Source organism: Desulfovibrio sp. SGI.230, from assembly GCF_050313065.1.
Taxonomy (GTDB): Bacteria; Desulfobacterota; Desulfovibrionia; order Desulfovibrionales; family Desulfovibrionaceae; genus Desulfovibrio.
The window spans coordinates 1-56140 of sequence record NZ_JBNPKS010000013.1 but is presented as its reverse complement, the minus strand read 5'-3'; the positions used below and the strand labels follow the sequence as shown (position 1 = coordinate 56140).

Here is a 56140-nt window from a genome sequence, read left to right as displayed (position 1 = left end):
CCGGCAAAGATGCCGTCCCAGGCCACATCACGGAATTTCATGTCAAAGCCGGCGCGTTTGGCCACTTCCTTGATGTAATCAATGGAATAGCCGGTGGGGACTTTCTTGTCGTTCAGGTATTCCATGGGCGGGTAGCCGCAGTGTCCGGCCACCACCAGGGTCTTGGCGGCCACGGCCGAGGACATGAGGACAAGGAAGCACAGGGCAAGGGTCAGTTTACGGATCATATCGCTGCCTCCGGAAGATTGATGGGATAGGTCCCGGCATGTGACACACGCATGCCGGGACAGCCAACCATATCTTGTCTTATGCGGGAGGGCCAGCGCCGTCAACTGCCTTACCAGCTGTTGCCCGGGGCGGGGCCGTCGTCCTCGTCGTCTTCGTCGCTGGCGCCGGGAGCCATGCGCGAAAGGGTATCGCGCAGGGGACGGGCCTGGGGCAGGGAAGCATTGCCGGGCGCGGCGTCGGCGTCATCTTCGGGGCGTTCGTCCTTGAGGGCCTGCTGCAGGAACCAGTCCTCGCGGATGCGCCAGGAGGCGGCCGCCGTGTAGGCGGGCGAGGAATAGCCCACGGAGAGGATCAGGGTGCGGCGGGCGTGTTCCTGCAGGCGGATGAGCAGGGGGGTGAAGTCCGCGTCGCCGGACAGGATGATGAATTCGTCGAAATGGGTGGGGTGGGACAGGTCATCCATGCAGTCCATGACCAGATGGATGTCCGTGCTGGTCTTGCCGCGGGTGGTCAGGGGCGGACAGTCCACCACCTGGAAGGCGCTGCGGATGAAATGGTAACGGAATTCCTGATAGCGCTGGGGGTTGAGGTAACACATGCGCTTCAGGATGCGGCGGCGCACGCCGTCACCGTAGAGGATGCGCAGGGCGTGGTTCTCGATCCAGCGCACCCAGCGGTAGGGGGCCATGCCGAAGGCCCGGGCCGCTTCGGGGTCTGCTTCAAGAAAACGGGTGTAAATGTTGTCAAAGTCCACATACAGGGCGCTGTACACTTCATCAAAACCGGTAAAACGTGCCATAATCTCCTCAATAGCTTATGAAATAAATGTTGAGTCTACTTAGCGCAGCGGGGGACTGGTGGCAAGAGGCGGCTTGAATTCGGCAAAGCCTGCCGCTATGGTGCCGCTATCCCACTACAGGAGGCCCGAAGATGTCGCAACTGAAGAGCTGTGTCGCGGACGTGATGGACCGTATCCGGCGACGCCATGACGCCGACCCCGGGGAATTCTGGCATGCCTGTCTTTTCTGGACGTTCTGGGTCTCCCTGGCCCTGTTCCCCATCGGCTACGGCTGGCGCGAAGTGACGCCGCCGCTGTGCTTCATCTTTCTGCTGCTCTATTACCGGCACGCCTGGCACCGTTCCGTCCTGCGCCGTCTCACGGTCTGGCCGCTCTTCCTCTGCGCCGGTGCCATGACCCTCATCGGCGTGGTCTTCTCCACGGACGTCTGGCAGTCCTTCCTGCATGGTGGCATGGGCGTCAACAAGGCCTATATCCTGCCTTTCATCGCCATGGAGTGCGTGCGCTCCACACGGGACCTGCGCCGCCTTGTCCATGCCTGTGTGCTGGCCTGTGTCTGGCAGGGACTGGACGGCATGTGGCAGGCCTGGACCGGCTTCGACTTCATCATGGGCTATGCGCCCAACGCCGGACGCCTGACCGGCAGCCTGGGGGATTACAGCGTGGGCAACTACATGGCGCTGGCCATGATCCCTGCCTTTGCCTGCTGGTTCCTGCTGCGTCGCCGTCTGGGCGTCCTGCCCGCGGCGGTCGTCTGGGTGGTGCTCTTCATCCCGGCCTTTTTCCTGCTGGAAGGCGCTTCCAGCCGCAGCGGCATCCTGGCCGTGGCCTCCGCCTTCGTGTTCTGGGCCCTGCTGGCGGGCGGCAGGACGGGACGCATCGCCCTCTGGGGCTGCGTCCTGGTGCTGGGGGGCTTCACCCTGCTGTCCTTCCACCGCATGGATCCGTCCACCATCGCGGGGGACGGGCGCTGGAGCCTCTGGTCCCTGGGCTGGCAGGTCTTCCTCGAGCATCCCTGGCTGGGGGCGGGGCTTGACCGCTACAACGCCTGCTTCCGGGCCCTGGGGCTTGTCCCGGCCCATGACGCCATCACCATCAGCCACCCGCACAACATGTATCTGGATATCCTGTATGCCCACGGCATCATCGGCTTCATCCTGGGCATGATCTTCCTGCTGGGCTTCGCCTGGTGGGCGGGCAGGCATATCCGCCGTGCCCTGCACGACGGCGGTGTGGCGCAGCGTGCGGCGGAGGCCGCGGGCAGTCTTCTGCACTGGCGCCTGACGGCCTGGTTCTATCTGGGGTATCTGGGCTGGCTGGTCAACGGCATCTTTGGCCATGACTTTTATCGCATCTGGTGGCTGGGGCTGGCCATGTGCAGCCTGGGCATCTGCATAGGAGGTGTGGTCAGCGGGCTGGCCGCAGACGGGGAAAGCATCCCCGGCGGAGGAGAGGAGCGATGAGCTTTTGCCTGCAGGTGGCCGGGGTCGGCGACGTCTTCCCCATGCTGGCCATCTATGCGCCCTATGTGCGGGACACGGCCATCACCTTCGAATACGAGGTGCCCACGGCTGCGGAGTTCGGCGCGCGTCTGCATCATGTGCTGCCGGAATATCCCTGGCTGGTCTGCCGGGCGCCGGGGCAGGTGCTGGGCTATGCCTATGCCCACCGGCACATGGAACGGGCGGCCTACGGCTGGAACGTGGAGTGTTCCGTCTATGTGCTGGGTTCCGCCCGTGGGCGCGGCGTGGGGCGTGCCCTGTACGGGGCCCTGCTGGAACTGTTGCGCCTGCAGGGCGTGGTCAACGCCTATGGCTGCATCGCGGTGCCCAACGAGCCTAGCGAAGCCCTGCACAGGGCGACGGGCTTTTCCCTGCTGGGGCATTTCCCGGCCTCGGGCTGGAAGCAGGGCCGCTGGCACGACATCGTCTGGTACGGTCGCTGCCTGCAGGAGTCGGGTGCGGGAGAGCCTGCGCCGCTGCGTTCGTTCGGCAGTCTCGGTCAGGAACTGGTGGACGAGGTGCTGCGCCGCCACGCCCGGGGATGACTTTCAGGCTCGTACGGTGATCGGGCAGAGCGGGGCAGACCTTGCCGGCGTAGGCTCCTCCGGCTGGAGGAGAGGCGCGGAGGGCGGACGCTGAGGCGAGCCGCACCGTGCCGCCGGGACGTCCTGCGACATCGATGATACGATACTATGCAAGAGGCCGGATGTGTTGGACATCCGGCCTCTTTTTATTTGTGCCCGCGGGAAGGCGCGGGCGATGCTCCTGCCATCAGAATTCCCAGACCAGGCGGGCCTGGCCGCCGATGCTCTGCCGGACACCCGCGGAACCTTCGAGCCCCAGGTCCACATGGAGGGAGCTGTGAGCGGGATCCCACTGCAAGCCTGCCATGAAGACGGCGCTGTCGCCGCGCATGGAGACCGAGGGCGCATCCACGCCATGATTGCTCAGTTCCGTGCGGGCCGTGCCGTCGAACTCATGTTCCCAGGCCACGCCCGCGTAGGGACTGAAGCCCTGGAAAAGCTCATAGCTCAGGCGGGTGCCCACGCGGAGCAGGCAGGAATCCATGGGATCGAAGCGGAAGTCCTCGCCCATGATGCTGATGTCCTGTCCGTCCTGATGGTTCCAGAAAAAGCTGGCCCGGCTGTCCAGGCGCATGCGTTCCGTGGCCTGCCACTGGTAGCCGAGGCCGGCGAACAGGCCGTAGTAGGCCGTGGACGTATCGAAGTCGGCCGTCTGCTGGAGCACGCTGGCGATGTCCTGGCTCTGCCAGTCGCCATTGATCTGCCCCAGCCGCAGACCGGCCTGCGCGTACAGGCCGGACAAAAGGCCGGACGTCAGGTCGAAGCGGGCCATCAGGCCGCCGCCCGCGTAGCGGGCGCTGCCGGTGCCGCAGACGTCGCCTACGGAAAAGTCCTCGCGGGTGCCGATGCTGGCCTGGCCGTATTCGAAAAACGCGCCCAGCAGCAGGTCGCCCGCCTCGCCCGTGAAGCTCCGGGCCAGACCGGCAGCCAGTTCCAGGCCGGTGCCGTCCGCCCGGCCATCGTTGCCGTAGCGTTCCGTACCGCCATGGATGGCCGCGAAGGGCATCCAGGCATCCTGTCCGGCAGCCGCCTTGCGGGCCTGCTCCAGGGCCGTGCCTTCCACCAGGCGCGCGCCCCGGTCGAGGGCCGCCATCTGGGCCACCCGGTACTGGTTGAAGGCCTTTATTTGCGGGTTGGCCCGCAAGCCGGTGATGGTCAGGTCGATGGAGTCACCGTTGCGCTGCATGCTGCCGTCGAAGAGCAGGGCGAAGCCCTTGGGCGCATCATGGACGGTACCGCCGTTACTCAGGGCCAGTTCATCGGCATGGATGCTGTTTATCAGCGTGTACCGGTCACCGATGCGCATGCCCTGGCCCCCCAGGGCCCCCAGAACGCGTACCGTACTGCCCTGCAGGTCGCCCCCTGTCTGCTCATTGCCCAGTGTCAGCAGGGTCTCTCCGGGCCGCATGCCGTTGGGCAGGGCAAGGTTGAGGTACTGGAAGGCCGCCACACGCCGGAGCGTGCCCTGCCAGCCCAGCAGGTTGAGGCTGTTGCCGCTGCCGGCAGCGGGCAGGGGGGAGACGTTCTGCCCCAGGCTGTCCGTGAGGGCGCTGCCAAAGACATAGCCGCCGATATGGCCGCCCGTGAGGGTGACGGCATTGTAGCGTGCGCCGTACTGTCCGTTGCTGCTGGCATAGACGATGCCGCCGACGATGTGATCCCTGATGCTGCCGCCGCTGACGAGAACGGCGTTGAAACTGGCGTCGGCTGTCCCGTTGGTCGTGGTGGCACTGCCGCCGGCGACGCTGGTAATGGAGCCGCCGGAGATGCTGACCAGGTTGTAACGGGCCGAGCCGTCAAGCAGACCTGACGCATGGCCGCCGACCACGGTACCGGTCGTGCCCCCCTTGATGATGACGAGATTGCTGTCGGCCAGGGCCTTGTCGCGGCCGCTGTCGGCATTTCCGCCCACGATATGGGAGACATCGCCGCCAATCTGGAGGACCGTATTGCTGTTGCTTCGGGCAAACATGGTGGCAAGGGCGGATCCGCCGTAGGCATTGTCACTGATGCGGCCGCCATTGACGACGATGCTGTTGTAGGCGGTGTCGGCGACGCCGCCGTAACACCAGCCGCCGAAGGTCTGCACGGCCTGACCGCCGTCATTGACGACCGTGCCGTAGCGGGCCCGGGCACTGTCACCATAGGCCATGACGCCGTAGACATTGCTGTAGGCATCGCCCGCCCTGATCTGGGCGTGGTGGTTATGGGCCGTTCCGTCGAGGTCGGAGCCCGGTGCCGGACACGCGGGCAACAGGAGCAGGCACACAAGGCAGACCAGGGTGAGCCGGGGGGAGAACTGACGGTCGTGGAGGAAGGGGAGCGCGGACATGGTGCCTCCTGGAGACACAGGGATTGATCCCGGAGCGGGAACGCATCCAGTATAGCACAGGAAAGGGGCGCTGCCTATGGATTGGTGGTGACGGGAGCGGGGCGGGGCACTGCGGGAGAAAGAGAAAAAAGGATGGAGGATGTCCTGAAAAGTGGCGACGCTTGTTTTTGATGTTTATTGACTGATGAAATGATGCGGGGAACGGAAGGGGGCATCCTGAAAAAAACTGCGCTCGAGGCAAAAGGAAATCGTCCGTATCTTTTGCAGGGCCATAAAAGAGGGAGAGCCTCTTGAAAGGCCTCCATGCATCCTTTTTCCTCCTCGCACGGGCCCATCCGGGGCCCGCAGCATCCGGCAGGACTGGAAGACGAAAAAGGCTGCCCGCAGGGGGCAGCCTTCGACATCACCGGGAGTCGTCTAACCGCGCCGTTTGAGGCGGTCGCGGCGTTCCTGCATCAGGAAGCGGCCGGTGACGGAATCGGGGTCGGCCACGATGGCCTCGGGCGTGCCCTGCGAGACCACGAGCCCGCCGTTCTCGCCGCCGCCGGGGCCCATGTCCAGCACGTGGTCGGCGGCCAGGATCATGTCCGTGTTGTGCTCGATGACCACCACGCTGGCGCCCTTGTCCACCAGAGCGTGCAGCACCTTGATGAGCTTGCCCACCTCGTGCATGTGCAGGCCGGTGGTGGGCTCGTCCAGGATGTAGAGCGTGCCCGGCAGGGAGCGCTTGCCCAGCTCGCGCGAGATCTTGATGCGCTGGGCCTCGCCGCCGGAAAGGGTGGTGGCGGGCTGGCCGAGACGCAGGTACTCCAGGCCAACTTCCTCCAGCACGGCCAGACGGCGCTCCAGCACGGGATAGTTCTCGAAGAAGGCACGGGCCTGCTGCACGGGCAGATCCAGCACTTCCGCGATGTTCAGGCCCTTGTAGCGCACTTCCAGGGTCTCGTGGTTGTAGCGGCGGCCCTTGCAGACATCGCAGGTCACGTAGACGTCGGGCAAGAAATGCATCTCCACCCGGATCTGGCCGTCGCCGCCGCAGGCCTCGCAGCGGCCGCCGCGCACGTTGAAGCTGAAGCGTCCGGGCTTGTAGCCGCGCTTGCGGGCGTCGGGGGTCATGGCGAAGATGTTGCGGATCTCGTCGAAGACCTTGGTGTAGGTGGCCGGGTTGGAACGCGGCGTGCGGCCGATGGGCGTCTGGTCGATGGCCACGATGCGCTCGATGGGGCGGGCCCCCTCGCTGTAGCTCAGACCGGCGATGGTGCCGGGCTGGTCCACGCGCTGGCCCAGGCTGATGGCCAGATGCTTGTACAACGTGTCCACCACCAGCGAGCTCTTGCCCGAACCGGACACGCCCGTGACACAGGTCAGCACGCCCAGCGGGAAGCGGCAGTCGATGCCGCGCAGGTTGTTGGTGGTCACGTTGTGCAGGGTCAGCCAGCCCTGGGGCTCGCGCCGTTCGTCGGGCAGGCTGATGCTGGCGTCGCCGCGCAGATAGCGGGCCGTGAGGGTATCGGCGCGCAGCAGTTGGGGCACGCTGCCCTGGAACATGATCTCGCCGCCCTGGGAGCCGGAACCGGGACCCAGTTCGATGACCGTGTCGGCCGCGCAGATGGTGGCCTCGTCGTGCTCCACCACCAGCACGGTATTGCCGCGCTGCTGCAGGGAACGCAGGGTGCCCAGCAGGCGTTCGTTGTCACGCGGGTGCAGGCCGATGGAAGGCTCGTCCAGCACATAGGTCACGCCCACCAGACCGGAGCCCAGCTGGGAGGCCAGACGGATGCGCTGGGCCTCGCCGCCGGAAAGGGTGGCCATGGCCCGGCCCAGGGAAAGATATTCCAGGCCCACGTTGCGCATGAAGGACAGACGGTGGGTCAGCTCCTTGAGCAGGGGCTCGGCCACCAGGGCGTGGCGGCCGTCGAAGTGCCGTCCTTCCAGCCATTGCAGGGCCCGTTCCACGGAAAGGGAACAGAACTGGGCGATGTTCAGGTCGTCCACGCGCACGGCCAGGGCCTCGGGCTTGAGGCGGGCGCCGTGGCAGTCCGGGCAGTCCGTGGACTGGCGGAAGCGAGCCAGGATCTCGCGCCAGGCCTCGCCGTACTGCATGCCTTTTTCCAGCAGCGGGATGACGCCGGGCCAGCGCTCCTCGCTGACCTTCACGTCGGCGGCGCGTCCGGCAAAAAGTTCGCTCTGGTAGTCGCCCGTGGCATCCATGGCCACGTTGCCGCCCATCCAGTTGCGGCGCAGGCCGCTGCTGTGCGCGGCGGGGCGGCCCTTTTCGTCCTCGCCGTAGAACAGGCAGGCCAGGGCCGCGTCGGAAAAGTCCTCCAGCGGCGTGGAGAGCGTGAAACCGTGGCGCTCGCCCAGGGCGCGCAGGGCGGGCTCGTAACGCTGGAAATGCTTGCTCTCGGCCCAGGGCAGCAGGGCCCCGGTATTGAGGGAAAGGCCCCGGTTGGGCGCGATGAGGCGGGGCTCGAAATAGTCCACGGTGCCCAGGCCCACGCAGCGGGGACAGGCACCCTGCGGGCTGTTGAAGGAAAAGAGCTGTGGGCTGGGCGCGGGCAGGGAGATATGGCAGTGCGGACAGACCGAGGTGGTGGAATGGATGATGTCCCGTTCCCCTTCGGGCCTGTCGGGCAGGTGGACGGTCAGGCGGCCTTCGCCGTAGCGCAGGGCCAGCTCCACGGAGTCGGCCAGGCGGCCGCGGATGCCGTCCTTGTTGACCAGGCGGTCCACCACCAGGTCGATGCTGTGCTTCTTGTTTTTGTCTAGGGCGGGCACGTCGTCCAGGGTGTGGAAGGTGCCGTCCACACGCACGCGGGCGAAGCCTTCGGCGCGCAGCTTTTTGAACTTGTCCTGATGGGTGCCTTTTTGCAGTTCCACCAGCGGCGCCATGACCATGAACTTGCTGCCCTGGGGCAGAGCCATGATGTCGGTGATGATCTCGTCGGCGGAGCGGGCCTCGATGGGGCGGCCGCAGGAGGGACAGTACATGCGGCCCAGACGGGCGAAGAAGACGCGCAAAAAGTCGTGGATCTCCGTCACCGTGCCCACGGTGGAACGGGGATTGCGCGAGGTGCTCTGCTGTTCCAGCGAGATGGCCGGGGAAAGGCCCTCGATCTTCTCCACGTCCGGCTTGTCCATCTGGGGCAGGAACTGCCGGGCATAGGCCGAAAGGGATTCCACATAGCGGCGCTGGCCCTCGGCATAGACGATATCGAAGGCCAGGGTGGACTTGCCGGAACCGGAGGGCCCGCAGACCACCACCAGCTCGTCGCGGGGGATGTCCAGGCTGATGTCCTTGAGGTTGTGCTGCCGGGCTTTTTCGATATGGATGCAGGGATTGTTCATGGGCTGTTATGTAAGCGTGGCGACGCTGTTTGGCAAGAGGGATTCCTGATAAGCGCCGGGAAAAACGGCCCGGAGCGATGGACAAAGGACGGGGAAGGCCGTATAAAATTTTTGACGAGCCGGGACAGTGTCGCGGCAAGGGGGAGTTATGCGTGTTTTTTTCTGTCTGCTGATGCTCATGCTGCTGAGCCCGTCCGCGGGCCTGGCGCAGGAGAGCGCGCTCACCGCCCGCGAGGCGTTCGGCGCCCTGCCCACGAGCATTTTTGAAAATACGGCCGAAGGCCTTGAGGACGAGGACAAACAGCAGTTGCTGGAAGAAGGACAGAGCGAGTTCTGGGAACTGGCCGGCGAGAGCCGGGACGTGATCGTGTTCCGGGCGCTGCCCTTCCGCGACAGCGGCGTGGCCCTGCGTCTGTTCCGGGACGCTGACGACGGTTCGGCCGTGGCGGCCATCGGCACGCTGGGCACCGAGCTGTGCACGGTGGAGCTGTGGCGCGTGGACGCCTCGGGGCGCACGGTGCCCGTGGACGTGCCGCAGGAGCCGGACATCCAGGAATTTTTTGCCAAGGGCCAGCCCGTACCCGACGATGTGAACCCCTCGGTGCTCATCTGTCTGGGTATGGGGGGCCTGCGCGCGCACCCCGTGTTCTGGAACAAGACCGGCATGCTCTACCTGCCGCTGGCCAACGAGATCGGCTACCGCTGGGACGGGCACCGCTTCCAGAAGGTGGTCAGGCCGCATGCGGAGGGCAGCGGCGAGCCCGCCGACGGGCTGGATATCGAATGACGGACGAAGGGGGCACCCGGCAGGGCGCCCCCTTTTCGCATCTTGCGGGACAGTCTATTTTTCCAGCCACAGGGCCAGGCGGCGTTCCAGCTCGTCGGGCTCCAGGCGGGGGCTGTCGTAAAAGCCGGCGGCCTCGCGCTGGCGGCAGGCTTCGGACAGGATGATGGCCGAGGCCACCGAGACGTTGAAGCTCTGGATCATGCCGTACATGGGGATGTAGAGCTCACCGTCGGCCATGCTGATGAGTTCCTCGTTGACGCCGCTGTGTTCGTTGCCCATGATGATGGCCGTGGGACGGGTGAAGTCCCAGGTGCGCAGCGGCTTGGCCGTGGGGGTGAAGGTGGTGGCCAGGATCTGCATGTTCTGGGCACGCAGGCTGGTCTCCAGCTCCTGACGGTCGCGGTGGCGCACGCTCTCCACCCATTTGCGGGCCGAGGCCGAGGTCTTGCGCCCCAGCAAGGGGAAGGGCGTGTCGGTATAGTACAGGTGCACCTTGTCCACGCCGAAGGCGTCACAGGAACGGTAGATGGCCGAGACGTTGTGCGGGTCATGGATATTGGCAAGCACAAGGGTCAGGTCGGGCTGACGGTGGGCAAGCACCGAGCCCAGACGCGCCTTGCGCCGGGGAGTGGGGTCCTTGGGCATAGCATCCTCGTTGTTGGTGGAATTCGCCGGAAATCTGGCAGAAAAACGCCGTTCCCGCAAGCCTTGGCCTTGCGGCGCGCGGCAGGGAGTCTCAGCATGGAAACTGGCAGGGAAGCATCGGCCGCCATCCGCATCCGGCCGCTGGAACGGGAAGACCTCAAATTCGTGCACGGCCTGGACAACAACGCCAACGTCATGCGCTACTGGTTCGAAGAGCCCTACGAGGCCTTCGTGGAACTGCAGGACCTGTACAACAAGCACATCCATGACCAGAGCGAGCGTCGCTTCATCGTGGACCATCAGGGCCAGAACGTGGGCCTGGTGGAGCTGGTGGAGATCGACTACATCCACCGCCGGGCCGAGTTCCAGATCATCATCGACCCGGCCTGGCAGAACCACGGCTTTGCCACGGCGGCGGCCAAGCTGGCCATGGCCTACGCCTTCGACGCGCTCAACCTCTACAAGCTCTACCTCGTGGTGGACAACGAGAACGTGCGCGCCATCCACGTCTATTCCAAGCTGGGCTTCCAGGCCGAGGGCGTGCTCATCCACGAGTTCTTCGCCAACGGCGCCTACCACGACGCCACGCGCATGTGCATCTTCCAGCACGAATACCGCAGCCTTTACGGCAGTGACAGCGGCCCGGCCGCGGCCCTGCCCGGGGACGGCCCGGACCCCGTCAGGTAAGCCGGATTTTGTGAAATGTTCATCCTGCGCCAAGAGGGAGCATTTTCATTGCAAAAAACGTGGAAATGGCGTAAGATTGAGAAGTTTTCATAATGTATCACAATGTTTTCTTTTGTGATATTTTATACTGACTTGAGGAGAATCCCATGTTGAAACGCTGGTCCCTGCCTCTTGCCCTGCTGACCGTGCTGGCGCTTCCCGTGCTGGCCATGGCCTCCGAAGGGCATCCGAGCATCCCCGGTGCGGAACTGTCCGCGGTCTGGGTCATTCCTTTCGTATGCATGCTGCTGTCCATCGCCATCATGCCGCTAGCCCTGCCGCATATCTGGCATCATCACTTCGGCAAGATCTCCGTCTTCTGGGGCCTTGCCTTCCTGATTCCCTGTCTGGTGGTCTACGGCTTCAACGTGGCCTTCTATGAATTCCTCCATGCCATCCTGCTGGAGTACATCCCCTTCATCGTGCTGCTGTTCGCCCTGTTCACCGTGGCCGGCGGCGTGCGCCTGAAGGGCTCGCTGGTGGGCACCCCCGTGGTCAACACCGGCATCCTGGCCGTGGGCACCATCCTGGCCAGCTGGATGGGCACCACCGGCGCCGCCATGCTGCTGATCCGCCCCCTGCTGCGCGCCAATGCCCACCGCAAATACCGTGTGCATTCCGTGGTCTTCTTCATCTTCCTGGTGGCCAACATCGGCGGCTCCCTGACTCCCTTGGGCGACCCGCCGCTGTTCCTGGGCTACCTGAAGGGCGTGAGCTTCTTCTGGACCACCACCAACCTGTTCGTGAAGACCTGCTTCATGTCCCTGGCCCTGCTGGGCATCTACTTCGTGCTCGATACCGTCCTGTACGGCCGTGAAGGTCGTCCCCAGCCCCCGCATGATCCCAACAAGGTGGAAGAAAAGCTGGGCCTCGACGGCTCCATCAACCTGCTCTTCCTGCTGGGCATCGTGCTCTGCGTGCTGGTCTCCGGCATGATCGACCTCGGCGAAGCCATCAACATCCACGGCGTGGGCATCGATGGCCAGAACCTGCTGCGCGACATCCTGCTGCTCTGCCTGGCCGGCCTGTCCTGGAAGTTCACCACCCGCCAGTGCCGTGAACTCAACGGCTTCTCCTGGGCCCCCATCGAAGAAGTGGCCAAGCTCTTCCTGGGCATCTTCCTGAGCATGATCCCCGCCCTGGCCATCCTGCGTGCCGGTACCGACGGCGCCCTGGCCGGTGTCATCAACATGGTCTTCCATGACGGCGAGCCCGTGAACTACATGTTCTTCTGGCTGACCGGCGCCCTGTCCAGCTTCCTGGACAACGCGCCCACCTACCTGGTGTTCTTCAACACCGCCGGCGGTGACCCCGTGCACCTGATGACCGACATGGCGCCCACCCTGGCCGCCATCTCCGCCGGTGCCGTGTTCATGGGCGCCAACAGCTACATCGGCAACGCCCCCAACTTCATGGTGCGTTCCATCGCCGAAGAACAGGGCGTGGCCATGCCCAGCTTCTTCGGTTACATGGCCTGGTCCGTGGGTATCCTGATCCCGCTGTTCCTGATCCTGACCTGGCTGTTCTTCATCTAGGCCCTGAGCCTTTGCGATCCCAGGGGCTGCCCGGCAACGGGCGGCCCCTTTTTTTGTGCCTGCCTGCGGGGCCGGGAGCGGGGGAGCGGTACTTTTTTCGGCATGCATCTGCGGGCCGCCCCTGTCCATGGCGTACCTGCCGGGTTGCCGCGGTCCCCGGCCGTCATTGCTTTTTGACCTGAAAAAGGTAACTATGGCCGCTCCGCAGGCGGCCCGGCAAGGCTGCGTGCCTGCCCCGCCGGTTCCGGCAGGAGCCCCTGCGTCCGTATGATCTTTTCGGGAGGCAATCCATGCGAGCTCTTTTCCGTTTGACCGTTTTCCTTTGCGTGCTGGCCCTCTGCTGCCCGCTGGGAGCCACCGCTGCCGCCAAGGCCGACAAAGACAAGGTCGAGGAAGATTTCGAAGCCCTGCGCCGTTTCAGCCAGGTGCTGGATCTGGTGAACCGTTATTATGTGAAGGACGTGAACCAGGGCGAACTGCTGGACGGTGCCCTCAAGGGCATGCTGCAGGGCCTTGATCCGCACTCCACCTTCATGACGCCTGAAGAACACAAGGAGATGCAGGAGACCACCTCCGGCGAATTCACCGGCATCGGCATCGAGATCACGGTGGAGAACGGCCAGGTGACCGTGGTGACCCCCATCGAGGACACGCCCGCCTATCGTGCCGGCCTGCAGTCCGGGGACGTCATCCTGACCATCAACGGCCAGCCCACGCAGGAACTGAGCCTGCAGGACGTGGTCTCGCGCATCCGCGGCCCCAAGGGCACGGAAGTGGAGCTGGGCATCCTGCACAGCACCTCCAAGTCGCCCAAGACCATCCGGGTCAAGCGTGAGGCCATCCCGCTGGTCAGCGTGAAGTCCAAGCCGCTGGAAGACGGCTATTACTGGATTCGCCTCACCCGTTTCTCCGGCCGCACCGACGAGGACCTGCGCGACGCCCTCAAGAAGGCCACCCGCGAATGCGCCAAGACCGGCGGCCTCAAGGGCATCGTGCTCGACCTGCGCAACAATCCCGGCGGTCTGCTGGACCAGGCCGTGAGCGTTTCCGACATGTTCCTGAGCAAGGGCACCATCGTGTCCATCCAGGGCCGCGGCCCCGTGCCGGAGCGCATCTATGAGGCCAAGGACCAGGCCGGGGACATCGACGTGCCCGTGGTGGTGATCATCAACGCCGGTTCGGCCTCGGCCTCCGAGATCGTGGCCGGTGCCCTGCGCGACCAGAAGCGCGCCCTGATCATCGGCGAACGCTCCTTCGGCAAGGGCTCGGTGCAGAACATCATCCCCCTGTCCGACGGCTCGGCCCTCAAGCTGACCGTGGCCCTGTACTATACGCCCAGCGGCAGCTCCATCCAGGCCGAGGGCATCGTGCCCGACCTGGAGATCCCCTTCGAGCGTCCGCGTGAAGAAGATGCCGACGAGCCCCGCATCCTGCTGCGCGAGCAGAACCTGAGCGGCCATCTGGAGAACGCCGATGGCGGCAAGAAGGCCACGAGCAGCAAGAAGCGTGACGATGCCGCGGAACAGCTGGCCCGCGACAACCAGCTGCGCATGGCCCTGCAGCTGGTCAAGGGCCTGCCCCGCATCCAGGAGATCCGGCGCTAGGCCTGCGTCCGGCGCGGAGGGAACCTGTGCGCTTGCCTTTCTTACATCCCGGCCCCCCGAGCGGCGACGATCACGACGGCCTCTCCGGGGGGCCGTGTGCGTCGACCCGCCTGCTGGTGGGCGGTATCTTGTGGTTCTGCCTGTGTCTGGGCCTGTCCCTGTGGCTGGCCTCCCGGGAGGGAGGCGCCGTGCTGGTGGCCGAGGACGGGCAGCCCGTGCTGGCCACCGGTGACTGGTTGCGGCACCGGGACCGTCTGGACGATCTGATGCGCCAGACCCTGTCCCGGGTCATGCCCGGCTGCCGTCTGCTGACCATGCCCGGCTTTTCGGAACAGGAGGCCCGGCATTACCGTGTGGAAGGGGACGGCGCTCCCCTGCGTCTGGCCCTGGCCCTGCAGGAGCGCCTGTGCCAGGAGGCCCTGCGTACCGGCCCTGACGGCGAGCGCCTGCTGGCCGATGACGTCCCCATGCCGCAACTGCGCTGGACGGACGACGGGGTGCTGGAAGCCGATGTGGACGGCCGCACCTGCCTCGTCCTGCATTTCCCCGGCTGGGAGACCATGCTGGCCACGCTTTCCCGGCCCATGCCCGAACCTGCTCTGGTGCTGGTGATCGACGACATGGGCCAGAAGCTGGAGCCCGCGGAGCAGCTGGCCAGCCTGCCGTTCCCCGTGGCCCTGGCCCTGTGGCCCCATGCCGCTGCCCGCCGTCCGGTGCAGCAGGTGGCCCGGGACATGGGGCTGGACGTCCTGCTGCACATGCCCATGGAGGCCATGCCCCGCAAGAACGGCACCGCGCCCAATCCGGGCCCCGGAGCGCTGGAGACGGACATGGACGCCTATGCCATGGAACACGCTCTGGACAAGGCGCTGGCGCAGGTGCCCACGGCCCTGGGTTTCAACAACCATATGGGTTCCGGGTTCACCGGACGACGCGATGCCTGCCGCATGCTGGCCGGTCTGGCCTACGGGCGCGGCCTGTTCGTGCTGGACAGCGTCACCCGCGGCAACAGCCAGCTGGAGACCAGCATGGTCCGCCAGGGCATCGTCACGGCCAGCCGCCATGTCTTTCTGGACGATCCCCAGGGCACGGACAAGGTGCTGGCCGCACTGGACAAGGCCGCCCGCCTGGCCCGCAAGCAGGGCATCGCCATCGCCATCGGGCATCCGCACGCCTCGACCCTGCGGGCCCTGGAGCGCTGGGAGAACCGCGAGGGCGTGGCCGTGGTGCCCCTGCGGCGCTACGTCTGGCATCTGGCCCAGCTGCGGGCCGGACAGTTCGGCAAGCCGGAGTGATCTTTCCGGGAGCGTCTGGAGCGCCTCCCGGCTGACAGCCGCCTGTGGCGGTGATGGAGAACGAACATGAGCATGAGCATCGGTTGTGTGGGTTGCGGCAACATGGGCGGGGCCATCCTGGCCGGTCTTGCCGCCTCTTCCCTGGACTGCACCCTGTATGGCCATACGCGCACGGCAGCACGCATGGCGCCTCTGGAAGCGGCGGGCGTCACCCGTCTGGATTCGGCCCGCGAGCTGGCTCGCAAGACCCGCTATGTGGTCATGGCCGTCAAACCCTACCAGATCGAGGCCCTGCTGGCCGAGATGGCGCCCGAGTTCGGGCCCGACACGGTGGTGATCTCCGTGGCGGCGGGCATCAGCATCGCCCGTTTGCAGGCGGCCGTGGCCGGACGCTGTCCCGTGGTGCGCTGCATGCCCAATACGCCCGCACTGGTGGGCAAGGGCGTGTTCGCCCTGTGCTTCGACGACAAGGTCCCGGCGGAGAGCAAGGAAGACATCCTGCGCTTCTTCAGCCAGCTGGGCGTTTGTCTGGAGCTGCCGGAGTCCCGTTTCACGGCCTTCTCGGCCCTCATCGGCGCCGGGCCCGCCTATGTGTTCGGCATGATGCAGGGGCTGGTGCAGGCCGGTGTCACCCTGGGCCTGGGCCGCAAGGACTGCCGCGACATGGTGGCGGCCCTGTTCGAAGGCTCGGCCGTCATGGCGGCCCGCAGCGACACGCCGCTCATGGAACTGCGCGACCAGGTATGCTCGCCCGGCGGCCTGACCATCGCCGGGGTCAATGTCCTCGACAGGGCGGGACTTTCCGGCCTGCTGGTGGATGCGGTGCTGGTCGCTGACGAACGCGGCAGGGAAATGGAAAAGGAATAAAAGAAGGGGAGGCGAAAGCCTCCCTTTTTCAGTTATGAAAAACGGCAGGATCTCCGGGAGGTCCTGCCGTTTTTTATCGTTATGCTGCGAGAAGTTACTTGGTCTTGTCCAGACGGATGTCCAGGCGCTTCTTGCCCTTGGTCAGGATGTAGCGCGTCTTGGCCTTGGCGTGCAGGTCGATGACGATGCGGGTGTCGCTGCCCTTCTTGCCCAGGCGCACGTCCTTGACCATCTCGCCCTTGGGCACACCGGGTTCGCTGAGCTTCCAGGTGCCGTGCAGATCCACCACCACGCGGGAGGGGCTGGTCAGCTCCAGATGCTTGAAGCGGATGGGGGACGAGGCGTCCAGGCGGATGGTGGCGCCGCCGTCACGCACGAAGACCACGAAGTTGGTGATGGTCTGGTTCTTGGGTGCGGGGGCCGCCTTGCGGGGCGCGGGCTGGGGCTTGGGAGCGGGCTTTTCCGCCTTCTTCACTTCCGCCGGGGCGGCGGGAGCCGCAGGAGCGGCCGCCGGGGCTTTTTCGTCATGGGCGGCAGCGGTGAGCGGGGTCGTGCCCGGACTTGCGGGGGCAGGGCTTTCCGCCGTGGCGGGCGTTTCCTCTCCTGTCTCGAAAGCAAAGCCGCGCTCCACGGCAGCGGGAGAAGGCTTGACCCCGGCAGCGGCCAGCTTTTCACCGTCGGCAGGCGTGCCGGGCGTCACGGGCAGGGGGGGCTGGGCAACGGGCGGCGCGGGCTTCACAGGGGCGGAGACGCTGTTGTCGGCCGGGACCGGGGCGTCGCCGGACTGCCCCATGCGCGTGTTGAGCAGGATGAGCAGCAGGCCAAGGATGATGACCGCGAGGACTATCCAGAGAAAGATCTTGTTCATGCCAGTAGGCTCCTGTGCCTTTGGGCCGGATGTCCGCCGGGAAGTGCCCGGCGGAAGATCGCGCGTGGCGGTTCATGATGCGCGTGTCACGGCAGCGGGGCAAAAGGCCTTCCGGGCCGGGGCATGCCATGAGGCCCCATATGCAGGCACGGCTAAACTCTACATGATTTGTGCCGAATGGCAAGATTTGCCAAATCCCTTTACGCGCCGGGGGCTTTGCGCTAGCATCGGCGCACTATGCACGAAATGTCCATCGCACAAAGCATCCTGGACATAGCTCTGGAAGAGATCGCCAAACAGGGCTGTGACCGGCTCGACCTCATCCGTGTGGAATGCGGCGCCCTGGCCGGCGTGGTGCCGGACTCGCTGCAATTCTGCTTCGAGGCCCTGGTGCAGGGCGGGCCGCATGCGGCCGCCCGGCTCGAACTGGTGACCATCCCCCTGTTGTTGCGCTGCTCCACCTGCGGGCAGACCTTCGGCGGCGAGGGGCAGGAAGCCCTCTGGCAGCCGTGTCCGGCGTGCGGCGCCCTGGCAGGCCACACGGTGGTGCAGGGCAAGGAGCTGCAGATCAGTCATCTGGAAGCCTCCGTCAGCGGGGGCCAGGATTCATAAACCGACGGCCTGCGGCCATACTGCCGCCAGGCGGGCCCTGAGGAAAAGGGCCGGAGTTCCGGGAGGAAACGATGCAAATTCCTGTGGTGCGCAACGTTCTGGAAGCCAATGAGAAGATCGCGGCCAGCGTGCGCGAGAAGCTGCGTGAGCGCAAGATCCTGGCCCTGAACCTGATCTCGTCGCCGGGCGCCGGCAAGACGACCCTGCTGGAACGCACCCTGCATGACCTGGCCGGCGAGTTCCGCATGGCCGTCATCGAAGGCGACCTGCAGACCGACAACGATGCCCGCCGCGTGGCGGCCACGGGCGCCCAGGCCGTGCAGATCAACACCGACGGCGGCTGCCACCTGGACAGCAACATGATCATGACGGCCATGGAGAGCCTGGACCTGGACGGCGTGGACATCCTGTTCATCGAGAACGTGGGCAACCTGGTCTGCCCCGTGGAATTCGACTGCGGCGAAGACGCCAAGGTGGCCCTGCTGAGCGTGACCGAAGGCGACGACAAGCCCGAAAAGTATCCCCTGCTGTTCAACCTGGCCAAGGCCATGGTGCTGAACAAGGTGGACCTGCTGCCCTATGTGGACTTCGACCGCGAACGGGCGCGGGATTTCGCCACCCGCCTCAACAAGGAACTGGCCGTGTTCGAGGTCTCCTGCCGTGACGGTTCCGGCCTGGAAGGCTGGTACCAGTGGCTGCGCGACATGCGCGCCGGCAAGCTGTAAGCCTGGCCCGCATCTTTGGAATGCAAACGCCCCCTGCAAAGGGGGCGTTTTGTTTTTCCGGCGGGCCGCGGGGAAGGAGGGGCGTACGGGCCGTTCGCCCGGTCGCTGTTCGCCGTGGCAGCACGATGAAAGGCTGCCCTCGCGGCATGTCGTCTGGTTGGGGGACCTGTTCGCCCTGCATGATGGCGCAAAAAAAGGGCCTCCTTCCCGGATGGGAGCGGAGGCCCTTTGGGCAGGTTCGTCCGTATCTGCTAGAACGAGGCGCTGTACGCGGTCATGTCCACGATGAGGGTGGCGGTGGGACGGCGCACGGTGATGGTGAACAGCTGCACGTCCTTGCGGGGGGTATCGCTGATGAGGTCGGGCAGCATGTCGCCGGGGGCCATCATGATGCAGGCGTCACCGCGCGGGGCGTTCATGAGCATGCCCAGAGCCATGTGCAGGATCTCCATCTGGCGCTTCTGGTCAGCCACGGGCATCTCGGTGAAATTCATGTCCAGGCCCGGCAGCTCGGCCTGCCAGGGGCGGTAGCCCATGTTGTAAAGGCTGGCCAGCAGGGCGTCCAGGCGCTGGTCGCTGAGCTTCTGGCGCAGTTCCACATGCTCCAGCACCTCGCCGCCGGCCTTGACCGGGAAGGCTTCCACATTGTCATCGCCGGGGGTGTAGGGCGTCAGGCGGGCGGCCCAGACCATGTCGGCAAAGCCCAGGCTGGTCAGCACGGCGCCGCCGTCATCGCGCAGGGGGTCCTTTTCCAGCAGGGCGCAGGCGTCCTTCATCAGCATGCCGGGCCGGAATTTGCTCAGGGCGCAGACGGGCCGGGCATCTTCTGCGGGCAGCAGGGATTTTTCCGTGCCGTTGACGTGGCTGATCTTGCCGTCAAGGCCGCGGACCAGCAGGCAGGGATGGTGTTCGCCGCACAGGGTCAGGCTCTGGACGCCGGCCAGACGGACCTTGTTGAAGTCCCACAGATACAGGCCCATATCCATGCGCAGGTCGGCGGTGCCGCCGGGATTGAGCAGCTGGTCTTCGCCGCCGGGCAGGAGGTCGAGACGGGCATAGTTGGCCTGGTTGCCCACAGTGAAGCGGATGCTCAGCAGCTCTTCGGCGCTTTCGTTGCGGATGGTCAGGCTTTTTTCGTCTTCCGGGGTGTCTCTGGCCGCGAAGGCCGGGGAGGACGCGAGCAGGGAGACGAACACAAGGGTCAGAAAAACAAGCAGACGGCAGGGATGGAACATGTCGGACCTCGTCAGGTTGCAGTCCCGAAGGGCTGGGACGGCACGTCGGCCGTAGTTGGCAGGATCGGACCGCACAGCAGCGTGCGGCATGCTGTAGGTGTAGCAAAGGCCCGCCGGGGCCGCAAGGCATTGCAGGCGGAAGGGCGGAGGAGCGGGAGAGGAGGGGCCTTTACGCTGCCCGTCCCGGCTGGTATAGGAATCAGTCGGGCGGGACTGTCCGCCTTTTTCCCAACACGCCGTTTTCCAAGGAGCCGCCATGTCTTCGTCCCGCCGTGCGCAGGATACTTCCCAGCAGACGCCCGCCGCAGGGCTGAAAGTGACCCTGCCGGTCCTGGTGACGGCCAGCGTGCTTTTTTTGGCGGCCCTCGTGCTGGCGTATCTTGGCGGTGTGATGACAGGCCGTGCCCAGTGGGCCAGCAGCCTTGAGGAATCCCGTGCGGCCCTGGCCGCGGCGGCCGCCACGGATGGGGAAAAGGAAGAGAGCGCCGCCGCGGGCGAAGCCCAGACGGCCGCTGATGCCGAGAACTCAGAGGATGCCCTGGTCGAAGCCTCGGTGCTGGCGGCCTCGGAGCTGCGTTTTTCCCGTGCCCTGCGTGCCGAGCCCGGCGCGCGTCTGGAGCCTGTTTCGCCGCCGTTGCCGGCTGCCCAGGCCCCCAAACCTGCAGCGGCAGGGGCCCCCGCCTATCCGCCCATGCCTCCGGGCATGCAGCCTGCCGTGCCCGCGGGGGAAAAGGCGCCGCCGCCAACGCCCACCGACATATATGATTTCGTCTTCCAGCTGGGGGCGTTTCGCGATCCCGGCATCGTGGACGATTTGCGCCAGCGTCTGGAAGGGCGCGGCCTGCGCACCCGCATGGAGCGCAGCGGCAAGCTCTATCTGGTGATGGTGGTCATGCGCGGTACGGACGAGCGTGCCCGCGAGGTGGAAGCCATCGCCCAGGACATGCACCTGGGCAAACCGCTCATGCGCAGCCGCAAGCCCGTCCCCGGTCGCCGCTAGCGGCGGATGCGGGCATTTTTCCCGGCCCGCAGGGGCGTTGGGCTCCTTCTTGCAATATGTGAAAATATTCGCTATTATTGCAAATCTTGTTTGTTTAATTAAACAGTCATCCCGGCACGGCACCCTGCCGTGCATCCTTCTTCCCGTGCGCAGCGGCCAGCCTCCCGGCCCCGTGCGTCCGGGGAGCCGCTCCTGTCCTGTCGCGCCTGTTCGAGGCGCCTGTCCCTGGTGCCGGATGTCCCGGCCATCGCCATTTGCCTGTCTTCGGACGAACATCCTATCGGACGTTCCACCGCAAGGAGAGACCATGCCCGCTACCAAGACTGACAACATGTTGAGTTCGCTGCGCCTCGGCGTCATCGAACGTCTGGCCCTTTCGTTCTGGGCCGGGACCCTGCCGGAAGACGTGGACCGCATCCCCCTGCTGATGCGCCCGCGCGGCAGCGAGATCATGAGCCGCTGCTGCATCTACAAGGACCGCGCCATCCTGCGCGAACGCCTGCGTGCCGCCATGGGCTTCCGCCTCGAAGACGAGACGGACGACTCCATCCCCCTGCGCACCTATGCCGAAGAGGCCCTGGAGCGCAAGGAGCCCAACTGGCCCATCCTGACGGTCTGTGACATCGCCTGCCAGGGCTGCATGCGTGCCCGTTACTATGTGACCGACGCCTGCCAGGGCTGCGTGGCGCGTTCCTGTATCGGCAGCTGCCGCTTTGGGGCCATCTCTTTCTCTCGCGGCCGCTCCACCATCGACCCCGAAAAGTGCCGCAACTGCGGCATGTGCATGGACGCCTGCCCCTACCATGCCATCGTGCGCCTCAATGTCCCCTGTGAGGCGGCCTGCCCGGTGCGCGCCATCCACAAGGGCAACAAGGGCCGCGCCGAGATCGACTTTGAAAAGTGCACCAGCTGCGGCCGCTGCATGCGCGCCTGCCCCTTCGGTGCGGTTATGGAGCGCAGCGAAGTGCTGCCCGTGCTCCGTGCCCTGGCCAGCGGCCGCCATGTGACGGCCCTCATGGCCCCGGCCATCGTGGGCCAGTTCCCCGGCGGCCCGGCCCGCATCGTCACGGCCCTGCGCCGTCTGGGCTTTAGCGACGTCATGGAAGTGGCCCTGGGCGCCGACGTCACCTCGCAGCGTGAGGCCGCGGAATTCGTGGAACGCATGGAACGCGGCGACACCTTCATGACCACCTCCTGCTGCCCGGCCTATGTGGAAGCCGTGCGCCGCCACGCGCCCGAGCTCCTGCCCCATGTGTCCGAGACCGCCACGCCCATGCATTATACGGCCGAGATCGCCCGCGAGCGCCATCCCGACACCGTGACGGTCTTCATCGGCCCCTGCGTGGCCAAGCGCCAGGAAGGCCTGCACGACGAGATGGTGGACTACGTGCTCACCTTCGAAGAAGTGGGCGCCCTGTTCAATGCCCGCGGCATCGTGGTGGAAGAGTGCGAAGAGCACGAGCTGGAGCGCCCCAGCAACGAGGCGCGCGGCTATGCCATCGCGGGCGGCGTGTCCGCCGCTGTGGAAAAGCTGGTGGGCGACCGCTTCGAGGTGCGTCCCGTGGCCATCAACGGCCTTTCTCCCCAGGGCCTCAAGAAGCTGCAGTCCTTCGTCAAGGGCGGCTGCCCCGGCAACCTGGTGGAGGTCATGACCTGCGTGGGCGGCTGCGTGGGCGGCGCCGGTGTGGTGATGCCCGCCGCCAAGGGTGCCAAGGCCGTGGAGAACTTTGCCACCAAGGGCAAGGTGTAACCGGGGGCCAGGTCCCCGTTGCCTGTGACCTGCCGTCGCTGACGGGACGCCCGTCCGGACCGGCGGCAGGCAGATGACGACGCTCTGTGCCGGGAGGATGATCCATGATCATCTTCCCGGCTTTTTTTCTGCCTCCCTTGACACAGGCCGGAGGGGAGGCTACAAAGCTGGTAACACGTTTTTATAAAAAATAACACGATTGCATACGCCTCCTGTCTTCCTCTTCTTGGCAGTCGGGGAGACCGCTCAGGGGATGCCGACTTGCCACCGGTATCCCCTGATTGCTTTCAGGGCCCCGGCATCCGGCGCAGGCAGGGGCAGCGTGCAGGCATATCACGTGCGGCGGGCCCGCAGGGGCGGGCCGCAAGCCGGCCATGACCGGCGCACCGGGCGCCGGGGCCGTGCCGCCGCGCGTCACCGTCTTGGGGACACGGATACGACATGGTCAGTCAGGAAAAACGGATAGGTGTGGTGGCCCTCGCCATCCACGACAGGCAGGCCCGGGCGGCTTCCGTCAACAACGTCATCAGCCAGTATGCCGATCTGGTGGTGGGGCGCATGGGCGTGCCGTACCGTGAGCGGGGCCTGAGCATCATCGCCCTGCTGGTGGACGGCAGTACGGATGCCCTCGGGGCGATGACCGGAAAACTGGGGAACATTCCCGGTGTGAAAGTACGCAGCGTCCTGCTTACTGCCGCCGGGCAGGAGCTTTCCCCCAAGGAGGATTCATGAAGCGCATCGAGATGGAGCATATCGGCTATGTGCCGCATGTGCCGCAGCCGGGGCCGCATCCCGGTACCCTGCCGTTCGTGCAGATCGATGCCGAACGTTGCGTCGGCTGTGATACCTGCCAGGAGTACTGCCCCACGGGGGCCATCTTTGGCGAGGTGGGGCGGGAGCACGCCATCCCGCATCCCGAAGCCTGCATCAACTGCGGCCAGTGCCTGACCCATTGTCCGGAGCTGGCCATCTATGAGGAACAGAGCTGGGTCCCCGAGCTGGAAGCGAAGCTTGCCAGCAAGGATGTCCGCTGCATCGCCATGCCCGCGCCTGCCGTGCGTTACGCCCTGGGCGACTGCTTCGGCCTGCCGGTGGGCTCGGTCAGCACGGGCAGGATGCTCTCCGCACTCAAGGCCCTGGGCTTCGCCCATTGCTGGGATACGGAATTCGCCGCGGACGTGACCATATGGGAAGAAGCCTCGGAATTCGTGGAGCGTCTGGCCGCGCGCCGCGACCTGCCCCAGTTCACGTCCTGCTGCCCGGGCTGGCAGAAATATGCCGAGACCTTTTATCCCGACCTGCTGCCGCACTTCTCGTCCTGCAAGTCGCCCATCGGCATGAACGGGGCCCTGGCCAAGACCTACGGCGCGGAGCGTATGGGCTATGCCCCCGACACGGTCTACACCGTCTCCATCATGCCCTGCATCGCAAAAAAATACGAAGGCTTGCGGCCTGAGCTGGCGGCCAGCGGCCGGCGCGACATCGACGCCACCATCACGACCCGTGAGCTGGCCTGGCTCATCAAGAAAGCCGGTATCGACTTTGCCTCGCTGCCCGATGGCGGCCGCGACAGCCTGATGGGCGAATCGTCGGGCGGGGCCACCATCTTCGGCGTCAGCGGCGGTGTCATGGAAGCCGCCCTGCGCTACGCCTATGAAGCCATCACGGGCAGCAAGCCCCAAAGCTGGGATTTCAAGACCGTGCGCGGTCTGGACGGCCTCAAGGAAGCCACGCTGACCATCAAAGGCACGGAGCTGCGTGTGGCTGTGGTCCACGGAGCCAAGCGTTTCAAAAAAGTGTGTGACGAGGTGCGCGCGGGCAGGTCTCCGTATCACTTCATCGAATTCATGGCCTGTCCCGGAGGTTGCGTCTGCGGCGGCGGGCAGCCTATCATGCCCACGTTGCTGGAGCAGGCCCGGCGCCGGGCCACCAGCCTGTATGCCTCGCTGCGGCAACGCCTTGACCGCGCGGAAGTTTAGGAGGATACACCATGAAGATGATGCATCTGACCCGTCGCGGTTTCTTGCGTGCGGCCTGCGTGGTCGCGGGCGGTGCCATGATCAGCCTGCGCATGGCCGGTGTGGCTGTGGCCAGGTTCCGGGACATCAGGGACTACATGCTGGACCGCATCCACGGTGTCTACGGCGCGGATGCCGCCTTTCCCGTGCGGGCCTCGCAGGACAACGCCCAGGTCAGGGAACTGTATGCCGCCTATCTCAAGCGGCCGCTGGGCCCGCTTTCCGAAAAACTGCTGCATACCCGCTGGGCAGACCAGTCCGCCGGGTATCGCCGTCTGGTGGAGGCGGGGACGTTCCCCAATCCCCGTGATGTAGAGATGTTCGCCGCTTCTCCCTATCCTTACGAACACAAATTCTAGCCATCCTGCCGTCTGCGGAAAGGGGGCCACCTGACCCTGGGACGGTTTCCGTTCCTCTCTGTCGAGCCCTGTGTCCTGTCCGAAAACGGCGCACGCCAGAGAGGTTTGCCATGTATGATCCCCATTCCCTGCATGCCGAAGAATTCATAGATCACGAAGAGGTGCAGGAGACCCTTGCCTGGGCGGCGGAACACGCCCGCGATGCCGGGCTCATCGACAGCATCCTTGCCAAAGCCGCGCTCTGCAAAGGCCTGAGCCACCGGGAAGCCTCCGTCCTGCTGGCCTGTGAGCTGCCGGACAGGGTAGAGGCCCTGTACCGGCTGGCCAACCGCATCAAGCACGAGTTCTACGGCAACCGCATCGTCATGTTCGCGCCGCTGTACCTGTCCAATTACTGCGTCAACAGCTGCGTCTACTGCCCCTACCACGCCCGCAACAAGCACATCATCCGCAAAAAGCTGACCCAGGAGGAAGTGGCCCGCGAGGTCATCGCCCTGCAGGACATGGGCCATAAGCGTCTGGCCCTGGAAGCGGGCGAGCACCCCACCATGAACCCCATCGGCTACATCCTCGACTGCATCCGCACCATCTACGGCATCCGCCACAAGAACGGGGCCATCCGCCGCGTCAACGTGAACATCGCGGCCACCACCGTGGAAGAATACCGGATGCTCAAGGATGCGGGCATCGGCACCTACATCCTGTTCCAGGAGACCTACCACAAGCAGAGCTACGAAAAGCTCCACCCCGCGGGCCCCAAGCATGATTATGCCTGGCATACCGAAGCCATGGACCGCGCCATGCAGGGCGGCATCGACGACGTGGGTCTGGGCGTGCTCTTCGGTCTGGAAGGCTATCGTTACGAATTTGCGGCCCTGCTCATGCATGCCGAGCATCTGGAGGCCGTGCACGGCGTGGGCCCGCACACCATCAGCGTGCCGCGCATCAAGAAGGCCGACGACATCGATCCCGACGTTTTCGACAACGGCATCGACGACGAGACCTTTGCCCGCATCTGTGCCTGTATCCGCGTGGCCGTGCCCTATACCGGCATGATCATCTCCACCCGCGAGAGCCAGGCCGTGCGCGAAAAGGTGCTGCCCCTGGGCGTCTCGCAGATCAGCGGTGCCTCCCGCACCAGCGTGGGCGGCTATTGCGAGCCCGAGCCCGAAGACGAGAACTCCGCCCAGTTCGATGTCAGCGACCGCCGCACCCTGGACGAGGTTGTCCGCTGGCTCATGGATCAGGGCCACATCCCCAGCTTCTGCACGGCCTGTTACCGCGAGGGCCGCACCGGCGACCGCTTCATGAGCCTGTGCAAGAGCCGCCAGATCCTCAACTGCTGTCATCCCAATGCCCTGCTGACCCTCAAGGAATATCTGCAGGACTACGCCTCGCCCGCCACCCGGGCCGTGGGCCTGGACATGATCCGGAAGGAGCTGGACAAGATCCCCAGCGACAAGGTGCGCGCCCGCACCATCCGGTGCCTGAGCGCCATCGAGGCCGGGCAGCGGGACTTCCGCTTCTAGGCCAACAGCCTTTTCCGGGGCTGCTCCTGTCTGCCGGGAGCGGCCCCGGGCTTTCCCCGTGGCGTTTGCCGCCTTTTCCTTCCTCCATCCCGCCGGGCAGGGCCCTTCCTGTCCCGCCAGTCTTTCCAGGAGATCCCGCCATGCCGGAACCCGCACCGTCTTCCCCCGTGACGGCCTGTCCCGAGTCTGTCTCTCCGTCCGCGGCCCCCGCTTCCATCCCCTCCCTTTCCCGGGCCGAAGTGCGCGAGCTGCTTTTCGACCTGCCCTGGCCGGAGTTGCAGGCCCTGGCGCACCAGTGTCGCCTGCGGCACAAGGGGCGGCATGTGCATGTGCGCGGCCTGCTGGAATTTTCCAATGTCTGCCGCCGCAACTGCCGCTATTGCGGCCTGCGCCACGAGAACAGGCGTCTGTCCCGCTACAGCCTGTCGGCGGCGGAGCTGCTGCGGGCCGCGTCACAGGCCGTGGCCGCCGGGGTGGACACGCTGGTGCTGCAATCGGGCGAGATGGCCCGCAACCCTCTCTGGCTGGCGCAGATAGTGCGCGGCCTCAAGGAGCGCTTCGGCCTGCCCGTGACCCTGAGCGTGGGCGAGCAGCCGCGCGAATGGTACGCCCTGTGGCGGGAGGCCGGGGCCGACCGCTTCCTGCTCAAGCACGAGACCGCCGATGTCCGTCTCTATGCCGCCCTGCATCCCGGCTATCGTCTGGCCGACCGGCTGCGGGCCCTCTCCTGGCTGGCGGAGCTGGGCTATGAGGTGGGCTCCGGCTTCATGGTCGGTGTGCCCGGTCAGCGCCCCGAAAGTCTGGTGGACGACATCCTGCTGGTGCGGGACATGCGCGTGGCCATGTGCGGGGCCGGGCCATTCGTGCCCCAGGCCGATACGCCCCTGGGGCGGCAACCGCGCGGCTCCACGGAGCTGTGCCTGCGGGTCATGGCCGTGCTGCGTCTGGCCCTGCCCTGGGCCAACCTGCCCGCCACCACGGCGCTGGCCAGCCTGCGCCCCGAAGACGGTCAGCGGCAGGGCCTTGCCGCGGGCGGCAACGTGCTCATGCCTTCCTTCACCCCGGCGGCGCGTCGGGCTGCCTACCGCATCTACGACCACAAGGCTGTGGTGGACATGGACGCCGTGCGACGCGCCATTGCGGGCGCCGGGCTGGAGCATGCGCTGCCGGAAGCTTAGGCAGGGGAGAGCGAGATGTTTTGGCGGGGGAGGAAGGGGCGTTTTTTGGTAAAAACTGCCCCTTCCTCCCCCGTACCCCCTCCAACCCCGAAAAAACTTTGTTCCGGCCGGTATGGCGGGTCCCCGTCTTTGTCTGCGGGGGCAGGGACATCGCGGGGTGGCCGTGGGGATGTTTCCGGGGAGTGGCACGGGGCTTGGGTGAGCCGCTTCATCATCCGTCCCCTCATGCCGGGATGTCCGTGACAGGGCAGGTGTGGAACGGCCCCCCTTGTCTTTGGTGAGGAAAGGCTTCTGTGGCGGCGACGGCCAGGGAACGGGGAGAGCTGCTGCAAGCGGGCCTGGAATGTGCGGCGGGGCAGTGTTTTATGCTCTTTCGATGATGACGGCATGGACAGGTGCCCGTGGCGTTCCTATATCTGGAAGGAAAGGCCGGGAGCGCGGCTGAAGGCATGGGCCTGTCCTGTTGCCTCCCGTAGCTTCCGTATCAGGATTTTCAGCATACAAGTTAAGGCGTGTCGTCCGGCATGACCGGCGGCCAGCATGAAGGAGTTCGGCATGAACGAAAGTCCCAAGGCCCTGCGCCTGCATATCGGTCTGTTCGGGCGGCGCAATGCGGGCAAGTCTTCCTTGCTCAACGCGCTCGTGGGTCAGGACGTGGCCATCGTTTCCCCCACGCCGGGCAGTACGGCGGACCCGGTGGAAAAGACGCTGGAGATGGCGCCCCTGGGGCCGGTGGTCTTTCTGGATACGGCCGGGCTGGACGATCGGGACGCCTCGCTGGGCGTCCAGCGGGTGGAGCGCAGCCTGCGGGCCATGCGCCGGGTGGACGTGGCCCTGCTGGTGCTGGATGCCCCCTGCTGGGAGGCCGTGGACGCCGACACCGCCGCCCGTCTGGCCGTTGCGGGCATCCCCTTTGCCGTGGTGGTCAACAGCCGCGGGACGGCGGACACCTGTGATGCCGCATGGCGTCCTGACGGCCTTGCCGCGACGGTCCCCGTGCTCTGGGCCTCGGCCCGGGAAGGCTGGGGACTGGAAGGCATCCGGGCGGCGCTGGCCCGTCTGGCTCCGGCCGGGGCCCTGAAACAGCCGCCGCTGGTGCACGACCTGCTGCCGGAGCACGGCACGCTGCTGCTGGTGGTGCCGCTGGATTCCGGGGCGCCGCAGGGCCGCCTCATCCTGCCGCAGGTGCAGACCATCCGGGACAGCCTGGACGGCCGCTGCCTGTGCCTTGTGGTGACGGAAGAGCAGCTGCCGCAGGCCTTTGCCGCCTTGCGGGAGCCGCCGGATCTGGTGGTCTGCGATTCGCAGGTGGTGCATGTGGCCGCGCGCCTGACGCCGCCGTCCGTGCCCCTGACCACGTTCTCCATCCTCATGGCCCGCGCCAAGGGCGATCTGGTGGATCTGGCCCGGGGGGCGGCGGCCCTGACCCGTCTGCGGCCCGGCCAGACCGTGCTGGTGCAGGAAGCCTGCTCGCACCATGCGCAAAAAGATGACATCGGCCGCGTGAAGATCCCGCGCCTGCTGGCCCGGCTGGCCGGCGGCCCCGTGGAGACCCCCATGCTGGCCGGCAAGGAATTTACCGAATATGCGGGAGACGCGGCCGCCGTGGTGCATTGCGGCGCCTGCGCCATCACGCGCGGCCAGATGCTGGCCCGGCTGGACGAAGCCCGGGCCCACGGGCTGCCCATGACCAATTACGGCATGTGCATCTCGCTGGCGCAGGGCGTGCTGGAACGCGTGCTCTCTCCCTTCCCGGAAGCGCTGGCCGCCTGGCGTGCCGAAGCGCAGCTGCCGGGATAACCCGTAACCACAGGGCATGCATCATGCCCGGGAGGTCATATGCCTGGACCGTTGTTCGCCGTCATCGGCATCATCGTCATGTTCCTCGTCATGCGCTGGGTCTTCAAGAATGGCGGTTGCGGCTGAATGCCCCGTCGTCCTGCCCCGGGTCCCGGGGAAAAGCGTCTGGAAGAATTTTCCGCCCGGCGCAAGGAGGAAGACCGCTGACCCTTCCGGGAAAAGGCCCCGCGGCAGCCATGCCTGCGTGAGCCTGTCCCTTTCCCCGCTGTCCTGACCTGACGGCAGCGGCTCTCCTGTCCATGTTCCCCGGCCCGTCGTGTCCTGCGACGGGCTTTTTTGTCTGCGCTTCCCCAGCGCCGTCGTCATGGAGCCTGTCTTTTTCCTGCCCCTTCTTCCCTGTCCTCATCTTTCGCTTGTCCGGCATGGCCTGCCGTACAGCCGCCGGCCCGTGTTCCCCGGTCTGCGGTGGGCTCCTGTCTTTTGTTCCACCTTCCGTGCCGGATGCTGAGAGCTTATGTTTCCCTTATATCCTGCACAGCTATCAGTCTTTCTTGTTTCATGGACCGGGGCGGGAATCTCCTGCCGTCGCTCAAAGACGGGGACCTGCCATACCGACCGGAGCAAAGTTTTTTCGGGGTTGGAGGGGGTACGGGGGAGGAAGGGGCAGTTTTTACAAAAAACGCCCCTTCCTCCCCCGCCATCGCCGCCATCCCCATCCCCGCCCCGGATGGACAGGGCGGGACAATCTTCGTATGCTGCCTAGCCTGAGGGCCCTGACGGTCGCATCCGGCCGGTATCATGCCGGATTCCCAAGCCGGGGCCAGAATGGAGACGTGTCCGGGGCTGCGGGGCGCAGGGGGACTTCCTTCCTGACCGGGCTCCATGCGGGAGAGAGATATGCGGCAAAAGATTCTGGCAGCGGTGCTGCTTGTGGGCGTGGCCGTGGCGCTGGGCTGGTACTTCCTGTGGGACAGGACGCAGGGGAGCCTGGTGCTGTACGGTAATGTGGAAATCCGTCAGGTGGATGTGAGCTTCCGCGTGGATGGCCGTATCGCCCAGGTGCTGGTGGACGAAGGCGACAGCGTGCGCGCCGGGCAGGAGCTGGCCCGTCTGGACGACGACCTGTTGCGCCAGCAGCGGGACCAGACGGCGGCCCAATTGGCCGGACAGAAGGCCCAGCTGCTTCGCCTGGAGCGCGGTTACCGCACGGAAGAAGTGGAACAGGCCCGCGCCGCCGTGGCCCGTGCCCGTGCCGTGGCCGACAATGCGACCATCAATCTGAACCGCGTCAGCGCCATGCGCGCACGCAACGCCATCTCCCAGAAGGAGCTGGACAACGCGCGCAGTTCGGACAGGTCGGCCCGGGCGGAGCTGCGCTCGGCGCAGGAACAGCTCGACATGCTGCTGTCCGGCTACCGCGAGGAAGAGGTGCTGGCCCAGCGGGCGGCGGTGGATGCCGCGGCGGCGGCACTGGAACTGGCGGAGATCCGGCTGCGTGATGCGCTGCTGACCGCGCCGCAGGACGGCATCGTCCTGACCCGTGCCCGCGAGGCCGGGGCCATCGTGCAGGCCGGGCAGACCGTGTACACCCTGAGCCTGGTGGACCCGGTGTGGCTGCGCGTCTATGTGGACGAGCCGCAACTGGGGCGCATCAAGCCGGGCATGGCCGTGCGGGTGCGCGTGGATGCGGTGCCGGACAAGGAATTTTCGGGCCGGGTGGGCTTCATCTCTCCGGCGGCGGAGTTCACGCCCAAGAGCGTGGAGACCATGGAAGTGCGCACCTCGCTGGTCTATCGTCTGCGGGTGCAGGTGGACGATCCCGATAACGTCATGCGTCAGGGCATGCCCGTGACCGTGACCCTGGTGGAGCCCTAATGTCCTTCTGGTCCGCCTGGTGGCGGCGTCGGGCAGCCGGGGTGCCGGACACGGCCCGGTCTGCGTATGGTCGTGCCGATGGCGATGACCGGAGCGGGAAAGCCGGCCGGCAGGCTGCCGCCACCCCTGAGGCTGTGCAGGACGCCGCGACGCCGCAGGGCGGCATCGCCGTGGAGCTGCGCGGTCTGGCCATGCGCTTCGGGGCCGTGGAGGCCCTGCGCGGCCTGGATGCCCGCATCCCGGCAGGGCGCATCACCGGTCTCGTGGGGCCGGACGGCGCGGGCAAGACCACCCTGCTGCGCCTGCTGGCCGGGCTCATGGAACCGGCGGCGGGGCAGGCCCTGCTGTTCGGTCGTCCCGCCCGTGAGGTGGCGGCGGACGCGCCCAACAGCATAGGCTACATGCCGCAGCGTTTCGGCCTGTATGAAGACCTTTCCGTCATGGCCAACCTGCGCCTGCACGCCCGTCTGCGCGGTCTGGAGGGCGAGGCCCGCGATGCCCTGTTCGACAGGTTGCTGGCCTTCACCTCGCTGGGGCCGTTCACCCGCCGTCTGGCCGGACGCCTTTCCGGCGGCATGAAGCAGAAACTGGGCATCGCCTGCGCCTTGCTGGGGGCGCCGCGCGTGCTGCTGCTGGACGAACCCGGCGTGGGCGTGGACCCTCTGTCGCGGCAGGAGCTGTGGCAGATGGTCAGCGAACTGAGCGACGACGGCATGACCGTCATCTGGTCTACGGCCTATCTGGACGAGGCCGCGCGCTGTCCGGGCATCATCATGCTGGACGGCGGCCGCATCCTTTACGACGGCCCGCCCGAGGGGCTCACCGCCCGGGTGGAAGGGCGCGTGTTCCATGTGTCGCCGGGCAGCGAGGGCAGCAAGGCGGCCCTGGCCCGCTGGACGCGGACGCCGGGCGTGGAAGACGCCCTGATGCAGGGCAGCCGCATCCGCGTGCTGCTGGGGCGGGATGCCCCGGAAAGCACCCGGGCCGCCGTGCGCGAGGCCGGGGGCGAGAACGTCCCCGCCCGTCTGGAAGACGCCTACATGCACATGGTGGGCGGCCTCAATCAGGAGCCTTCGCCCTACGGCAGGACAGGCGGCGAGAGCGGCGGGCATGTGTCGCAACTGACCGTGGAAGCGCCGGAACGCATCGTGGCCAAGGAGCTGACCAAGCGCTTCGGGGATTTCACGGCGGCGGACCACATCAGCTTCACGGTGCGCGCCGGGGAGATCTTTGGTCTTCTTGGGCCCAACGGTGCGGGCAAGTCCACCACCTTCCGCATGCTTTGCGGCCTGTCGCGGCCCACGTCGGGCCAGTGCAGCGTGGACGGCGTGGACCTGCTGCGTGCGGGCAGTGCGGCGCGTTCGCGTCTGGGCTACATGGCGCAGAAATTTTCCCTGTATCTGGACATCCCGGTGCGCGAGAACATCCTGACCTGTGCGGAGCTGTACGGTCTGGCCCCGGAACGCCGCAAGGCCCTGCTGCCCGTGCTGGCGCAGGCCCTGGAACTGACCGATTTTCTGGACAGCCGCACCCACAGCCTGCCGCTGGGGCAGAAGCAGCGCCTGGCCCTGCTGTGCGCCACCCTGCACGAGCCGCCGGTGCTGTTTCTGGACGAACCCACATCGGGCGTGGACGCACGTACCCGCCGGGACTTCTGGAAGCATATCACGGCCATGACCGAGGCCGGTGCCTCGGTGCTGGTGACCACGCATTTCATGGAAGAAGCCGAATACTGTGACCGCATGGCCCTCATCTACCGGGGCGCCATGATCAGCATGGGCACGCCGGACGAGCTCAAGGCCTCCTGCCGGGGCTTGCCGGGCGTGCCTGAGGACCCCACGCTGGAAGATGCCTTCATCGCCAGCATCCGGCGTTATGATGCCGAGCACCCGCAATAGGGGATGGCTCATGCGGCTGCGGGGGAAAGGTAGCTCCAGCTTCCCCGCCTTGCTTTGACGGCCGCGCTGCCTAGCCGTTTGATGGGCGCGGCCCTGCGCTGTCCCTGACCGATAGGGCAGGGGGCCGGAATCTTGCGCCGGGGCGGCAGGGATGCGGGACGGGAAAGCGGATAGGAAAGATGGCGTCTGCAACAGCAGGCCGGGAGAGGGAATACTGATGCAAGAACGTCTGTCACGCCGCCTCTGGGTGCGGCAATTGCTGGCCCTGGTGGGCAAGGAGTTCCAGCAGATCGGGCGGGACCCCTCGTCCTATCTGGTGGCCGGTGTGCTGCCCCTTCTGTTCCTGCTGCTCTTCGGCTACGGCATCACTTTGGACGCGGGCGTATTGCAGCTGGCCGTGTTCAACCAGAGCGGCGGCCAGCATTCGCGGGCCCTGCTGACGGACTTTGCCCATTCGCCGCACTTCGTCATCCGTTCCATCAGCCATATGCGCGAGGGCGAGCGCCTGATGCGCGAATCCTCCGTGCAGGGCATCCTGGTGCTGGGCCAGCAGTTCGACGCCCAGCTGGACCGGGGCACGACGGCGGACGTGCAGCTCATCGTGGACGGTACCGAGCCCAACGTGGCCCGCTTCATCCAGAGCTATGCGCAGGCCGTGCTGCTGCGCTGGCAGGAGGCCCGGCAGGCGGGCGGGGTGCCGCAGGCCGGCCCGGTGAGCATAGAGGAGCGCTACTGGTACAATCCCACGGCCAAGAGCGAGCGCTTTCTGGTACCCGGAGCCATCACGGTCATCATGACGCTCATCGGTACCCTGCTGACCTCGCTGGTCTTTGCCCGCGAGTGGGAGCGCGGCACCATGGAGGCCATGCTGGCCACGCCCGTGAGCCGCTGGCAGATGCTGCTCGGCAAGCTCATCCCCTATTACTGCATGGGCATGTTCAGCATGGGCCTGTGCGCGCTGGCCGCCGTGACCCTGTTCGGCGTGCCTTACCGGGGCTCGGTGGGGGCGCTGCTGTTCATCTCCTCGGTATTCATGCTCTGCGCCCTGGGGCAGGGCCTGCTCATCTCCGTGAGCCTGCACAGCCAGTTGCAGGCCGCCGAGGCCGGGCTTTTTTCCGGCTTTTTGCCCGCCCTGCTGCTGTCGGGCTTCGTGTTCGACATCAACAGCATGCCGCCCGTCCTGCAGGCCATCACCCATCTGGTGCCGGCCCGTTACTTTAATACCTGTTTGCGGACGCTCTTCCTGACCGGGGACGTCTGGGAGCTGTTCTGGCCCTGTCTGGGGGCCATGAGCCTGCTGGCCCTGCTCATGCTGGGGCTGGTCTATAAAAAGCTGGTCAAAAGGCTGGATGTCTGATGCTGCGCGATGCCTTCCTGCTCCATATCCGGCGCATGCTGGCCATCGTGCGCAAGGAACTGCTGGTCCTGTTCTGCAATCCCATCTCCCGCATGCTGCTCATCGTGCCGCCGCTCATGCAGATCATCGTGTTCGGCTGGGCCGCCACCATGGAAGTGCGCAATGTGGACGTGGCCGTGCTCGACCATGACGAAGGCCCCCTGAGCCGGGAGATCGTACGCCGTCTGGAGGGCTCGCCCACCTTCCGGCATGTGTTCTTCCTGCGCGGTCAGCAGGAGGTGCGCCCGGCCATCGAGCAGGAAAAAGCCCTGTTCGTCATGGTCTTCGATGCGGAGCTCTCCCGCAGGGCCGCCCGTGGCGAGCCCGTGACCGTGCAGCTGCTGCTGGACGGCAGGCGTTCCAACGCGGCCCAGATCGCGGCCTACTATGTGCAGGTCATGCTGGCCGAGGTGGCCGCGCAGACACCGCTGGGGAGGCAGGCCGCGCTGGCGGGCGGCGGCAGCCTGGACATCCGGCAGCGCAGCTGGTTCAACCCCAATTTCGAGTTCCAGTGGTTCTTCCTGCCCAACCTCATCGGCATGCTGAGCTTCATGCTGGGGCTGGTGGTGACGGGCCTGTCCATCGCCCGCGAGCGCGAGGCGGGCACCTTCGACCAGCTGCTGGTCTCGCCGGCCACACCCACCGAGATCGCCCTTGCCAAGCTCATCCCCGGCTGCGTGGTGGGGCTGGCCCACGGCACCATCTTTTTGCTGGTCTCGGTCTTCGGTTTCGGCGTGCCCTTCACGGGCTCCGTCGTGCTGCTTTACGTGGCCATCTTCATCTTCTCGCTGGCGGCGGGCGGCATCGGCCTGATGATCTCTTCCCTGTCCTCCACCCAGCAGCAGGCCTTTCTGGGCGCCTTCACCGTGGGCGTGCCCTGCATCCTGCTTTCCGGGGCCGTGACTCCGGTCATCAACATGCCCATGTTTTTGCAGCACGGCAGCCAGCTCAACCCCATCCGCCATTTCACCACCCTGGTGCAGGGCGTGTTCCTGCGTGACATCACCTTCGAGGCCGCTTCGGTGAGCCTGCTCAAGATCTGCGCCATCACCGTGGTCTGCGTCTGCGTGGCGGTGTGGATGTTCCGCCGCCGCGTGTAGGGCCTTGTGACGGGGCACGGCGGCAGGGGAAGGTGTGTGCTGTATCCGTCGTGCGCTGCGGGGTGGGGACGACGCCCTTCCTTTTCATACGGAACATGGATGGCGGAAGTATCCCTGTGGTACCGCTACGGATTTTCTTTGGGGGCGGGCTCCTTGTCCGCCTTCTGGCCGGGGCGGCTGGCAAAGGTGCGGCCCACGATGGAGGCGATGACCACCAGCGAGTAGATGTTGGCGGACAGGGACACCAGCACGGTGGCATTGCGCGCGGCCCAGGAGACGGGCGTGATGTCGCCGTAGCCGATGGTCATGAGGCTGATGTAACTGAAGTAGAAAAGATCCTGCAGGCTCACACCGCCGGGATCGGGGCCCCGGAAGGAACCGGGCTGGAAGTTCTCCAGCAGCAGGAAGAGGAAAAAGCCGCTGTAGCCGATGAGCAGCAGGCCGGAAAGGCCCGCGCAAAGGGTCTGCCGGGCATCCAGGTGCAGGCGGTGCGTCTGGGCGCGGTAAAGCTGGATGAAGACTTCCAGCAGGATGATGAAGAAGAACAGACCGTGCAGCAAAAGCAGGCTGAACTGGAGCGCCCGGGGCATGGAGGACAGCGCCTGGAAGGGATGCAGGGCCAGGATGCCCGCGGCCGTCAGGGCCGCCGCCCAAAAGCCCGGCCGGAGGCGGCCGTACAGATTGATCCCGGCCAGCAGTTGCAGGGGCAGGTAGCAGGCCTGGGCCGTACCGCCATAGATTTTTCCGGGAAAAATGATATTCAGCAGGAACATGCAGACGAGGGAAAGCAGCAAACCCTCAAAACGGCGAAAATGCCACCAGCGGCGTCCGTGCAGCAAGGGGAACATGGGACCTCCCGGTCAGACGACTTCAGTACGGGAACATGTGGATCATGGCCTGCCGGGGCGGCAGACAGCGGAGCGGCGGCGTGGGCCACGTCTCTGTTGGGGCGTGGCATCGCAGGCAGGGACCGGATGTTGCCGGGCATCGCTCCACAGCTGCCCCTAAAGCAGAAGCGCGGGATTGCAAAGTCCGGTCGTCTGACATTTTTAAGCCGCCGCTGCCTTGCCGTGGGGGACGTGCGCCCGGGACGCGGCGGACGTCAGCGCGTTGCCGTAAAGGTCTGCCTGCTGCGGATGGGCGCGGCGGCGTCGGATACGGCCCACCGGCCTGCGATCATGATGGAGGATGACGATGGATGTGACGGCGCTGCGCAATTGCGGCCTTCTTTTTCTGGCGGGCGGGGCGGGGGCCCTGGCACGCTACGGTGTTTCGGAACTGGCCAACACGCTGGTGGGGCGGCAGTATCCGCTGGGGACCTTTGTGGTCAACGTGCTGGGCTGCTTCCTGTTCGGGCTGATCTGGGAGCTGGCCGCGGTGCGCCTGCTCATCTCGGACACGGTGCGCCTGATCATCCTGGTGGGCTTCATGGGTTCGTTCACCACCTTCTCGTCCCTGATCTTCGATTCCTTCGCCCTGGGGCAGACCCGTCTGGCTCTGCTGCTGTTCAATATCGGCGCCCAGACCATCCTGGGCTTCGCGGCCCTTTTCCTGGGCATGACCGTGGGCAAGCACTGGTAGGCCCGGCGCGGTTCAGCGCCCCCCTTCCTCCGTCGGCAGCTCGCGCAGGCGTTCCACCAGCCAGCGACCGGCCGTGCCCAGGGGCTCGACCCAGGCCAGCTCCACCGCGGTGGTGCTGATGCCGTCGTCAAAGTCCAGTTCCAGCAGCTTGAGGCGACCCTGTTCCACAAAAGGGCGGGCCAGCTGGGCCGGGAAGACCGCAAAGCCCATGCCCGCCAGCAGCATCTCCTGCAACTGGTAGAACTGGCTGTAATGCACCAGATGGCTGCTGAGGCGGAAACTGTCGTAAAAGGCATCGGAACTGATGACGCCCGGCAGGGGCAGGAGCTGGCGGTGCCGCAACAGGTCGTCCAGGGAAAGACTGCCCCGGATGCGGCTCAGGGGATGGTCGGCAGCGGCCACCACGCGCCAGATGATGCGCCCGGCCATGACCGACTGGCCGCCGTGATCGTAGCGCAGGCGCGCCGGGGCCAGCAGGATGTCCACCGTATGGCGGGCGCTGCTGTCCAGCTGGCGCAGCTTGTCGCAATGCAGGACGGAATCCTCGCCGTCATACAGGAATATCTCCAGCAGCGGGAAGGCCTGTTGCAGTTCCACCAGCGCGGCCCGCGCCTCCGGGAACATGACGAAGCCGTGCAGGCCGATGCGCAGCTGCCCTTCCTGCCCCTGGCCCCGTGTGGCGGCCAGATTCTCCAGCCCCTCCAGGCGCGGGATGATGTCCAGGGCGTGGAAGTAGAATTGCCGCCCCAGGTCGGTCAGCACCGGACTGCGGCCCGGGCTGCGCCGGAACAGGGGCGCGTCCAGATCTTGCTCGAAATGCCGGATGACCTGCTGCACGGCCGCGCCGCTCACGCCCAGACGGCGTCCGGCGGCCGCGAAGGAGCCGGTCTCGGCCACGGCCCAAAGATAGTGCAGGCGTTCCGTGGTGATGATCATGTGTGCCTCCCGCAGACAGGGCATTCCGGCCTTGGGACAGAGGGCCGGAGCCATGCCGCCGCCCATGCCCTCCGGCGTTCCCGCCGTTGTCCCTGCCGCATCCTTTGCCGGGCGGGGCCTCTTCCCGATGCCGGACAGCCGGTCCCTTCAGGCGTCCGCCCCTTTCCCGTCCATTCCATGTGCCGACACTCAGGCCAGCTTGAGCAGGGCCACGCCAGCGATGATGAGCGCGATGCCCGCAAGCCGCAGCGGCTGCACGGGGTCGCCGAAAAGCAGGGCCCCGGCCAGAAAGGTACCGGCCGCGCCTATGCCTGTCCAGACGGCGTAGGCCGTCCCGATGGGGATATGCTTCTGGGCCATGAAGAGCAGGGCACCGCTGACGAGCATGCAGACGCCCGCCGTGATGAAGCCGGGCAGACGCCACAGGCCCGATTGTGCCCACTTGAGGCCCAGCGGCCAGCCTATCTCGCACAGTCCTGCCAGTATCAGGAGCAGCCATGCGTTCATCCTGCTTCCTCCTTCCACGAAAATGTGGTGCTGATGGTCCGCGTCCCGGAAGGGACGATCCCGCCGTTGTAGCACGGGACGGCAGAAGGAGTCTTGCACGAGCGTAAAGCGCGGCTTTCAGGCTGCCATAAAAAAGAGGCCCGCAAAGGGCCTCTTTTTTGTTGCCTGATGGGCAGGGCGCACAGGGGCATGGCAGTGCCGCCGGATGCCTCGTGCGGGTGTCGCCAGGCCAGTCTAGCGGATGAAGTTGGTGGGCTGCCAGGGCTCCACGGCAGGCGGGGTGATGCCCGCCTTGCGGCCGGCCTCGATGCAGTGCAGCAGCCAGGCCATGTTGTCGCCCAGGGTACGCATGATCTGCAGGCCCTCGGCATCCTGCACGGCTTCTTCCGCATTGTTGCCGTGGATGGAGTTCCAGTACTGGGAGGAGACCACGGGCATGCGGGCGATGGTGAAATACTTGTTGAGGCGGTCGAAGGAAGCGCTGGCCCCGCCGCGACGACAGCTCACCACGGCGGCCGCGGGCTTAAAGGCGTAGGGGGCGGACTTCATGTAGAACATGCGGTCCAGCAGGGCGCACAGGCTGGCATTGGGCCCGGCATAGTAGACGGGCGAGCCCACCACTAGACCGTCGGCCTCACGCATGCGTTCGACGCATTCGTTGACCGGATCGTCCTTGAAGACGCACAGGCCGGTCCGGGCACATTTGCCGCAGGCGATACAGCCGCGGATGGCCTTGTGGCCCACGTGAAGCGTGGTGGTCTCGATACCGGCCTTTTCCAGTTGCTGGGCCACAGTGGCCAGGGCCGTGGCCGTGCTGCCCTTGGGATGGGGACTGCCGTTGATGAGCAGGACCTGCATGGGGATACTCCTTGGTTGAAAACACCCGGTCGCCGACGCGCCGGGACCCTACAGATAAGGACTGCCCGCCGGGAGTAAAGGGGGCGGGCAGGATGCGGCAAAAAAGGGAGAGTATCCGGCAGCAGAGCTTACTTATCCTTTAGAGGGAAGATCCATTTACCGTTTTCTTGAAAAGGACGCTGGCAGATGTATTTTTCCCCCGCGAACACACCATCCCTGAAAAAGAAGATGCGGGCTTCAGAATGTTCGAAGCAATCGTACAGGGTCTTGTTCCCGTAGATGAGCAACTGCGTCTCCGTGCCGGTGTTCTGGCCCTGATAATAGAGGATGCCATCCTCTTCCCGGTTGGTGTAGCGGCTTCTGGACCACGAACACAGCACGACATTGCCGTTTTTTGTCGGCCGGATGCCGCCCCGATGGTCATTTTCGAAGGCAAAGAATTTTTTCATCTCTTCCGGGCTGTAATACTTGCCGCGCTCCAATGAGACCTGCTTTCGGCCGGAGCGGGCAGGGCGCGTTTTCGCGGCGGGCAGGGGCGGTGTGAAGTCCCGGTACAAGCGCTGGGCCTCGGCATGGATGGTTGCATAAGTACCGGGAAAGTCCTCTTTTTCCATGTATATCCCCAGCTCGTCATTATTGACCTGGCTGTAGTCATACAAGTTCATGCTGCCGATAAGGGCCGCCTTTTCCGTCAGGAAGCAGGCCGCATGCAAATTGCTGCGCTGGAAATGACGTGTCGCGATGTCCGTGGCCGTGAAGGGGCCTTTGTGGATAATGGTGATGTCGACACCGGCTTTTTTCTTTTCACCGAGAATATCACGAAGGCGAAGATTCAGTTTGATATAGGGAGAAACAATGATGATGTAGGACGCGGCTTCGGAAAACATGCGTTCCAGACGGGCGGCGATGCCTTGTGCGGTGAGGCATTCCGGTTCCGCATGCTTTTTGCTCAGAAGGGAGTGGAACAGGCCGGACATGGTATCTCCTTAATCTCAGGAATGGGAAGGGGCTTTCCCCGGCAGTTCGTTGGCCAGCGTGGCGCCCAGGATGAGGACGGTGCCACACAGTTCCGCCGGGCCGAAGGGCTGGTGCAGGAAGAGGGTGGCCAGCAGGATGGCGGTGACGGGATCCACATAGCTGAGCACTGCCGTGGTCTGGGCCGGGAGACGGCCCACAGCCGAGAAGAACAGGATATAGACCAGGCCGGTGTGGACGATGCCCACCACCAGCAGCAGGAAGAGCGTGGAGGGCGCGGGAGCAAGACCGTGCAGATGTCCGCCCAGCAGCACATAGGGCAGCATGACCAGGGCGGCGGTGCAGAGCTGGCAGAAGGTGGTCTCCAGCGTATCCAGCCCGCGCAGACGCTTGTTGAGGAGGATGAGGGAACAGTAGAGCAGGGCGGCCGCCAGCCCGAAGGCGATGCCGCGCGGGTCCTGCCGGCTGCCGGTGAACACGCCGGAGATGCACACGGCCCCCAGCACGGCCAGCAGGGTGCAGACGATCTTGCGGCGGGTCAGGCGTTCGCCGAGCACCAGGGGCGAGAGCAGGATGACGAAGACCGGCGCCATGTAATAGCAGAGCGTGGCCACGGCGATGCCCGTATGGCGGAAGGCCTCGAAGAGGAAAATCCAGTTGAAGCCCAGGGCCGCGCCGGAGAGCAGGAGGCAGAGGGCATTCTTGCGGATGGCCTGACCGTGCAGGGGCGTTTTTTTCAGGCGCAGCACCAGCAGCAGGAAGAGGGTGCCGATGACGGCCCGGGCACAGGCGATGACCGCCGGGGGCAGCGGTATGTAGTGGACGAAGAGGCCGATGCTGCCCACGATGAACATGGCGGCGGCCAGTTTGCTTTTTTCCATGACCTGGTTCCCTGTGGTTCGTTTTCTGTTCGACAGGGCTTGAGAGGGGGAGGGGCGTTTTTGGGGCAAAAACTGCCCCTCCCCCTCTCAAACTCTCCCCACCCCGAAAAAACCTTCTTTGGGTCTGGCCTGATGGTCTCCGTCGCTGCCTCGCAGGCGCTGTCATCGTGTTGCAGCCCTTTGTGCCGTCACGCAGGCCGAAAGCGGCCGGCAGGCATTTTCCCCGTATCACCGGGAGACCGGCATAGCGGCAATTGCGGCGGCAGACATGGGAAAACCCTCTTGCGTATCACCGGGAGACCGGCAGCCGTGTGCTCCCCGTCGCTTCTTCCCTGTCCTGCCGGTGACCAGAGTAAACGTTTTTGGCAGGAGGAGGGGAGCGCGAGGGGAGGAGGGAGACCTTTTTTCAAAAAGGGCCCCTCCTCCCCTCGCCCATCCCAAATCACAGACCGGCGTCGATGAGGGCCAGCAGCTCGGCGGTCTTTTCTTCCAGCAGGGCCCTGTCCGCACGGCTCTCCACGTTGAGGCGCAGCAGGGGCTCGGTGTTGGACATGCGCAGGTTGAAGCGCCAGTCGCCGAACTCCAGGTTGACGCCGTCGATGGCGTCTTCATAGGTGGCGGCGGGGGCGTAGTGGTCGCGGATCTTGCGCATCAGGGCCGGGGCGTCGGCCACGCGGCGGTTGATCTCGCCGCTGCAGGGCCAGGCGTCCATGCGTTCGCGCACCAGCTCGGCCAGGGGCTTGCCGTGGCGCTGCATGGCCGCGATGACCAGCAGCCAGGGCAGCATGCCGGAATCACAGTAGGCAAAGTCGCGGAAGTAGTGGTGGGCGCTCATCTCGCCGCCATAGACGGCATCTTCGGCGCGCATGCGTTCCTTCATGAAGGCATGGCCCGTCTTGCCCATGACGGGGATGCCGCCGCCCGCCTGGATGAGTTCGCGGGTGTTCCAGTAGACGCGGGTATCGTAGATGATCCTGGCACCGGGGAAGCGGGGCAGCAGCTCGGAAGCCAGCAGGCCCACCAGATAGTAGCCTTCGATGAAGTTGCCTTCGTTATCGTAGAAGAAGCAGCGGTCAAAGTCGCCGTCCCAGGCGATGCCCAGGTCGGCCTTGTGTTCGCGCACGGCCCGGGCCGTGGCGGCGCGCTTTTCGGGCAGCAGGGGATTGGGCACCCCGTTGGGGAAGGTGCCGTCGGGCTCCATCTGGCAGAAGATGAACTCGTGCGGCAGGTGCGGGGCCAGCTCCCTGAGCAGCAGACCGGCACAGCCGTTGCCCGCGTCGGCCACGATCCTGAGGGGCTTTTGCGCGGCGGCGCCGGTGTAGTCCAGGATGCGGCGGACGTACTCCTGCCGGAAGCTGACCGGCGTCACCGGGGTTTTGTCCGCAGGCAGGTTCACGCCCGCGGCCAGCTGGGCCGCCACGCGGTCGCGCAGGTCGTGCAGGCCGGAATCGCCGCTCACGGGCCGGGCGCCGCGCAGCACCAGCTTGAAGCCGTTCTCGTCGGCCGGGTTGTGACTGCCGGTGATCATGATGCCGGCGTCGAAGTCCTGCCGGGCGGCGGCATCGTAGATCTCTTCGGTGCCGCACATGCCCAGGCTGAAGACCCGGGCCCCGGCCTGATGCAGGCCCGCGGCCAGCGCGGCGTGCAGCACCGGGCCGCTCAGACGGGCATCATAGCCGAGGACGACGCGCCGGGCGGCAAAATGTTCGGCTACGGCGCGGCCCAGGGCAAAGGCCAGCTCGGGGGACAGGGGATCGGGCACCTTGCCGCGGATGTCATAGGCCTTGAAGCAGGAAAGATCGGTCATGGGGGCTCCTTGAGGGGGCCGGTACGGCCCGTGACGGGGGCCTTCCGGTAAGAAGGGTAAAATCGTCCGGCGCAGGCAAACGGCGTTTGGGAGCCGCTGCGGCTGCCGGGGATGTCCTAGCCCTGGACGCACCAGGGATCGCACAGGGGACGGCAGCGGCAGAAGCGGGCGAAGGCGGCGGCGCTGATGCGCAGCGCCTCTTCCACGGGGGCCGCTCCGTCAAAACCGTAGATGATGGTCAGACAGACGCGCGTCCGTTCATCCACCAGAGCGCGGGTGGAATCGCTGACAGGACTGCCGAAGGGGCCCAGCGCATCGGCCAGCAGGGGCAGGTTCTCCAGATTGAGGCCGCCCTTGCCGATACCTTCGTAGGTCTCGCCCGGCAGGCCGCGGCGGAAGGTGATGTCGCCCCGGAGATTGGCAAGGGTGTAGCTGCCCAGGGAAAAGCCCGTCTCCAGCGAGGCGATGTTGTTGGCGTCCACCACGCTGTTGATGGCGTACAGTCCCTTGCCCTGCTTGAGGCGGCGGTACAGGGCCTCGGAAGAGATGCGGTAACGGCCGGGGTCCTTGCCGCAGGCCTTGCAGCCCGCACGCGAGGGCCCCAGGTTGGGCCACTGGGCCAGGGGCTCGCCTTCCATGCGGGCCACGAGACGGGGGGCCAGCTCGTTGTCCAGATAGTCCTGACAGTCGGGGCGGCTGGGTTCGACCTCCACTTCATGGACGAGACAGCCCAGGCAGAGGCCGGGCACACGGGCGAGGATGTCGGCATCGGGACGGATGACGGGACGGGTAAAAGGAGAATCGCTCACGGGATGATCCTTGGCAGAGTCTGTACGGCGTCACCGGCCGGCACGGTGGACGCGGAAGCGCGGGGACGTGCCGGCGCGCCGGTCCCTGCGGCAGGGCAGGGACAAAAACTGATTTTAGCACGGGGCGACAGCGGCCTCAAGCCGGAGGGGCGGGGCCGGAGCGGAAGGATCGGGCTTCCCGGAGGCGGGAGCCGGAAAGGGGCGGTCCGGCAGGCGCGTTTTCGGGAAAATATGGTGCAACCGCAGGAGAGGGCCCGGCCCTGTGCGAAAGGCAAGGGCAGGAAAGCGGGGCGTTGACGGATCTTGTGCGCGTTTTCCGCTTTTGGCGGGCCTGTCCTGTCTGCGTTCCCTTCTCCGTGCGGGCTGGTGTGGAGAGGCGGACAAAAAAAGGAGCATCCGGCGGGGATGCTCCTGTTGAAGGTGACGCACGGTGCCGGAGTTGTGCGGACGGCGCTGTGTGGACATGAAGGAAAAAAGAAGACGGCAGGCCTGAGCCTGCCGTCCTGGTATCAGTCTTCCACGGGGTTGACGGAATCCGCGAAGGGATGGGGACCGGAGAAGTCCACATCGGCGGGGATCTGGCACACGTGGCTGTTGAGGTGGCTGCCGTCCCAGTGGTGCAGCATATAGCCGGGCATCTCCATACGGAAGGTGTCGCCGCCCTCGGGGCTAAGGTCGAGGTCGATCTGCATGGAGATGGAAGGCACGGTCAGGGCCAGGCCCTGCGCCCAGGCAGTGAAGATGGGGCGGTGCATGTGGCCGCAGCACAGGCGGGCCCAGGGCGCGCGGGACAGCACGTCACGCAGCAGGTCGGCGCCTTCGAAGGGTTCGTCCATGGCTCCCATGCCCGTGATGAAGGGCGGATGATGCATGAAGACCAGGGCCGGGCGGCTGCTGTCTTCCTGCAGGCAGGCGTCCAGCCAGCGGGCCATGGCTTCGGGACAGTGGCCGCTGTGGGAACCGGGCTCCATGCTGTCCAGCATGACCAGGCGCACTTCGCCCATATCCACGCAATGGCAGACGCGCGGCGGCACGGGGCTTTCTTCGGGCACCCAGCCCTTGAGGATGGCACGCATGCGGTCACGGCGGTCATGGTTGCCGGGCACGGCGTAGATGGGCACGGGCAGGTCGCCGAGTGCCTCGTAGAGCATGTGGTAGGCATGCTCGTCACCGCTGTCGGCCAGGTCGCCGGTGATGACGATGGCGTCGGGCATGCGGTTCAGGGCGTGCAGATAGGCCGCCGCCGTGCGCAGGCAGGCGGGCGTGTCCACCTTGCGGAAGGAGAGCTTGCCGTCGCCGCGCAGGTGCAGGTCCGATATTTGCAGGATTTCCATGATGACAACCCGTATACGCCTAGATATGCTCGGCGTCGTCACCGTGCTTGCGCTGGGCGGCGCTGCTCTTGCGCTGGATGGCAAAGGCCGAGAGGGCGCTGGTCACGGCCGCGAGCAGGGTGAAGAGGCAGACATACAGGGGATCGCCTTCGTTCCAGTTGATGAGGAAGGTGCACAGGCCGGGCACGATGCCGGCCACCAGGAAGCCGGGGAACTGGTAGACGATGGAGATGCCGGTGTAGCGCACGTCCGGCGGGAACAGGTCGGAGAACAGGGCGGCTTCGGGGCCGAAGACACCGGCGTAGAACACGCTGATGGGGATGATGATGGCCAGGGCGATGAGGAAGAGGCTGCCGCCGCTGCCTTCCATGAGCCAGAACGACGGGAAGATGGACAGACCGCAGAGCAGGCTGGACACACCGTAGACCATGCCGCGGCCGTAGCGGTCGGCCAGGCGGCCGGCGATGAGGATGAAGGGGCACATGAGCAGGGCCGCGATCATGACGATGGTCAGGGCCTGGGTGCGTTCGATGCTGATGTACTGCACCAGGTAGCTGATGACGAACACGGCCAGCACGTTGAAGAACACGCCGTCGATCCAGCGGGCGCCCACGCCCAGGGCGATGTTGCCGGGATGGTTGCGGCAGACCTTGACGATGGGCAGGGTCTTGTCGGCGGTCTTGCCGGAATCCTTGGCCTTCTGGAAGTCGGGGGTCTCAAGGATGTGCAGGCGGATGTACAGGGCCACACCCACCAGCACCACGCTGATGAGGAAGGCGATGCGCCAGCCCCATTCCAGGAACTGCTGGTCGGTCAGGCTGGCGGAGAGCAGGGCCACCACGCCGGAGGACAGGCACAGGCCCGTGGCCAGGCCCATCTGGGGGATACTGGCATAGAAGGCGCGCTCACGCTTGCTGGCGTATTCGTAGGTCATGAGCACGGAGCCGCCCCATTCGCCGCCCAGGCCCAGGCCCTGCATGAGGCGGAAAGTCTGGAGGATGATGGGAGCGGCGATGCCGATCTGGGCATAGGTGGGCACCAGACCGATGCCGATGGTGGCCACGCCCATGATGAGCATGGTCAGCACCAGCATGCTCTTGCGGCCGATCTTGTCACCGAAGTGGCCGAAGACGAAAGCGCCGAACGGGCGGGCCAGGTAGCCGATGGCAAAGGTGCTGTAGGCCAGCAGGGTCCCGATGAAGGGGTCGTCGGTGGGGAAGTAGAGCTTGTTGAAGACGATGCCCGCCACGACGCCGTAAAGGAAGAAATCGTACCATTCGATGGTGGCGCCCAGCAGGCTGGCCAGGGCCACGGTACGGATCTGTTTCTGGGAGGGAGGATTCATGCCTGCTCCTGAAAATTTGGTTGAAGTTTATTTAATTTTTAATCATCGGGGCCGCTCCGGGGCCGCCCGGCAAAAGACGCTGGGAGAAGGCTGCCATAGCAGGAAAAATAAGACAAGAGGGGCAAGGCCCGGACAGAATATTTTCATGGAAATGTAACATTATTTTACATGAAAAAGGCTAAAAATGGCCGTTTGGGCAGGTAGTCTTGATTAATTTTTAATTAAAAATTAAATTTAACAGCAACGGTTTTTATCTATTGCGCAGGGAGGTGCCCATGCAACGCAGCCAGCGCGTCACTCTGGCAGACATCGCCGCTCGCAGCGGCGTCTCCACAGCCACCGCGTCCATGATCCTTTCGGAGCGGCCGGACGTCTCCTTCTCGCGCGAGACGGTCCTCAAGGTGCGCGAGGCGGCCGAGGCCCTCGGCTACCGGGGCATCCGGCGGCACCGGCCCTCGCACCTCATGGCCGAGAAGAGCGTGGCCATCCTCTGCCCCAATGTGGTCAACCCCTACTATGCGACCCTGGTGCAGTCCGTGCAGGATGCCGCCGCCCGGCACGACTACGACACCATGGTCTTCCCCACCTACCGTGATGCCGCTGTGGAGGCCCGCCTGCTGCGCACCCTGTCGGCCGCTTCCATCGGGGGCATCGTCTTCTGTGCCATGCCGCTGTGCCCGGCACAGGCCGAACTGGCCAACCGGGAGACGCCCGTGGTGGTCATCGGCGACAGGGACGCCAGCCTCAATCTGGATACGGTGGAACTCAACAACTATAACGCGGGCGTGCTGGTGGCCCGCTACCTCATCGGGCTGGGGCACCGTTCCGTCGCCTGCATCGCCACGCCCCTGAACAAGGACAATTCGGCACGGCTGCGGCGTCTGGAAGGCCTGCGCGACGTGTTCCGCGAGGCCTGTCCCGAAGGCCGCTTCCTTGTCCGCACCTGTACCATCACGCCCGAACAGGAGCGCGGCGACCTGAACATCGAGCACCGCACCGGCTACACTCTGGCCCGGCGCTGCATGGCCGAGCGGGACATCACGGCCTTCGTGGCCGTCAACGACATGGTGGCCTACGGCGTGCTGGACGCCATCCTGGAGAGCGGCGCGCGGGTGCCGGAAGATTACAGCCTGTGCGGCTTCGACAACATCTATCCTTCGCACTTCTCGCGGGTGGGCCTGACCACGGTGGAGCACCACATCGCGGAAAAGGGCCGCAGCGCGCTGGAGATGCTCCACAACCGCATCACCAGCGGCCCCGGGTGCAGCATCACCCGCGTGGAGGTGATGCCGGAGCTGGTCGTGCGCAGCAGTACCGGGCCCGCGCCCGTACAGCGGCAGGCGGGCGGGCCGCTGGGCAGGCCGCAGGACGAAGACGAGGAGCGGTAAAAAAAATTTGACGCGCCATCTTGCCAGCCGGAACGCCGACGGCTATGCTGCCTCCTGTCTTTCGGGACAGAAATTCGCCTCATGAAGGATACGCCATGAAAAAGATCGCAACGCTCCTCCTGGCCGCCGGCCTGCTCTTTTCCGCCGCGGGCATGGCCCAGGCCATCGACTTCAAGATCCGCGGCCAGTGGATCATGGCCTTTGATTACGGCGAGCATGGCGCCTTCACCGGCGGCAACGGCATGACCGGTTACAAGAAGGGCAACGAGGACAACTTCGAGGCCCGCCAGCGCCTGCGCCTGCAACTGGATGCCGTGGCCTCGGAAAACCTTTCCGGTTCCGTCATCTTTGAAATGGGCGACCAGATCTGGGGCCAGAGCGCCACCGGCGGTGCCCTGGGCGCCGACGGCACGGTGGTGGAAGTCAAGAACGCCTGGCTGGACTGGATGGTGCCGGATACCGACATCAAGGTCCGCATGGGCCTGCAGGGCTTTTTCCTGCCCAGCATGACCACCGGCAGCCAGGTGTGGGGCGATGACGCCGCCGGCATCACGGCCAGCTGGCAGATCAACGAGAACGTGGCCCTCACCGCTTTGTGGGCGCGCCTGTACAACGACAATTTCCAGGGCTACGGCGACGACGGCCTCCGCAAGAACTACATGGACAATGTGGATGTGGCGGCCCTGCTGCTGCCCCTGACCTTCGACGGTTTCCGCCTGACGCCCTGGGCCATGTACGCGGGCATCGGTCCCAACAGCCTTGATGCCGACCACGCCAACGACTGGAAGAACGTGGGCGTTTCGGGCATCCAGTATCTGGCGGGCATGCTGCCTGCCGGTGGCGCGTCCCACAACAGCCGCATGGACCTGTACGGCAATGCCTTCTGGGCGGGCCTGACCGGCGAGCTGACCCTGCTGGATCCTTGGCGCATCGCCTGGGACCTGAACTACGGTTCCGTGAGCTATGACGACACTTCCGCCAACCGCGCCGGCTGGCTGGCCTCGCTGCTGGTGGAATACGATCTGGGCTGGACCAAGCCCGGCATCTACGGCTGGTACGCTTCCGGCGATGACGACGACCGCGGCAACGGCTCCGAGCGCATGCCCTATCTCAGCGTGGCCAACGTGCACAACGCCTGGTCGCACTATGCCTTCAACGGCAACGAGTACATCTCCCGCGAAGGCGCGGTGGGCAACGGCATGACGGGCACCTGGGGCGTGGGCCTGCAGCTGCGCGACGTCAACGTCATCGAAGACCTGTACCAGACCTTCCGCGTCAACCTCATCGGCGGTACCAACGACCCCGGCATGGCCAAGTGGCTGTCCTCGCAGGGGCTGGCGGCCAATTCCGGCGCCCTGTCCGGGACGGTGGGCATGGACGGCCTCTACCTGACCCGCCAGGACTATGCCCTGGAATGGGGCCTGACCAGCACCACGAAGGTGACCGAGAATTTCACCGTGGCCCTGGATGTGGCCTATGTGGCCCTGTGGCTGGATCATGACAGCAGCGTGTGGGGCAACAGCCGCATGAACGGCCGCAATGACGAAGTGCGCGACGCCTGGAACTTCAGCCTTTCCTACATGTACAGCTTCTAGCGGGCTGCCCGCAGCCTGACGGGAGTACAACGCAAAACGCAAAAGCGGCGGACGGGAAAATTCCTGTCCGCCGCTTTTATTTTTGACAACTATCGAACCCTCTGCCGGGAGACCGGCAGGCAGGGACACGCCCGCGTGAGAGGCTGCCCGTCATCCTCCATAATGAAACGCGTTGGGGGAGGGATGGGGGCGAGGGGGAAGGGGACCCCTTTGCGCGTCAGTCAAAGGGGTCCTCTTCCCCCTCATCATCCATCAAAGCTTCCTGTAGGGGGCCTGACCGGTCTCGTAATAATTGTCGCCGGTGCTGTCGATGACCACGATGGCCGGGAAGTCTTCCACTTCCAGCGCAGCCACGGCTTCGGGGCCCAGGTCGGGGTAGGCCAGCACCGTGTATTTCTTGATGCGCTGCGAGATGAGCGCCCCGGCACCGCCCACGGCCGCCAGATAGGGCACGCCGTGCCGCTTCATGGCTTCCACCACTTCGGGCTTGCGGTAGCCCTTGCCTATCATGCCGCGCAGGCCCCGGGCCAGCAGGGTGGGCGTGTAGGCGTCCATGCGCCCGGCCGTGGTGGGCCCGGCCGCGCCGATGGCCCGGCCCGGTCTGGCCGGACTGGGGCCCACATAATAGATGACCGCCCCGTCCAGATCCACGGGCAGCTCTTCGCCCCGGTCAAGGGCCTCCACCAGGCGCTTGTGGGCGGCATCGCGGGCGGCGATGATGGTGCCCGTGATGAGCACCCGGTCACCGGCGCGCAGGGAACGGGCCGTGGCTTCGTCGAAGGGCGCGCGGATACGTTTCACATCGGACATGGCAGCCTCCTACAGACGCACTTCGGCGTGACGCGCCGCATGGCAGTTGATGTTGACCGCCACCGGCAGGGAGGCGATGTGGGTGGGGGCCCATTCCACATGCACCTTGAGGACCGTGGTCTCGCCGCCCAGGCCCTGGGGGCCGATGCCCGTGCGGTTGATGAGCTCCAGCAGCTCGTCCTCGAAGGCGGCGTAGCGGGGATCGGGGTTGCGGCTTTCCAGATCGCGGGCCGCGGCGCGCTTGGCGCACAGGGCGGCCACTTCCATGGTGCCGCCCAGGCCCACGCCCACCACCATGGGGGGGCAGGAGTTGGGCCCGGCCGCCAGCACGGCGTCCAGCACTACCTTGCGCACACCTTCGATGCCGTCGGCGGGCACCAGCATCTTGACCACGCTCTTGTTCTCGGAACCGGCGCCCTTGGGGGCCAGACGCAGGGTCAGGCCGTCGCCGGGCACGATGCGGGTGTGGATGACGGCCGGGGTGTTGTCGCCGGTGTTCTTGCGCTCGAACAGGGGCTCGGCCACACAGGACTTGCGCAGATAGCCGTCCACATAGCCGCGGCGCACGCCTTCGTGGATGGCGGCTTCAAAATCGCCGCCCGTGATGTGCACGTCCTGCCCCACCTCGGCAAAGACCACGGCCAGACCGGTGTCCTGGCAGATGGGGATGTCGTCCCGCGCGGCGATGTCCGCATTCTCCAGCAATTGTTCCAGGATGTTGCGCCCCACGGGCGAAGGCTCTTTGTCCAGCCGCTGCCGGAACGCGTCCCGGACATCGGCGGGCAGATGACAGCAGGCCTGCACGGCCAGCTTTGCCACGGCGGCACTAATGGTCGCGGCGTCGATCTCTCGCATGGTGTGCCTCGTCAGAATGGAATTTGCCTGACCGGTCGCCCGCAGGGGCAGCATGGTCAGGAGATGAACAGGGCCCCGGGCGCCCCCTCTGTACTGGGGGCGCTCCTTCCGGAGCCGTGAGGTGGCGTTATCATCCAAGGGGATGGACTGTCACGTCTCTCGTGTCAAAAAAACAGACCGGCACAGGGTGTGCCGGTCTGCGGGATCGCATTGGCGAAGGGGCCGTGAGGGGAGGGCGTGTCCTGCCCCCGGCCGTGACATCGTTAGTCGCCGGCAGGCACGAAGGCGCCGCTGTTCACCAGATCGGCCACCTGGGCCACGTCCTTGTCGCCGCGGCCGGACAGGTTCACCAGGATGATGGCGTCCTTGTCCATGGTGGGGGCCAGTTTCATGGCATGGGCCAGCGCGTGGGAGGATTCCAGCGCGGGCAGGATGCCCTCGTTGCGCGACAGGGCATAGAAAGCCTGCAGGGCCTCTTCATCGGTGATGCTCACGTATTCGGCACGACCGGCATCCTTGAGTTCGGCCAGTTCGGGGCCCACGGAAGGATAGTCCAGACCGGCGGAGATGGAGTAGACCTCGCCGGCCTCGCCCTTTTCGTCCTTGATCATGTAGGAATTGAAGCCGTGCAGCACGCCGGGCTCGCCGTAGCAGAGCGAGGCCGCATGCTGGCCGTAGCCGTTGCCGCGGCCGCCGGGCTCCACGCCGATGAGGCGCACGCCCTCGTCATGCACGAAGCCGGAGAACAGGCCCACGGCATTGGAGCCGCCGCCCACGCAGGCCATGGCCACATCGGGCAGGCGACCGGCAAATTCCAGCATCTGGGCGCGGGCCTCGCTGCCGATGACGGACTGGAAGTGGCGCACCATGAGCGGGTAGGGGTGCGGGCCCACGGCGGAACCCAGCACATAGAAGGTCTCGGGCTCGTTGACCCACATTTCCAGGGCCTCGTCCACGGCTTCCTTGAGGGTGCGCTGGCCGCTCATGGCCGTATGCACGCGGGCGCCCAGCATCTCCATGCGGGTCACGTTGAGATGCTGGCGGACGACGTCCACCTCGCCCATGCAGATGACGCATTCCAGGCCCATGAGGGCGGCGCTGGCCGCGGTGCCCACGCCATGCTGGCCCGCGCCGGTCTCGGCGATGACGCGGGTCTTGCCCATGCGTTTGGCCAGCAGGCACTGGCCGATGGTATTGTTGACCTTGTGGGCGCCCAGATGGTTGAGGTCTTCGCGCTTGAGCCAGATCTGCGCGCCGCCCAGCTTCTTGCTGAGGTTGCGGCAGTGGAAGACCGGGCTGGGACGACCGGCAAAATGCAGCAGCAGGCGCTGCATCTCGCGCGTGAATTCGGGGTCGGCCAGAGCCTCCTTGAAGGCCTGGTCCAGTTCGTCCAGGCGGGCTTTGATGGCGTCAGGCACATACTGGCCGCCATACGCGCCGAAGAAGCCCTTGCTGTCAGGCTGGCAGAAGGCTTTGATATCCTTGCTCATGGTCGCTCCTTTACGCACGCAGCGGCGTGCGGATTATTCAGTATTGGAAGCTATCCACACTATGCTGTCCGCGGGCGGGCGTCAAGAAAGCACAGTATCGGGCCCGCCCCGGGCGCTTGAGGCACGGGGCATTTTCGTGTAGGTTCAGCCTTCCATTTTACAGGAGGCGCACATGCTGGATGAAAAATATACCGGGAACGGCAAAGTGGTGCTGCTGGCCGGGGGCGGCAAGATCTACACGGACATCGCGGCGCGTTTCGTGCGCAGTGAGCGCAGCCTGGAAGAGATAGTGGCCTCGCCCTATTCCCGGCAGATCGTGCGCAATATCCTGGAAAGCGGGCATCGCGCCGCGCTGGAATTCGACTTTTTCCTTTTCGGCGTGGAAGGCTATTCCCGCGTGACCGAGACCCAGCTGGTGCGCAAGCGCCTGGCTTCCTACCTCATCAAGTCCGGTCGTGCGGAGCTGGGCGGCAAACGGCGTTTTTCCGTGGTCTATCCCGCCAGCGTGCGTGACTTCGGTGCCGAGGTGACCCTGCCTGACGGGCACACGACCCGTCTGACCGGCCGGGACCTGGCCGACCTGACCCGCCAGTGGTACGACGCCGGGCTGGAAGCCGGACTGCCGGAAGAAGACCTGCGCTACCTCAAGCCCCAGGCCACGGAGTTCAAGGCCATCATCGGCATGAACGCCCATGCCCTGCTGGACTGGTTCTCCATCCGCTGCTGCCGCAACGCCCAGCACGAGATCCGCCATCTGGCCTGGCAGATGCTTTCCCTGTGCCGCAAGGCCGCACCGGACCTGTTCCAGGGGGCCGGGCCCAGCTGTGTGCATCTGGGCTACTGCCCTGAGAATCGCCTGCAGAACCCCAAATGCCGCGGCCGTATCCTGACCCAGGAAGAAGCCCTGGCCATCCTGCGCGAGCACCGGGGCAGCCAGATCGCCCGTGCCGAAGAATTCGAAGCGGAATAACCGCCGGACACATCTATAAAAAAAGGCCGCCCTCCCTTGGGAGTGGCGGCCTTTGCTTTTTGTTACGGAAGCAGGTCCTCACGTTTTGTGGCGATGCTGCATCCCTTGCAGCAGGCCTGCTGTTTGCCATCCCCGCAGCCGCAGGAGCACTGTCCTTTGCGGGCGGAGATGAAAATTTTCCTGGCCATGAAGATCACGGCCACAGCCACGATGACGATAACGGCGATGCTTTGGCCATCCATGCTGGTGTCCTCGTTTCGGTCGATTTTCGGCAAGTATGCCCTAAATGAAAATGAAAATCAACTTTAATTAGCGCGGACCCACAAAAAAGGGCGGAAGGATCCGCCCGCTGTCATGCCGGCCGGAAAAGGTTATTGCTGCATTTTTTTCTGGCAGTCCGCGCAGATACCGGAAAGGATGTGCACATGCCGCAGCAGCAGGAAACCGTGCTTCTTGGTCAGCTCCTGTTGCAGCTTTTCGATGCGGGGATCGTAGATCTCCACGATCTTGCCGCAGGACTGGCAGACGATATGGTCGTGATGACTGTCGGGAGCGGCCACTTCGTAGCGGGTGATGCCGTCGCTGAAGTGGATCTCTGTCGCCATACCGGCATCACACAGGAGTTTGAGCGTCCGGTAGACGGTGGTCTGGCCGATGCGCGGGTCCAGTTTCTGGACATGCTGATAGAACTCCTCCAGCGAGTGGTGGCCGGGGAGCTCAAAAAAGGCATCGGCGATGATCCGCCTCTGGGCCGTGGTGTTCAGGCCTTTGCGGCTCATGAACTCCAGGAATGCCAGCAATTCTGATCGGTCTTTGTTTTCTTCTTTCATAATTAGCCTTCCCCCGGGATTGTCATAGCATGGCAGACATTGCCTGCCAAGTCTGAAAGCTCTGTCCCGCATCATGCGGGCAGGGTCGCGGCATCGGGGCGGGCCTGCCTGCCCCATAATATGGGGAATAATGGCGATGATGCAAGTATCCGTCTGTATTTATTTATGAAAGATGGTGATTTTGTTCCATCTCTTGACAGTTTGCAAAACTATGATACTTGGCCCCTATATCGTTGAGGAGGGGGCGCGCCTATGCCTATTTCGCAAAAGTCCCTGCACGTCATGCTGCACCTTTTCCTGGTCTATATCTCGTGGGGATCCACCTATATCGGCTACAAATTCAGCCTTGGGGTGGCCGGGCCCTTTCTGGTAGGGGGCAGCCGCATGGTCATCGGCGGCATCCTCCTGGCATTGTTCCTGATGCTCACGGGGCGCTGGATACGGCCGGAGCGCAAGGACTGGATCCATGCCACCTGGATGGGCGTGTTCATGGTCCTGCTGGCAAGCGGCTTCCTGGCCAAGGGGCAGGAGAGCGTGGCTTCCTCCACGGCGGCGGTCATCACCGGCTCGACGCCCATCACCATGCTGGTGGCCGGCTGGCTGTTCGCCAATGAGCCCCGGCCGCGGCTGCTGCAATGGACGGGCCTGGCCACAGGGACCTGCGGCCTCGTGCTGCTGGCCTACAGTCAGCAAAATGTGGGCGGCGTACAGCAAAGCAGCATCTCCGGCATGATCTGGGTCTTCACGGCCACGCTCGGCTGGGTGGCCGGAACCCTCTTGACCCGCCGTTTTCCTTTCAAGACGCGGCTTTCCAGTTTGCAATCTTGCGCGCTGCTCATCTTTATGGGCGGCCTGGAATGTCTTGTGGTCGCTTTTCTGGATGGCGAGCATCATGCGATCCGCTATGAAAATATCCACTGGCCTGTGGTCGTGGCCTTTGCCTGGATGTGCACCGGTGGCTCGGTCATCGCCTATGCCTGCTATTTCTGGCTGCTGGAGAATGTACCCATCGCCACGGCCATTTCCTATGAATATGTGGTGCCTGTCATCGGCATCTTTTTGGGCTGGCTGCTGGGGGGCGAGATGCTGACCTGGAAGATGCTCCTGGCCTGCGCCATGACGGTAGGCTCGGTCTTCTTTATCATGTGGCATCGCGAAACGCATTGATCGGCTTTGCGGCAATACAGGCCCCTTCTTCGGAAGGGGCTTTTTTTATGGCAAGCGCTGAAAAGGCAACATTTTGAAAAAAACTACGTAGTTGTCATCTGTTTTTCATATTGTATAAAAAATAATATGAAATACTTTACTTTTTTTGCGCAGAGCCGTATGTTTTTCGACAGCGGATTGAAAATCAGCGATCCATGACGCGGAAGCGCCTTTTTGACGGTTCGGAAACATTTTTTCGATTTTTTGCGGAAAAATGCTTGACGGTGGGGTCGAAAAGGCGCATAAAGCCGTTCGCGCCAACGAGCTGGCCACGTCCGAAAGGACGACTGGAAAAGAAATTTTCCCGGATGGCAAAAAAGTTCTTGACGCGGGTTTGAAAATGAGACATAAGTCTCCCTCGCGCCAAC

At 65.2% G+C, this 56140-nt stretch carries 51 protein-coding genes (1 of these 51 cut by a window edge); 28 read left to right on the top strand and 23 right to left on the bottom strand.

The window, feature by feature from the left end; genetic code table 11:
* Window positions 1-227, bottom strand: the 5' end (the start) of a protein-coding gene (locus tag ACQRAG_RS09905; protein WP_006009232.1) for a basic amino acid ABC transporter substrate-binding protein. 514 nt of this gene lie to the left of the window's left edge; only the first 227 of its 741 coding nucleotides appear in the window; its start codon is at window positions 225-227; its stop codon lies beyond the left edge, outside the window.
* A gap of 110 nt (window positions 228-337) precedes the next feature.
* The gene (locus ACQRAG_RS09900) at window positions 338-1027 is read right to left on the bottom strand and encodes an NYN domain-containing protein (RefSeq protein WP_168935365.1); all 690 of its coding nucleotides are present in this window, start codon (window positions 1025-1027) and stop codon (window positions 338-340) included.
* Window positions 1028-1158: 131 nt separating this feature from the next.
* Between ACQRAG_RS09900 and ACQRAG_RS09895 the strand changes: the two genes are divergently transcribed.
* Complete coding sequence (locus ACQRAG_RS09895; protein WP_337463803.1) at window positions 1159-2490, top strand: O-antigen ligase family protein; 1332 nt, start codon at window positions 1159-1161, stop codon at window positions 2488-2490.
* Window positions 2487-3074 (top strand): N-acetyltransferase family protein, encoded by a 588-nt coding sequence (locus ACQRAG_RS09890; protein ID WP_427804057.1) that lies wholly within the window; start codon window positions 2487-2489, stop codon window positions 3072-3074. The genes ACQRAG_RS09895 and ACQRAG_RS09890 overlap by 4 nt, the downstream gene beginning before the upstream one ends.
* A gap of 226 nt (window positions 3075-3300) precedes the next feature.
* Here the strand turns inward: ACQRAG_RS09890 and ACQRAG_RS09885 are convergent, their stop codons facing one another.
* Both ACQRAG_RS09885 and uvrA read right to left on the bottom strand, forming a co-directional pair.
* The gene (locus ACQRAG_RS09885) at window positions 3301-5445 is read right to left on the bottom strand and encodes an autotransporter outer membrane beta-barrel domain-containing protein (protein ID WP_427804056.1); all 2145 of its coding nucleotides are present in this window, start codon (window positions 5443-5445) and stop codon (window positions 3301-3303) included.
* Window positions 5446-5862: 417 nt separating this feature from the next.
* Window positions 5863-8793, bottom strand: coding sequence for an excinuclease ABC subunit UvrA (uvrA, locus tag ACQRAG_RS09880; RefSeq protein ID WP_303867852.1), 2931 nt, complete (start codon window positions 8791-8793; stop codon window positions 5863-5865).
* Window positions 8794-8941: 148 nt separating this feature from the next.
* On the opposite strand from uvrA, the gene ACQRAG_RS09875 reads away from it, so the two are divergent.
* Window positions 8942-9580, top strand: a complete 639-nt coding sequence (locus tag ACQRAG_RS09875; protein WP_303740229.1) for a hypothetical protein — start codon at window positions 8942-8944, stop codon at window positions 9578-9580.
* 54 nt (window positions 9581-9634) lie between these two features.
* On the opposite strand, the gene ACQRAG_RS09870 is transcribed toward ACQRAG_RS09875, so the two are convergent.
* Window positions 9635-10225 carry a TrmH family RNA methyltransferase gene (locus tag ACQRAG_RS09870; protein WP_427804055.1) on the bottom strand — a complete coding sequence of 197 codons (591 nt, stop codon included), beginning with the start codon at window positions 10223-10225 and terminating at the stop codon, window positions 9635-9637.
* A 96-nt stretch (window positions 10226-10321) separates the two neighbouring features.
* On the opposite strand from ACQRAG_RS09870, the gene speG reads away from it, so the two are divergent.
* The 5 genes from speG (at window position 10322) to proC (ending at window position 16252) form a co-directional block, all read left to right on the top strand.
* Window positions 10322-10912 carry a spermidine N1-acetyltransferase gene (gene speG / locus ACQRAG_RS09865; RefSeq protein WP_168935371.1) on the top strand — a complete coding sequence of 197 codons (591 nt, stop codon included), beginning with the start codon at window positions 10322-10324 and terminating at the stop codon, window positions 10910-10912.
* Window positions 10913-11058: 146 nt separating this feature from the next.
* Window positions 11059-12486 (top strand): sodium:proton antiporter, encoded by a 1428-nt coding sequence (locus ACQRAG_RS09860; protein WP_168935372.1) that lies wholly within the window; start codon window positions 11059-11061, stop codon window positions 12484-12486.
* A gap of 290 nt (window positions 12487-12776) precedes the next feature.
* On the top strand, window positions 12777-14090 hold the full coding sequence (locus tag ACQRAG_RS09855) for a S41 family peptidase (RefSeq protein WP_168935373.1): 1314 nt from the start codon (window positions 12777-12779) through the stop codon (window positions 14088-14090).
* Window positions 14091-14116: 26 nt separating this feature from the next.
* Window positions 14117-15385, top strand: coding sequence for a divergent polysaccharide deacetylase family protein (locus tag ACQRAG_RS09850; protein WP_289616398.1), 1269 nt, complete (start codon window positions 14117-14119; stop codon window positions 15383-15385).
* 66 nt (window positions 15386-15451) lie between these two features.
* Window positions 15452-16252: a pyrroline-5-carboxylate reductase gene (gene proC / locus ACQRAG_RS09845; RefSeq protein WP_427804054.1), complete on the top strand. Its 801-nt coding sequence runs from the start codon at window positions 15452-15454 to the stop codon at window positions 16250-16252.
* Between the two features lie 94 nt (window positions 16253-16346).
* Here proC and ACQRAG_RS09840 read toward each other — a convergent pair whose 3' ends face one another.
* The gene (locus tag ACQRAG_RS09840) at window positions 16347-17120 is read right to left on the bottom strand and encodes an AMIN domain-containing protein (protein WP_418741068.1); all 774 of its coding nucleotides are present in this window, start codon (window positions 17118-17120) and stop codon (window positions 16347-16349) included.
* Window positions 17121-17366: 246 nt separating this feature from the next.
* Here ACQRAG_RS09840 and ACQRAG_RS09835 point away from each other — a divergent pair, with 246 nt between their 5' ends.
* Window positions 17367-17732, top strand: coding sequence for a hydrogenase maturation nickel metallochaperone HypA (locus ACQRAG_RS09835; RefSeq protein ID WP_320619779.1), 366 nt, complete (start codon window positions 17367-17369; stop codon window positions 17730-17732).
* A 71-nt stretch (window positions 17733-17803) separates the two neighbouring features.
* Entirely contained in the window at window positions 17804-18457 is a 654-nt protein-coding gene (gene hypB / locus ACQRAG_RS09830) for a hydrogenase nickel incorporation protein HypB (RefSeq protein WP_168935377.1), read from the top strand.
* A gap of 251 nt (window positions 18458-18708) precedes the next feature.
* Here hypB and ACQRAG_RS09825 read toward each other — a convergent pair whose 3' ends face one another.
* Window positions 18709-19692, bottom strand: a complete 984-nt coding sequence (locus tag ACQRAG_RS09825) for a peptidoglycan glycosyltransferase (RefSeq protein WP_303740232.1) — start codon at window positions 19690-19692, stop codon at window positions 18709-18711.
* A 256-nt stretch (window positions 19693-19948) separates the two neighbouring features.
* Here ACQRAG_RS09825 and ACQRAG_RS09820 point away from each other — a divergent pair, with 256 nt between their 5' ends.
* From ACQRAG_RS09820 to ACQRAG_RS09765, 12 genes are all read left to right on the top strand, one after another.
* Complete coding sequence (locus ACQRAG_RS09820) at window positions 19949-20692, top strand: SPOR domain-containing protein (RefSeq protein WP_303876245.1); 744 nt, start codon at window positions 19949-19951, stop codon at window positions 20690-20692.
* A gap of 307 nt (window positions 20693-20999) precedes the next feature.
* Complete coding sequence (locus tag ACQRAG_RS09815) at window positions 21000-22442, top strand: 4Fe-4S dicluster domain-containing protein (protein ID WP_204675219.1); 1443 nt, start codon at window positions 21000-21002, stop codon at window positions 22440-22442.
* A 441-nt stretch (window positions 22443-22883) separates the two neighbouring features.
* Window positions 22884-23174 carry a TM1266 family iron-only hydrogenase system putative regulator gene (locus tag ACQRAG_RS09810; RefSeq protein ID WP_204626558.1) on the top strand — a complete coding sequence of 97 codons (291 nt, stop codon included), beginning with the start codon at window positions 22884-22886 and terminating at the stop codon, window positions 23172-23174.
* Window positions 23171-24421 (top strand): [FeFe] hydrogenase, group A, encoded by a 1251-nt coding sequence (locus ACQRAG_RS09805; RefSeq protein ID WP_427804053.1) that lies wholly within the window; start codon window positions 23171-23173, stop codon window positions 24419-24421. Before ACQRAG_RS09810 ends, ACQRAG_RS09805 begins: the two co-directional genes overlap by 4 nt.
* A gap of 11 nt (window positions 24422-24432) precedes the next feature.
* Window positions 24433-24819: an iron hydrogenase small subunit gene (locus tag ACQRAG_RS09800; RefSeq protein ID WP_427804052.1), complete on the top strand. Its 387-nt coding sequence runs from the start codon at window positions 24433-24435 to the stop codon at window positions 24817-24819.
* Between the two features lie 110 nt (window positions 24820-24929).
* Entirely contained in the window at window positions 24930-26348 is a 1419-nt protein-coding gene (hydG, locus tag ACQRAG_RS09795; protein WP_304038402.1) for a [FeFe] hydrogenase H-cluster radical SAM maturase HydG, read from the top strand.
* 140 nt (window positions 26349-26488) lie between these two features.
* Window positions 26489-27526 (top strand): [FeFe] hydrogenase H-cluster radical SAM maturase HydE, encoded by a 1038-nt coding sequence (gene hydE, locus ACQRAG_RS09790; protein ID WP_427804051.1) that lies wholly within the window; start codon window positions 26489-26491, stop codon window positions 27524-27526.
* A 555-nt stretch (window positions 27527-28081) separates the two neighbouring features.
* Entirely contained in the window at window positions 28082-29326 is a 1245-nt protein-coding gene (hydF, locus tag ACQRAG_RS09785; RefSeq protein ID WP_427804050.1) for a [FeFe] hydrogenase H-cluster maturation GTPase HydF, read from the top strand.
* Between the two features lie 897 nt (window positions 29327-30223).
* Entirely contained in the window at window positions 30224-31201 is a 978-nt protein-coding gene (locus ACQRAG_RS09780) for an efflux RND transporter periplasmic adaptor subunit (protein WP_300706077.1), read from the top strand.
* A complete protein-coding gene (locus tag ACQRAG_RS09775) occupies window positions 31201-33099 on the top strand; it encodes an ATP-binding cassette domain-containing protein (RefSeq protein ID WP_329968980.1) in 1899 nt (632 codons plus the stop codon). Before ACQRAG_RS09780 ends, ACQRAG_RS09775 begins: the two co-directional genes overlap by 1 nt.
* A gap of 217 nt (window positions 33100-33316) precedes the next feature.
* On the top strand, window positions 33317-34456 hold the full coding sequence (locus tag ACQRAG_RS09770; protein ID WP_303996798.1) for an ABC transporter permease: 1140 nt from the start codon (window positions 33317-33319) through the stop codon (window positions 34454-34456).
* Window positions 34456-35595, top strand: a complete 1140-nt coding sequence (locus ACQRAG_RS09765) for an ABC transporter permease (protein WP_303996796.1) — start codon at window positions 34456-34458, stop codon at window positions 35593-35595. Before ACQRAG_RS09770 ends, ACQRAG_RS09765 begins: the two co-directional genes overlap by 1 nt.
* 125 nt (window positions 35596-35720) lie before the next feature.
* Here ACQRAG_RS09765 and ACQRAG_RS09760 read toward each other — a convergent pair whose 3' ends face one another.
* On the bottom strand, window positions 35721-36443 hold the full coding sequence (locus ACQRAG_RS09760) for a potassium channel family protein (RefSeq protein WP_168935389.1): 723 nt from the start codon (window positions 36441-36443) through the stop codon (window positions 35721-35723).
* A gap of 340 nt (window positions 36444-36783) precedes the next feature.
* On the opposite strand from ACQRAG_RS09760, the gene ACQRAG_RS09755 reads away from it, so the two are divergent.
* Window positions 36784-37176: a fluoride efflux transporter FluC gene (locus ACQRAG_RS09755; RefSeq protein WP_006009305.1), complete on the top strand. Its 393-nt coding sequence runs from the start codon at window positions 36784-36786 to the stop codon at window positions 37174-37176.
* A gap of 12 nt (window positions 37177-37188) precedes the next feature.
* On the opposite strand, the gene ACQRAG_RS09750 is transcribed toward ACQRAG_RS09755, so the two are convergent.
* The 9 genes from ACQRAG_RS09750 to ACQRAG_RS09710 all read right to left on the bottom strand — a co-directional run bounded on the left by ACQRAG_RS09750 (window position 37189) and on the right by ACQRAG_RS09710 (window position 46628).
* Entirely contained in the window at window positions 37189-38112 is a 924-nt protein-coding gene (locus ACQRAG_RS09750; protein WP_427804049.1) for a LysR family transcriptional regulator, read from the bottom strand.
* A 189-nt stretch (window positions 38113-38301) separates the two neighbouring features.
* On the bottom strand, window positions 38302-38619 hold the full coding sequence (locus ACQRAG_RS09745; RefSeq protein ID WP_300706080.1) for a DMT family transporter: 318 nt from the start codon (window positions 38617-38619) through the stop codon (window positions 38302-38304).
* A 234-nt stretch (window positions 38620-38853) separates the two neighbouring features.
* Window positions 38854-39477 (bottom strand): flavodoxin family protein, encoded by a 624-nt coding sequence (locus ACQRAG_RS09740; RefSeq protein WP_168935392.1) that lies wholly within the window; start codon window positions 39475-39477, stop codon window positions 38854-38856.
* Between the two features lie 128 nt (window positions 39478-39605).
* Window positions 39606-40364: a hypothetical protein gene (locus ACQRAG_RS09735; RefSeq protein WP_427804048.1), complete on the bottom strand. Its 759-nt coding sequence runs from the start codon at window positions 40362-40364 to the stop codon at window positions 39606-39608.
* 105 nt (window positions 40365-40469) lie between these two features.
* Complete coding sequence (locus tag ACQRAG_RS09730) at window positions 40470-41333, bottom strand: DMT family transporter (protein WP_304024234.1); 864 nt, start codon at window positions 41331-41333, stop codon at window positions 40470-40472.
* A 442-nt stretch (window positions 41334-41775) separates the two neighbouring features.
* Window positions 41776-43140 (bottom strand): phosphomannomutase, encoded by a 1365-nt coding sequence (locus tag ACQRAG_RS09725; RefSeq protein WP_427804047.1) that lies wholly within the window; start codon window positions 43138-43140, stop codon window positions 41776-41778.
* Between the two features lie 116 nt (window positions 43141-43256).
* Window positions 43257-43949, bottom strand: coding sequence for a B3/B4 domain-containing protein (locus ACQRAG_RS09720; RefSeq protein ID WP_297160043.1), 693 nt, complete (start codon window positions 43947-43949; stop codon window positions 43257-43259).
* Between the two features lie 509 nt (window positions 43950-44458).
* Window positions 44459-45283 (bottom strand): metallophosphoesterase, encoded by an 825-nt coding sequence (locus tag ACQRAG_RS09715; protein WP_168936286.1) that lies wholly within the window; start codon window positions 45281-45283, stop codon window positions 44459-44461.
* A gap of 19 nt (window positions 45284-45302) precedes the next feature.
* Window positions 45303-46628 carry an MFS transporter gene (locus ACQRAG_RS09710; RefSeq protein ID WP_168936285.1) on the bottom strand — a complete coding sequence of 442 codons (1326 nt, stop codon included), beginning with the start codon at window positions 46626-46628 and terminating at the stop codon, window positions 45303-45305.
* Between ACQRAG_RS09710 and ACQRAG_RS09705 the strand changes: the two genes are divergently transcribed.
* The 3 genes from ACQRAG_RS09705 (at window position 46627) to ACQRAG_RS09695 (ending at window position 49611) form a co-directional block, all read left to right on the top strand.
* Window positions 46627-46785, top strand: a complete 159-nt coding sequence (locus ACQRAG_RS09705) for a hypothetical protein (RefSeq protein ID WP_168936284.1) — start codon at window positions 46627-46629, stop codon at window positions 46783-46785. The genes ACQRAG_RS09710 and ACQRAG_RS09705 overlap by 2 nt on opposite strands.
* A gap of 118 nt (window positions 46786-46903) precedes the next feature.
* Window positions 46904-48016 (top strand): LacI family DNA-binding transcriptional regulator, encoded by a 1113-nt coding sequence (locus ACQRAG_RS09700; RefSeq protein ID WP_427804046.1) that lies wholly within the window; start codon window positions 46904-46906, stop codon window positions 48014-48016.
* Between the two features lie 95 nt (window positions 48017-48111).
* Window positions 48112-49611, top strand: a complete 1500-nt coding sequence (locus tag ACQRAG_RS09695; RefSeq protein ID WP_427804045.1) for an outer membrane homotrimeric porin — start codon at window positions 48112-48114, stop codon at window positions 49609-49611.
* Between the two features lie 252 nt (window positions 49612-49863).
* Here the strand turns inward: ACQRAG_RS09695 and ACQRAG_RS09690 are convergent, their stop codons facing one another.
* The 3 genes from ACQRAG_RS09690 to trpB all read right to left on the bottom strand — a co-directional run bounded on the left by ACQRAG_RS09690 (window position 49864) and on the right by trpB (window position 52766).
* The gene (locus ACQRAG_RS09690; protein WP_168936281.1) at window positions 49864-50421 is read right to left on the bottom strand and encodes a Fe-S-containing hydro-lyase; all 558 of its coding nucleotides are present in this window, start codon (window positions 50419-50421) and stop codon (window positions 49864-49866) included.
* Window positions 50422-50430: 9 nt separating this feature from the next.
* Complete coding sequence (locus tag ACQRAG_RS09685) at window positions 50431-51276, bottom strand: fumarate hydratase (protein WP_427804044.1); 846 nt, start codon at window positions 51274-51276, stop codon at window positions 50431-50433.
* A 263-nt stretch (window positions 51277-51539) separates the two neighbouring features.
* On the bottom strand, window positions 51540-52766 hold the full coding sequence (trpB, locus tag ACQRAG_RS09680; RefSeq protein ID WP_168936280.1) for a tryptophan synthase subunit beta: 1227 nt from the start codon (window positions 52764-52766) through the stop codon (window positions 51540-51542).
* Between the two features lie 172 nt (window positions 52767-52938).
* On the opposite strand from trpB, the gene thyX reads away from it, so the two are divergent.
* Entirely contained in the window at window positions 52939-53736 is a 798-nt protein-coding gene (gene thyX, locus ACQRAG_RS09675) for an FAD-dependent thymidylate synthase (protein ID WP_303880942.1), read from the top strand.
* A 62-nt stretch (window positions 53737-53798) separates the two neighbouring features.
* Here the strand turns inward: thyX and ACQRAG_RS09670 are convergent, their stop codons facing one another.
* Window positions 53799-53978: a hypothetical protein gene (locus ACQRAG_RS09670; protein ID WP_168936278.1), complete on the bottom strand. Its 180-nt coding sequence runs from the start codon at window positions 53976-53978 to the stop codon at window positions 53799-53801.
* Window positions 53979-54107: 129 nt separating this feature from the next.
* Entirely contained in the window at window positions 54108-54566 is a 459-nt protein-coding gene (locus tag ACQRAG_RS09665; protein WP_204626674.1) for a Fur family transcriptional regulator, read from the bottom strand.
* A gap of 252 nt (window positions 54567-54818) precedes the next feature.
* On the opposite strand from ACQRAG_RS09665, the gene ACQRAG_RS09660 reads away from it, so the two are divergent.
* Window positions 54819-55733 carry a DMT family transporter gene (locus ACQRAG_RS09660; RefSeq protein WP_168936276.1) on the top strand — a complete coding sequence of 305 codons (915 nt, stop codon included), beginning with the start codon at window positions 54819-54821 and terminating at the stop codon, window positions 55731-55733.
* Window positions 55734-55917: 184 nt separating this feature from the next.
* On the opposite strand, the gene ACQRAG_RS09655 is transcribed toward ACQRAG_RS09660, so the two are convergent.
* The coding region (locus ACQRAG_RS09655) for a hypothetical protein (RefSeq protein ID WP_427804043.1) at window positions 55918-56140 on the bottom strand (223 nt) is incomplete at its 5' end.

Bases quoted from the DNA above. Each gene is read 5' to 3' on its own strand.
- ACQRAG_RS09900 (WP_168935365.1), bottom strand. From the start codon at position 1,027: ATGGCACGTTTTACCGGTTTTGATGAAGTGTACAGCGCCCTGTATGTG.
- ACQRAG_RS09895 (WP_337463803.1), top strand. From the start codon at position 1,159: ATGTCGCAACTGAAGAGCTGTGTCGCGGACGTGATGGACCGTATCCGG.
- ACQRAG_RS09890 (WP_427804057.1), top strand. From the start codon at position 2,487: ATGAGCTTTTGCCTGCAGGTGGCCGGGGTCGGCGACGTCTTCCCCATG.
- ACQRAG_RS09885 (WP_427804056.1), bottom strand. From the start codon at position 5,445: ATGTCCGCGCTCCCCTTCCTCCACGACCGTCAGTTCTCCCCCCGGCTC.
- uvrA (WP_303867852.1), bottom strand. From the start codon at position 8,793: ATGAACAATCCCTGCATCCATATCGAAAAAGCCCGGCAGCACAACCTC.
- ACQRAG_RS09875 (WP_303740229.1), top strand. From the start codon at position 8,942: ATGCGTGTTTTTTTCTGTCTGCTGATGCTCATGCTGCTGAGCCCGTCC.
- ACQRAG_RS09870 (WP_427804055.1), bottom strand. From the start codon at position 10,225: ATGCCCAAGGACCCCACTCCCCGGCGCAAGGCGCGTCTGGGCTCGGTG.
- speG (WP_168935371.1), top strand. From the start codon at position 10,322: ATGGAAACTGGCAGGGAAGCATCGGCCGCCATCCGCATCCGGCCGCTG.
- ACQRAG_RS09860 (WP_168935372.1), top strand. From the start codon at position 11,059: ATGTTGAAACGCTGGTCCCTGCCTCTTGCCCTGCTGACCGTGCTGGCG.
- ACQRAG_RS09855 (WP_168935373.1), top strand. From the start codon at position 12,777: ATGCGAGCTCTTTTCCGTTTGACCGTTTTCCTTTGCGTGCTGGCCCTC.
- proC (WP_427804054.1), top strand. From the start codon at position 15,452: ATGAGCATGAGCATCGGTTGTGTGGGTTGCGGCAACATGGGCGGGGCC.
- ACQRAG_RS09840 (WP_418741068.1), bottom strand. From the start codon at position 17,120: ATGAACAAGATCTTTCTCTGGATAGTCCTCGCGGTCATCATCCTTGGC.
- ACQRAG_RS09835 (WP_320619779.1), top strand. From the start codon at position 17,367: ATGTCCATCGCACAAAGCATCCTGGACATAGCTCTGGAAGAGATCGCC.
- hypB (WP_168935377.1), top strand. From the start codon at position 17,804: ATGCAAATTCCTGTGGTGCGCAACGTTCTGGAAGCCAATGAGAAGATC.
- ACQRAG_RS09825 (WP_303740232.1), bottom strand. From the start codon at position 19,692: ATGTTCCATCCCTGCCGTCTGCTTGTTTTTCTGACCCTTGTGTTCGTC.
- ACQRAG_RS09820 (WP_303876245.1), top strand. From the start codon at position 19,949: ATGTCTTCGTCCCGCCGTGCGCAGGATACTTCCCAGCAGACGCCCGCC.
- ACQRAG_RS09815 (WP_204675219.1), top strand. From the start codon at position 21,000: ATGCCCGCTACCAAGACTGACAACATGTTGAGTTCGCTGCGCCTCGGC.
- ACQRAG_RS09810 (WP_204626558.1), top strand. From the start codon at position 22,884: ATGGTCAGTCAGGAAAAACGGATAGGTGTGGTGGCCCTCGCCATCCAC.
- ACQRAG_RS09805 (WP_427804053.1), top strand. From the start codon at position 23,171: ATGAAGCGCATCGAGATGGAGCATATCGGCTATGTGCCGCATGTGCCG.
- ACQRAG_RS09800 (WP_427804052.1), top strand. From the start codon at position 24,433: ATGAAGATGATGCATCTGACCCGTCGCGGTTTCTTGCGTGCGGCCTGC.
- hydG (WP_304038402.1), top strand. From the start codon at position 24,930: ATGTATGATCCCCATTCCCTGCATGCCGAAGAATTCATAGATCACGAA.
- hydE (WP_427804051.1), top strand. From the start codon at position 26,489: ATGCCGGAACCCGCACCGTCTTCCCCCGTGACGGCCTGTCCCGAGTCT.
- hydF (WP_427804050.1), top strand. From the start codon at position 28,082: ATGAACGAAAGTCCCAAGGCCCTGCGCCTGCATATCGGTCTGTTCGGG.
- ACQRAG_RS09780 (WP_300706077.1), top strand. From the start codon at position 30,224: ATGCGGCAAAAGATTCTGGCAGCGGTGCTGCTTGTGGGCGTGGCCGTG.
- ACQRAG_RS09775 (WP_329968980.1), top strand. From the start codon at position 31,201: ATGTCCTTCTGGTCCGCCTGGTGGCGGCGTCGGGCAGCCGGGGTGCCG.
- ACQRAG_RS09770 (WP_303996798.1), top strand. From the start codon at position 33,317: ATGCAAGAACGTCTGTCACGCCGCCTCTGGGTGCGGCAATTGCTGGCC.
- ACQRAG_RS09765 (WP_303996796.1), top strand. From the start codon at position 34,456: ATGCTGCGCGATGCCTTCCTGCTCCATATCCGGCGCATGCTGGCCATC.
- ACQRAG_RS09760 (WP_168935389.1), bottom strand. From the start codon at position 36,443: ATGTTCCCCTTGCTGCACGGACGCCGCTGGTGGCATTTTCGCCGTTTT.
- ACQRAG_RS09755 (WP_006009305.1), top strand. From the start codon at position 36,784: ATGACGATGGATGTGACGGCGCTGCGCAATTGCGGCCTTCTTTTTCTG.
- ACQRAG_RS09750 (WP_427804049.1), bottom strand. From the start codon at position 38,112: ATGATCATCACCACGGAACGCCTGCACTATCTTTGGGCCGTGGCCGAG.
- ACQRAG_RS09745 (WP_300706080.1), bottom strand. From the start codon at position 38,619: ATGAACGCATGGCTGCTCCTGATACTGGCAGGACTGTGCGAGATAGGC.
- ACQRAG_RS09740 (WP_168935392.1), bottom strand. From the start codon at position 39,477: ATGCAGGTCCTGCTCATCAACGGCAGTCCCCATCCCAAGGGCAGCACG.
- ACQRAG_RS09735 (WP_427804048.1), bottom strand. From the start codon at position 40,364: ATGTTTTCCGAAGCCGCGTCCTACATCATCATTGTTTCTCCCTATATC.
- ACQRAG_RS09730 (WP_304024234.1), bottom strand. From the start codon at position 41,333: ATGGAAAAAAGCAAACTGGCCGCCGCCATGTTCATCGTGGGCAGCATC.
- ACQRAG_RS09725 (WP_427804047.1), bottom strand. From the start codon at position 43,140: ATGACCGATCTTTCCTGCTTCAAGGCCTATGACATCCGCGGCAAGGTG.
- ACQRAG_RS09715 (WP_168936286.1), bottom strand. From the start codon at position 45,283: ATGGAAATCCTGCAAATATCGGACCTGCACCTGCGCGGCGACGGCAAG.
- ACQRAG_RS09705 (WP_168936284.1), top strand. From the start codon at position 46,627: ATGCCTGCTCCTGAAAATTTGGTTGAAGTTTATTTAATTTTTAATCAT.
- ACQRAG_RS09710 (WP_168936285.1), bottom strand. From the start codon at position 46,628: ATGAATCCTCCCTCCCAGAAACAGATCCGTACCGTGGCCCTGGCCAGC.
- ACQRAG_RS09700 (WP_427804046.1), top strand. From the start codon at position 46,904: ATGCAACGCAGCCAGCGCGTCACTCTGGCAGACATCGCCGCTCGCAGC.
- ACQRAG_RS09695 (WP_427804045.1), top strand. From the start codon at position 48,112: ATGAAAAAGATCGCAACGCTCCTCCTGGCCGCCGGCCTGCTCTTTTCC.
- ACQRAG_RS09690 (WP_168936281.1), bottom strand. From the start codon at position 50,421: ATGTCCGATGTGAAACGTATCCGCGCGCCCTTCGACGAAGCCACGGCC.
- ACQRAG_RS09685 (WP_427804044.1), bottom strand. From the start codon at position 51,276: ATGCGAGAGATCGACGCCGCGACCATTAGTGCCGCCGTGGCAAAGCTG.
- trpB (WP_168936280.1), bottom strand. From the start codon at position 52,766: ATGAGCAAGGATATCAAAGCCTTCTGCCAGCCTGACAGCAAGGGCTTC.
- thyX (WP_303880942.1), top strand. From the start codon at position 52,939: ATGCTGGATGAAAAATATACCGGGAACGGCAAAGTGGTGCTGCTGGCC.
- ACQRAG_RS09670 (WP_168936278.1), bottom strand. From the start codon at position 53,978: ATGGATGGCCAAAGCATCGCCGTTATCGTCATCGTGGCTGTGGCCGTG.
- ACQRAG_RS09665 (WP_204626674.1), bottom strand. From the start codon at position 54,566: ATGAAAGAAGAAAACAAAGACCGATCAGAATTGCTGGCATTCCTGGAG.
- ACQRAG_RS09660 (WP_168936276.1), top strand. From the start codon at position 54,819: ATGCCTATTTCGCAAAAGTCCCTGCACGTCATGCTGCACCTTTTCCTG.